Origin of the sequence: Anthropogastromicrobium aceti, assembly GCF_020687335.1 — a bacterium.
Classification (GTDB): Bacteria; Bacillota; Clostridia; order Lachnospirales; family Lachnospiraceae; genus Anthropogastromicrobium; species Anthropogastromicrobium aceti.
The window spans coordinates 1-57,671 of sequence record NZ_JAJEQN010000016.1 but is presented as its reverse complement, the minus strand read 5'-3'; the positions used below and the strand labels follow the sequence as shown (position 1 = coordinate 57,671).

Sequence of the window (57,671 nt, the reverse complement as noted above, 5' to 3'; positions counted from 1 at the left end):
TGCGGTGTCTTAACTCCATTCTCCTCCTGGTAACTCTCATGTCCCAGTCCAAGAATGGTAATCATATCGCCCTCCTGTGCATGTTCAATCGCATAACGAATTGCTTCCTTGCGGTTCGGAATGACCAAATACGAAACAGGTTCTGCTTTTTCTTTCTGTGCCTTATCGATTCCAATTTTGATATCAGCAAAAATCTGATCAAATGTCTCATAGCGGTTGTGACCGGCAGTGACAATACTCAAATCGGCTAACAGTGCACTCGCCTCTCCCATCTCGTAGCGGCGATACTTGGAACGGTTTCCGTCAGCACCAAATACGCAGACAATACGCTTTGGATGATATTCACGAAGTGCTTCAAGATGATTTCTTGTGCTGTAACCATTATGGGCAAAATCGACACAGACTGCAAAATGACCATTATTGAACACAATATCAAAACGTCCGCGAATCCTTAAATGAGTTAATCCTTTATTGATGATATCAGTTGAAATTCCCATATCATGTGCAATGGCAACTGCTGCTGCCGCATTGTACATATTGAAATCGCCCGGCAGGTTGACCCGAATGTCTGCATCCAACGCACCACTCATCGTAAACTCGATTCCTGGAGCCTCAAGCACACCATTTTGGCTCTTCTTTAAATTGCCAATGCGATAATCGGCCTTTTCGCCTTCTCCATAATAGAATACCTGCTTTGTGCGACCATCAGAACCATCGCTTAAGGTTACATACTTCATAAAAGCATCCAGATGACGATCATCACAGTTTACATAAGCACGGCGGCTCTGGTTTAACAACATCGCCTTGCAATATAGATATTCCTCGAAATCCTTGTGCTCATTCGGTCCAATGTGATCACCTGTCTCAATGTTTGTCCATACTGCGTAAGCAAAGTCTACTGTTGCCACGCGTTTTTGCTTCATACCTTGTGATGAAACCTCTAAAACAACATGCGTGCAGCCAGCCTTTACCATCATTGCCAGATACATTTGAAGCTCCATTGGATCCGGAGTCGTATTATTTAATTCATAGCAGTCATACCCTGGCGTTTCGTTACAAGGTGCGCAGCTATATTTGTCAGATCCCCATACAGCATGATCGCATCCTGCAGGCATTATGGCACCGTTTGTACCTATTGTTCCAGTAAGATAACCAGCTGCACGCAAAATATCAGCCATCATATGAGTGCATGTTGTCTTGCCCTTTGATCCTGTAATTCCGATACAAACCACCTTTTCAGATGGATATCCATAAAAGGCTGCTGCAAGTGCTGCAACTATATCTCTTGTAGATGCGACCTGCACAACTGCTGTTTTACAATCAGCATCAAGTTCAACTGGCTTTTCAACAACAAGAAGTGCTGCTTTCTTTGCCAGTTCCCCTGCCATTGTATGTGTGTCAAAACGTGCGCCTGAGATACAGATAAAAGCATCTCCTTTTTGAAGCATACGGTTATCATGACAGATACCTGTTATTTCTTCTGAAAGATCTCCTTGCAATACTGTATAATCAATGCGCTGCAGTAATTCACTGATTTTCATAATCTTTACTCTAAGCCTCTCATATCCTCTATATTGTCTGTCAGCAACAATCCAAATCCGTGTTTCTTTCATATAAGTTTGAATAAATACTGACTTTTTTAATTAGTATTAGAAAAGAGGCATCTTCTTTTTTAGAAGATACCTCTTAAACTATACTATCAATCAATAAAAATTGCAAGTGATATTCATGAACTGTAACAAAGACCCTTTTATGCCTTCTTAGGTGTATGAACAACTTCTGCCTTCAAACCACCATCACCGACATCAATTTCAATAACATCCTGTGCGTGAACTTCTCCAGAAAGAATGATTCTTGCTGCAAGTGTCTCAACATTCTTCTGCAGGTAACGCTTCAGCGGTCTTGCACCATATACTGGATCATAACCATGCTCAACAATATACTGCTCTGCATCCTTTGTCAGAGAAATCGACAGCTCACGATCTTCAAGACGATTATTGACATCTGCTACCATTAGATGAATGATATTGCCAATATTGTCCTTTGTTAATGGCTTAAAGAGGATTATCTCATCAAGACGATTCAAAAACTCTGGACGGAAATGACCGCGAAGATCATTCATAACAGCTGACTCTGCCTCTGATCTGATATTGCCCTGCTCATCAATGCCATCAAGCAAATATGAGGATCCAATATTAGATGTCATGATCAAAATCGTATTCTTAAAGTCTACGGTACGACCCTGGGAATCAGTGATTCGACCATCATCAAGTACCTGAAGTAAGATGTTAAATACATCAGGATGAGCCTTTTCTACCTCATCAAACAAAACAACACTGTATGGTTTACGACGTACTGCCTCTGTCAGCTGACCGCCTTCATCGTATCCAACATATCCCGGAGGCGCTCCGATCAGACGAGATACAGAATGCTTCTCCATGTACTCCGACATATCAATACGAACCATGTTATTTTCATCATCGAACAGATTCTGAGCAAGCGCCTTTGCAAGCTCTGTCTTACCAACACCAGTTGGTCCAAGGAAAAGGAACGAACCAATCGGCTTTGAAGGATCCTTAATTCCTGCCTTAGAACGAAGAATCGCCTCTGTTACTTTCTCAACAGCCTCATCCTGACCAACGACTCTCTTATGAAGCTCATCAGCCAGATGAAGTGTCTTCTCGCGCTCACCCTCTGTAAGTCTGGCAACAGGAATACCTGTCCATTTTGAAATAATTTTACAGATTTCATCATCTGTAACAGCCTCATGAACAAGAGAAAGATCCTTTGACTTTACAGATTCTTCCTCTGCTGCCAGCTGTTTTTCAAGCTGTGGCAGCTTGCCATACTGTAACTCAGCTGCCTTGTTAAGATCATACTTCTGCTGTGCCTGAGCAATCTGCTGATGAACTTGCTCTATTTCCTCACGCAGCTTGCTTAAGTGATCTACTGACTTTTTCTCATTATCCCACTGCGCCTTCATGCCCGCAAACTCTTCACGCAAACTTGAAAGCTCCTGCTTGAGTGTCTCAAGACGCTCCTGTGACAAGTGATCAGTTTCCTTCTTTAATGCAGCCTCCTCAATTTCAAGCTGCATAATCTTACGACTTAGCTCATCCATTTCAGCCGGCATGGAATCCATCTCGGTCTTTACAAGCGCACATGCCTCATCGACAAGATCAATTGCCTTATCTGGAAGGAAACGATCTGAGATATAACGATTAGAGAGTGTTGCTGCTGTTACAAGCGCAGCATCGGTAATCTTTACACCATGATAAACCTCATAACGATCCTTCAGACCTCTCAGGATGGAAATAGTATCTTCTACCGTTGGCTCATCAACTAAAACTGGCTGAAAACGACGCTCTAGTGCTGGATCCTTTTCAATATATTTGCGATACTCATCAAGTGTTGTCGCACCAATACAATGAAGCTCACCTCTTGCAAGCATCGGCTTTAACATGTTGCCGGCATCCATTGCGCCATCAGTTTTACCTGCACCAACAATCAAATGAAGCTCATCTATGAAGAGGATAATCTTACCTTCGCTCTTTTTAACTTCATCAAGAACGGCTTTCAGACGCTCCTCAAATTCACCACGATACTTTGCACCAGCTACCAGCGCACCCATATCAAGTGAAAAGATCTTTTTATCCTTCAAACCTTCTGGAACATCACCGCGGACAATACGCTGTGCAAGACCCTCTACAACTGCAGTCTTACCAACACCCGGCTCACCAATTAAAACAGGGTTATTCTTTGTTTTACGTGAAAGAATACGTACAACATTTCTAATCTCGCTGTCTCGTCCGATTACTGGATCAAGCTTATGATCTCTTGCCTTATCAACAAGATCACTGCCATACTTGTTCAGTGTATCGTAAGTAGCTTCTGGATTGTCAGATGTCACTCTCTGATTTCCTCTAATCGTAGATAATACCTGAAGAAAACGTTCTCTGGTAATACCAAACTCGCGAAACAGTTCTTTTACAGCATTATTTGGATAACGAATCAATGCCAGGACAAGATGCTCAACGGAAACATATTCGTCTCCCATTGCCTTTGCTTCATCCTCTGCGCTTACAAGTACCTTATTCAGTGCATTGCTGACATAAAGCTGTCCGTTTCCACCAGACACCTTAACCTTTTTTTCAAGTGTCTGAACTGCTCTGTTTTCAAAATATTCAAGCTGAATATCCATCTTGGTGATCAGTTTTGCAAACAAACTATCTTCCTGATGTAACAGCGCAACGATCAGATGCTCCTGATCAATTTCCTGATTTCCATATTGATACGCAAGCTTTTCACAATCCTGAACTGCCTGCATTGATTTTTGTGTAAATTTATTAATATTCATAGCCCCTCCTTATCTGCCACTGCACGACATCACTTGGTATATTTTGTCTATGATGTCTTGAGAACAATCGCTTAGTGGCTGCGAGTTATGTGTGTTTCATTTGTTCTATAAGAAGTATAACATAATTTCAAAATCTGTCAAGCACTTTTTTATTTTTTTTGCAAAAAAATTCGCCCTATCAAAAAGATAAGACGAATTTTACTTTTATTTAATTTCCATAGATTGTTTGATGCAGACGATTGATTGTTGCCTCAAAATCTGGAACAAGCTCCTCACCTAAATTTGAATACAGACCATCATATGGTATACGATCCGTCTGAATGTCATAATTGATATAGGAAGGTGCGTTAGCAATCAAGGTTGTCAATGTTGCCGCATCAATATTGTGAGTAATAAGCGGAAGCATATTATTTACAACAGCGAGCAAAGTTGTTGCATCCAGAGATCTTGCTTTTTGCATCAGCTGTACAAGAATCTCTCTCTGTCTTGAAGTACGGCCATAATCAGAATGCTCATTTCCACGGCTTGTGTAACGGATTCTTGCAAATCCAACTGCCTGATTTCCATTCAGATGTGTAATTCCACCACCTGCAACATAGTAATCAGAAGCGTTTAATCCCTGAAGTCTGCACTGTTCATCCAGATACATATTGATATAACCAGCCTCCTGTGTTGAAACTTCCAGATCAACACCACCTACAAGATCTATGATATTAGCCATCGAACTAAAGTCAACTGAAGCATAATTATCAATATCAACTCGATAATTACTTTCGATTGTAGAAACAAGAAGCGGACCTCCGCCAATTGCATAGGCACTGTTTAGCTTTCTTATACCAACATTTGGAATGTTAGCATACAAATCTCGCATAAAGCTTGTCATATAAATTGTCTTTGTCTGCGAATTGATGGAAGCTAAGATCATGGAATCGGAATTTCCATACCATCCATCTCTAGTATCAGAACCAATCAGCAGGATATTATAAACATTGCCATCAGAAGCAATATCAATATTTTGACCTACATTTACTTCCTTAGCAAAAGCTGCTGCTGCCTCTGAATCCAGCGTCTCCATCTCAGTAAAACCTTCCACATCATCTTCATCTGCTGTTAACAAACCATAATTAATGGTAACTTCACTATCATCTACATAATTCGTTTTTCCAAGATAATGCTTTAATCCAAAATAAAATACACAAAGTCCCGCAAAAACAATAATCAACAATACAAGCACCACAATTAAAAGTGGTGTCTTGGCCGACTTCTTCTTTCCCTTGGCCATACCGGGTTCTCCTCTCTGTTTTCCAGACTCTAAAGCCCATCCTGTTACAGACAAACTCTTGTCCTAATTTGATTTATGGCTATTGTTTAACCACACAATCTTTAATAGTATAGCATATTTCAGACAAATTACCAGACCTTTTTTTACAAAATCTTTGCCTGAACTGACCTTTTGACCCTGATATCATTCTATCAAGATATGAAATCATGATTAGGGCATTCTTTATCATAAAACTGTTCCATTACACTGCTTATTGATGCCGTAATTTTCTCATCCATACAGCCTGTGTTTACTCCGTTTTGAATAGCACGCGAAAAAGCAGCTATCTCATAGCGAAGTCCTTCTCCATCCAGTTTATAAAAATAGCGTCTGTTCTGTGTAAAGTCCTCATAACGAACTTCAAAATAATCTGTTTTCCACCACGGTGACGGTACATAAATATATCCTTTTGTCCCTGTTATGATAAGCTCACCTTCTGACTTTACACCGATTCCTGTTTTAACAGATGCTGCTGCATTTGCGTACAAAAAATTTATCTTTGAAAAAAGATCTTGATCATTTTTTGTCTGATATGTCACCATATCACATTTTTTATAATCTGCTCCCAAAATTGAAAATACAGACAATAATCCAAATGGTCCCCATACTGCCATACTGCCAAAGCCACCCTTTTGGTAACCTACAGGCGGCGACGTCATCTGTGTACAGGTTGCTTCAACTGCCTTGATATTTCCAACCTCTCCACTCTTTGCCATAAGAACAAGACGGTTAAATGCCATAAAATATGCGGTTTTAATAGCTTCTAAGAAAACACAGCCTTTTTCTTTTGCAAGTCTTGTCAGAAAAAGTGCACCCTCTTTTTCTAGTGCCACTGGTGATTCGCAAAGAACATGTTTTTTTTGTTCTAATGCCTTTTGGCTGTACCAAGCCCGTTTATCCGGCGATGTTACCACATAGACTGCATCACTCTCATCAAGCAATTCCTGCAGTGTTTCATAAACTGTAAGGCTTCCTGCATACTTTTTTTCATGTAATAACAAACCATCTGACAATTGTTCTTGCTTTATTGGCGGCTGAAAAATCCCCGACAGCTCTACATTTCCTACATACCTGGATTCCTGAATAAATTTTTCAACCATCGGCTCATAGCCAATAATACCAAGACGTATACCACTATTTTCCTGACGAAGCTTTGTACTGGAAATATTAGCAGTGCGCGGAAGATAAACCACCTCACAATATTCCTTCAGGTAATCAAATTTGCCTTCCCAATCTGAACCAATTGCAAAAACATCAATATGATATCGACGAATATCATCTATTTTTTGACCAATGTACTCCTCTGGTATAACCTCATCTGCAAGTCCAGTATCTTTTACTGCCTGAATACGCTCCATTAGAGACTGCTGAACATTCAGTTTTCCTCTGCTGATATCAAAACTATCTGTTGTCACACCCACAATTAAATAGTCTCCCAGCGCCTTCGCACGTTTGAGCAGGTTTATATGGCCATAATGCAGCAGATCAAACGTACCATACGTAATGACTTTTTTCAAATCGTTCTCCTTGTACTCGTATTTTTCATTCAAGCGTCTGCTAAATCTATATTATGCTCTTTCATCAATCTCAAAAAATGCAGTCAGGAAACGTTCCATTGCATCTTTTGAACCAACTGAAATACGCAGATATTTTTTCAGCATTTCATTGCCATATGATTTTACTAAAATCTTTTTTTCTGTCTCTAATTTCTGCGCAACCTCGGTCGCCTGATGTTTTGGCGTCACGAAAATAAAATTTCCACGGCAGTCTCTTGTCTCGTATCCATGCTTTGTTAGTTCTGCAAGAGTATATGCCTTTCCCTCTTTTTCCGTTTCTATTAGCTGTTCAATCATCTCTGGATGATCTAAAATGCGTTCTGCAAACAATAGCGCAATCGCATTTGCATCAAATGTCAGCTTCGCATTTTTCACATAATGAATAATCTGAGGATTGCTGATTACAACGCCAAGACGACATGCAGCAATCGAAAACAACTTTGAAAATGTACGCAAAAGCACAACATTTTCTTCATTCAGTGCATATTTTAAGAAAGTATTTGGATAAAAATAATGATACGCTTCATCAATAATAACGATTGCACCGACTTTCTTTGTTTTTTCGATTACCTTTTCCAATTCATCTTCAGTGTAAACATTGCCGATCGGATTGTTTGGATTTAATAGCACTACAATTCTAGTATTTTCTGTAATGGCATCTAAAATTTTATCAATCGAAATCGTCATATCCGGCTCATATGCAACTGGAACATGATGAAGGCCAAGAATGCTGCAGTTTACCCAATACATTTCAAAGCTTGGTGCAACTGTGACAACATCTTTTCCTTTTTCACCAAATGTCTCTAACAGATAACGTATTCCCATATCAGAACCATTTACTGCTACTACATTTTCATATGATGCGCCAATATAGGCTGCATACTTATTCAAGAAGCGATCCGGCTCTGGATATATCGAAAGAAATTCTGGTGTAATCTCTTTTAATACGCTTTCTACAAATTCCTTTGGCAGTCCCTCCGGATTTTCATTCATATCATAGCGCAGATAATCATAACGGCCCTGCTGCGGAAAAACGCGATTTGTATTTTTAATATGTTCATCTACATAATACATAATTTGAAAACCATCCTCTCATAATGTAACAATTTTTTCTCTTGTTTTTATTGTACTACAGATAATCAAAACATACAATAAGAAAAATCATCATGAATCCCACCTTCTTTACATATCAGTTATTAAAAAGGTATCAGGTGTCCTTCCATGTTCAATTTTCAAAAAGGTATCTTTCATCCATGTTCTTTCAAAGCTCTTTTAATTTCTGCTGCTTTTTTGCTTCTTCTGCTTACCGCTTTTACACTTCCCGCCGCCGTAATGGTAAGCACTACACAAGGTTCACGAGAATTGCCAATTTATTGTGTTCAGACTGATCAAAAGAAAATTGCGCTTACATTTGACGCAGCCTGGGGCAATGAAGATACAGCTGATCTTTTGTCAATTCTGGCACGAAATCAAATTCATGCTACCTTTTTCTTAACAGGAAGCTGGGTAGATGCCTATCCTGATGATGTCAAGGCAATTGCTGCTGCCGGACACGATATAGGAAATCATTCACAGACACATCCAGAGATGAGCACACTTTCAAAAGAACAGATCCGCGATGAGTTAATGCAGGTACACAAAAATGTAAAGGAGCTGACTGGTCAAAATATGTGCTTTTTCAGACCACCTTACGGCGACTACAACAATCTTTTAATACAAACAGCAACAGAATGTGGATATCTTAGTATTCAGTGGGATATTGACAGCTTAGATTGGAAAGACTACGGTGTTCAATCTATCATTGATAGAACTGCGTTAAATCCTGAGCTTTCAAACGGATCCATCATTTTGATGCATAATGGTGCCAAATATACAAAAGATGCACTTGAAACTGTTATTTCAACACTTCAGTCAAAGGGTTATGAATTTGTAACGCTGTCTGAGCTTGTTTATAAAGATCATTTTCACATGGATGCTTCTGGCAAACAAATTCCTGATTAATTACATCTTTTTTCCACTTTTTTCAATAACTATGCTATACTGAAAACAAAATTTAAATGCTTCAGAAAAGGAGATTTTATGAGTACACTAACGAAATTAAAAGAAAACATTGAATCCGTGATCGTTGGAAAGGGAAAGGTGATCGATATGGTCATGACTTCCTTAATTGCCGGCGGTCATATTCTATTGGAGGACGTTCCTGGAACGGGCAAGACAGTTATGGCTAAGTCACTTGCCCGCTCTTTGGATGCCTCCTTTTCCCGTGTACAGTTTACACCAGATTTGCTGCCATCTGATGTAACTGGATTAAACTATTACAATCAGAAGCAGGGTGAGTTCGTATTTAAATCAGGCCCTGTTTTCTGCAATATTTTATTAGCAGACGAAATTAACCGCGCTACACCAAGAACACAATCTGCTCTTTTAGAGTGCATGGAAGAGCGTCAGGTTACTGTTGATGGAAAGACCAGACCTCTTCCTGCTCCTTTTATTGTTATCGCAACACAAAATCCTGTCGAGACAACTGGAACATTTCCTCTGCCTGAAGCACAACTTGACCGTTTCTTCATGAAGCTTTCTATGGGTCTTCCATCTAAAGAAGAGGAGCTTTCTATCCTGACACGTTTTGAACATGCCCAGCCGCTTGCTGAACTGTCTGCTGTATGCACTACTGAGGAAATTGTTGCAGCACAAAAGGATTATAAAAAAGTTTTTGTTCATCCGCTTCTTCTTGATTACATGACAGAACTTTCACAGCAAAGCAGACGTCATCCTTATGTAGTTACTGGAGTAAGCCCACGAGGAACACTTGCACTTTTGAACGCATCAAAGGCGTATGCCTTTTTACATGAACGAAGCTTTGTCGTTCCAGAAGATATCAAGGCAGTAGCAGTCTTTGTTCTCGCACACCGACTTGTCTTAAGCCGCGGCGTTGGCAGCCAGTCAACCGGTACTGAAATTATTGAAAAGCTACTGTCTGATGTTGCCGTTCCTACTGAAAACTGGGGAAAACACGAATAAGACTGAGGATTTGCCATGAAAATACTTCTTTTATTAGCCGCAGCAGGTCTTTTATACATATTGCAGGATTTGATCTACAAAACTTTTTGGGACAAAAATCTCTCTGTCTCAATCCACTTTCAAGACAAGGCGGTTCTAGAAGGCGAACAAGCCACACTGACAGAGGTTATTGAAAACAGAAAGCTTCTTCCGCTTGCCTACCTTAACGTTAAGTTTCAGGTCAGCCGCAATCTTGTATTTCAAAATATGGAAAATACAAGTGTTTCTGATTTCAACTATAAAAACGATGTTTTTTCTGTTTTGTTTCACCAGAGAATACGAAGAACGCTTGTCTTCTCCTGTCAAAAGCGCGGATACTATGAGATTACACAATCTGATATCATCTCATCCAATCTACTTATGACAAGTGAATATATCAGCACATTGAATCAAAATACCTATTTATATGTTTATCCTAGATATCTAAATATTGATTGTCTTGACGTACCGTTTCGAAAAATGATAGGAACCATGACTAGCCGCCAATTTTTATATGAGGATCCTTTTGAGTTTCGCGGCATACGGGATTACACATCTACTGACCCGATGAATAGCGTAAACTGGACTGCCAGTGCACGAACTGGTGAGCTTATGGTTAATGTTCACGACTCTACATCTTCTCAGGAAGCCATTATTATTTTAAATCTGGAAACAGAAACTGTATGGGTATACGAACAGCTTCACGAAATTGCAATCCGGCTTGCCGCATCAATCAGCTACTACTTCCTTAATACTGGTGTTCCCACCAGAATGATATGCAACGGAAGTGACTGTATTACCGATCAGGTTGCTGTAATTCCTACAGGAAGCGGCCTTCGTCATGTGAATGCTATTGCTGAGGTTCTTGCAAGAATCGATCTTACACGAACAGTTGTATCCTGTACAGACCAACTGCATGAACTCACAAATAAAATGGCAAACTCGACTTCTGCTCCGCTTTATATCATGATCTCTAACTCAATGAGCAATTCCCTGCAGGATGCATTTGAACAGCTGATCAAAACTGGCAGCAGTGCTATGTGGATTGCACCTCTCTACGAGGACATGGAGCTTCGCGTACGGAAAGTGCCAAATATGGAAATTATACGATGGGAGGTAAACAAATATGAGAATTAAGCTTCAGGCTCTGACAGAGCATATCCATGGATTTTTGTTAATTCTTGGAATTACTGCATTTCTCTCCTGTCTTATTTTTCCTTCTCATTATTTATTCTACTTTTTTCACAGTTTTCTTTTGCTGATTCCATTTGCAGTTACTGCTTATGGCCAGGAAAAAATCAAGCATTTTGTCAGCTATTTCATTATTGGTATTGCATGTGCCATTTTGCTGTTTTTTATTGGAAGCAACTTTTGGGAGAAGCTGTACTTTTTGATTCTTTCAGTAGCTATCATGCTAATCCGTATTCCTTCCCGTCTTCAAAAAACAGACGACTATGAAATTGTGGATGAAAACGTAATTGAATCAGGTGGTCTTTTTGATTCGCCAAGTGCCGGCTTTTTAGGGTATTTTGTTCTTCTCTTTTTTATCGCCTTGCTGCTAAAACGAAATGATCTTCAAACAATACTCTACTGGATTACATTTGCCTGGCTGACTGATTTTCTTGTATACACGAATCTAAAAAGCCTTAATCGCTATCTTTACAGCAGACGCAATATAGCAAACCTTCCTGGCAAACAGATTATTTCTACGAACCGTGCACTCATGATTGCCTTTTCAATACTGGCTCTTGTGGTCATGCTTGTTGTTCCACTTCTTCCACTAGATCATATTGTTTATTCCATCGGCATCGCTATACGTGATTTTTTGCGATGGATTTTCTCTCATTTCTCCAGTGAAGAACAGACAGTCATAGAAACAGCAGCTGAGTCACTTGCCACCTCTGGACAATCTGCTATGTTTGGCGATGTTAAACCTACACCTGCCTGGCTTAAAATGCTTTATGATATTTTATTTGCTGCCATTTTATTTGTTGTCAGTGCAGGTGCGCTTGTAGGAATTGGCTATACAATACTGATGCTTGTACATCGTTTCTACAAGCCATCTGCAGTAACTGGCGATATACAGGAATTTATTAATGAAGAAACAGAATCTACTTTTCTTCAGGATTCTGAAAAAAAAGAACGTGATTCTCTTTTTTCTATGCTGTTTAATCCGAATACCACTATTCGAAAAAAATTTAAAAAGCAGATTCAGCAGGGAAGCCATTTAAACAAAAAGGCTGGCAATTTCATTCCTGTATCACTGACTCCTCTGGAGCTTGAACAGTATGCAAAACTGCCAGATGATGAGCGCACACATCTTCTGCATGCCCTTTATGAAAAAGCGCGATATTCAAAAGAGGGCTGCACAAAAGAAGATGTTGCTTCATTTAAGAAATCATAACAATATAGTGAAAAGCATAGATAAAACGTCAGGAGCTATTGTATTTCCAATTGCTTCCTGACGTTTTATATTGCTAATATTTTATTGTTGCTCCAGATTACATACCAATACACTCTTTAATGTATGAAAGAAATGTTTTTACAATAATAACAAACCAATTCAATTCAATCTGCTGTTTATCTGATTGCACTGGTAGTGTTGCATCTGCCTCTGATGGCATTTCTGATTGTAGTGGCATTTTTACTTCTGGTTCTGACTGTGCCGTAAAAACTGTCGGCTGTGCATGATCCTCTTCAACCATAATTGCCTTCTCTTCCAATATCGCTGCTGCCTTCTGATTATCTACATCTGGTTCTACAAGAACAGATGCATATGTCTTTCCACTATCGTTATTCAAATCATGGCTCCAATTCAACACACCATTTTCTACATAATAACACTCTCCATTATACTGACATGGACCAGTATAATTCCAGTTTATCTGACCATTCTTAATGTAATACCAGACTTTGCTGTGGAAACACAATCCGGTGTAAGACCAATCTAATAAACCATTTTTTATATAATACCAAACACCATCATGTAAGCACAATCCAGTATATAACCAGTCAACAACACCTGATCTCACATAATACCAACTGCCTTCGTAGTAGGTCAATCCTGTATAACTCCAGTTCACCTCTGCTCGCTCTACATAATACCAGCTTCCACCATTGCTTACAAGTCCTATATAATTTTCCCCTAACGCTCCATTCTGATAATACTTCCATTTTCCATCACGAAGAAGCAAACCTGTATAGCCATTTTGTGTATTCTGGTCAAGTGGCACATACGTTCCTTCCAGAGCAAAATCTCCATCCGCATCATATACATAAACATGTGTAATATAAGTTCCATATTCATTTTTATGATCTGACGTACGGATATAACATGTTGCAGTATTCTGTGAAACGCTTGCCTGATGCCAAACTAAATCATCCTGACCATTTGCCTCTGTCCATGTCGGCAACAGCACTTTCGATATTCCTCTTGAAGCCTCAATCTGAGCTGTTACACGATATCCAGTACTGCTCACTTCTGATACTGTAATCTTAACAATTTTTGGCATTTTAGAAGGTGTATTCGTAATAACACGATACATACTAAACTGTCCTGCATAATCCCATATGTATACATCATTAATATATGGGCCTCCCTTTTTATCTTTCGCTGGAAGGTCAATATATCCTGACATTGTGGATGAATTATAATTTATATCTCTCCAAACAAGATCATCCTGACCATTTTCTGCTGTCCATGTTGCAACACGAATCGCATTTACGCCAAAAAATGTACTGTACTGGAACGAAATTCGATAATTATCGGCACTTGTCTGTGTACATGAAGCTGTAATTTTTGGCTTTCCACTCACTCTCTCCAAATCCTCTGGAATTTGAACATCAAGTGTTCTCGTTACGCAATTTCCTGCTTTATCATACAAATAAATAACAGAATGATACGTTCCACTTTTATTTTGATGAGCAGAAGTCATTACGTATGACATTACACTTGACCCATTGACCGTCATATTCGTTGTCACAGCAGCGCCTAAACCAAGTTTGTCTGTCCATGTTTTCATCTCTGCCTTTGACACACCAAGCGGACAATCAAAATTTGCATTCACCTGATATCCCAAAGCACTAACTTCCGTTACAGATGCTGATGTAATCTTGGGAACTGGTGTAGGAACAGATGCTGTTAATGCATACAGCTTTTTTGTTCCCCTATTATCAGTAACATACGCATGACAATTATATTCACCTCTATAATTTCCATGATTTGAAATATTTACGCGAACACTTGCCCGTCCATTTACAAACTGAAGCGGATACCAGATAAGAGTCTTTGCCTGTCCTGCGGTACTGCTCCATACTGCTACAGAAGAATTTCCAGAAAGACCATAATCACTGGCAGCTTCTACTGTAAGTGTAAATCCATTATAAGAAATATCTGTTGTATAAACATTGTAAATAACAAGTGCCTCTGCCGCACCCTTCACAGTAACACTAACTAGCACTGGCTTTGAAGCTACATTGTCCGTATCATATGCCACAATTCGAACACCATATGCACCTGTTCTCCACCCAAACTCAGAAATTGAGAAACTGCATTGAGAATATCCACCAGAAATGCTTCCCCGCTTTGTAACTGTTTTCTCTGTGCTGAATGCAATATTCCATGCACTATATTCTACTCTTGCAACCGGCTTTGTTCCGCTCACCTTGCAGTATGCTGTAAATGCATCTTGAGTTACTCCTGTGTATCCCGATTCTGTAATTGTAAGTGATGGTGCTGATGTTGTACTTATACCACTGCTTTGGCATACATTCTGAATTGTAAAGCTTCCATTCTGCCATTTTTCAGTTCCATCCTGCTGCACCCAAATCTGAATCTTAGAAACATTGCTTTTTCCCTTCCAGTTTCCAAGATCAGCATATATCATCTGATTTACATTCTTTTTCAGTGCAAGCTCCGTTTCAAGCGTGTCCTGACCGCTTGTAAAACGCATGCGCACTCTCAAATTTTGATTATCTCCAGCCGTTCCTGAAATATTAAAACAAAAATAACGCTGTGAAGAAAAATCAACATTTCCTGCGCGTGCAATTCCTGCATATGTGAATGGACTGTTTGCTCCTGCATTTACGGCAATCTTCTGGCTGTCTGCACTGCAGGAAGTTAATCCATACTCACCATACCAGCCATTCATAAGAGTCGTTCCAACATTACATGACGCGGCATATCCGCCGGTACCTAAATCTGCACTCCTGTTTTTTGACGCCATTACAGAACCATATACAGATGAAAATGACGGCAATCCAACAAGCGATGCAAGTGAATCTGTATACGCAAATGATTGATTTGTATCAATATATTTCCATACCGTCCACGCAGGCTTCTTTGCAAATGTACACAATGCCTTATTTTCATCATTATACCAAAGGCCCTGATGTATTCCCGCATCTGCCTCCGGCTTCGCATCTACTTCTCTCATTGCAATAAATGCATCAATATAAGGGTTAGCTTCAGTCACATAATACGCATAAGCAAGTGCCGCTGCCTGCTTCCACTCTACATTTCCCTGGTTAAACGAATGTGATGTATATCCCTGCTCAGACAATATCACATGCTTTACGGAGCCATCTGGATTTCGCAATCCATTTTTACACAAATATCCAGTTAAAACTGAAATATTCTCCATTGAAATAAAAATCGCATTTTCATTAAAGGTTGCATTATCATTCCACCACTCTGCCTCCGTAAGTGGATTTCCATATGGATGGAATGCTACTCCCCACTCAATATCACCCTCTGCCTTCATATAGGTGTTTACATAGTCAATTAGCTCTTTTCCATCATAACGTGTTCCTCCAGACACACCATGCCAATACATGTCTAACGACATAAAAACTCGCGCATGTGCACAGCTGCTTTTCACTGCCTGGCTTGTAATTCTCATCATATTGGTATAAATATATGCATAATCCGGCGCAGACTGGTGACCTGTGTAATTCCACGAAGTATCTGCATTAACTTCATTTCCAACTGTCCAGCTTGCAATATGTCCATATGCATGATCACTTCTGCCATATCGCTCACCGAGAAAATGAAGCGCTGCTGAAATGCATTCAATTCCTTCCTTTGAGACAACGTTCCATCCATGATATGCACCAATTGATGCATTTGCACCAGGATAGCCAAAGCTATGTGGATTTTGATCTGGCTGCCATAATAAAATCGCATTCACAATAATATTATTTCGGTCGTACATAAGAAGTGTTTGGTCTAACTTGGCAATACAATTTGATGAATACTGATATGTTTTCCCATTATATGTATAAGAATATCCGCTGCCATTAATTAGCTCATTCATTACAATATTTACATTTGTATAACTAAGGCCTAATTCTTCAATATCTGTTCCAAAAGCAATATCTGTGAGAAGCCCTTTTTTGCTTCTTGCCTGCGGATATGATGACTGATTTTCTGCCAATGCTTCTGGATTTGTAATAAAGCATCCATCACTCAATGCCTGATACGTACCATCCCTAAATTTCATTCCAACAAAAAATTTAGAATACAACTTTGACTGTGCTGTATTATTATTCAGCGGAACAGAAAATTCAAACGTATCTTCTTTTTTCACATCTGCAATCGGACTGCCTGTAATATCTTTTTGATACATCGGCTCCTCAAACAGATACAATTTCTCATCTGCTGTCTTAAACTTATGGTTAAGCTTTCCCTTGACAATGACTTGACTTCCCTCTATCCGACATGATAAAATTTGAATAATCTGAGTCACATCTCCAAGATCTAAAAAGTCAATTCCATATTCAAACTCGGTAGTTTCCTCTTCTATTTCCTCAGTTGACTCTTCTTCTGTTAACTCTTCTGTTAACTCTTCTGTCATTTCTTCCGATGATACTTCCTCAGAAGATTCTTCTGCAAATATATTTTCTCCAGATGATTCTTCAGGAGATTCTTCTACTGTCGTTTCAATAGCTGTTTCAGTTATTGTTTCACTTACATCTTCTCCCACTGTTGTTTCTTCATGTTCAGAAGCTGTTTCTATCGTTGACTCAGTCTCTAACGATGTACTTTCCGGTTGTGTACCTTCTGGCTGTATACTTTCCGGTTGTGTACTCTCTGACTGTGTACTCTCTGGCTGTATGCTTTCCGACTGTGGACTTTCTGTTATTGCTGCCGAAGTTTCCAGCTGTAAACTAGACTCAGTCTGCACTTCATTTTTTTCCTGCGTCTGGTTCTCCTTTTGATACAAACTGTTGTCAGTTGTGCTAATTTCTTCTGCTGCCTGTATCGTTGTTACACTAGTAAAGCTTCCCGCTACTGCAAGTGAAACAGCCATAAGAAGTGCACTTATTCTTGTTTTTAACTGCTGCCTTCTCATTTATTCCTCCCATTTTTTTAAAAGAATAGGCAGGTTCCTACCTGCCCATTCAATTATACTAGTTTTATTCTGTTATGTGCAGACAAATTTTGCTGTCTGCAATACCAATTTTGCTGTTTTGAGGTTCATCACAGCAAACTTCCCAGCGAATAACATTAATATTCTCCAAGATACCTTGATGGTTAGAATGTTCTACTGTTTTGATTTTAAATTCACCCTTACGTCCCTCTGCATGTAAAATAACACAATGCTTTTCTCCGCGAATTACAACACTATCATTTTCAACACTTACAGGCAGTCTTGTAATCAAATTTTCATAAACTGTCACGCCAAGTCTGCACTGAATATAATCGCATACAGTAAGATCTCCCGTATTTTCATCTAGCCAAATCTCACGGTATACCTTCTGTGCTTCAATTCCATATGCCTTTGCAAATGAAAACAAAATATTACGATCTTTCGTTAATTCAAATCTGTCGGCACAATATTCCTTTCCTGCCTTTTGATCAACATCTCCAATGATCGGAATATTGTGGCTTTCGCCTCTATTACAGAAAATCTCATAACGCTTTTCAGAAAAATAATCCTTTGTGTATTCTCCAGCGCCTAAATCATCCAAAAAAGCTTCTCCGTCTACCAGGTAATGAAAACTTCCAACATCATTATGATTATGTGGTTCACCATTATTTCCACCCTTTGCAATAACAGCTGTTTGTTTTGCACCTCTTAAAATACACCACTGCGCATCCTGTAAAACACAAGCACCGCTTTGTTCTAACGGCTTTGGTTCTTCTGCCTTTTTATTCTGTACATCGTCTAAATAGCGATGCGTCCAATACCAGCTCCAGTAAATTCCAACCCATCTCCAACAGCTGTCTCCATCCAGCTTTTGTACATATGATGTATCTGGAAAACGAATATCACTGTACTGATCTGCCAGACAGCATGTAAGTCCCATCGGATATGTTCCTCTTGAATCACCATCTGAAAAGCTGACAGTACGACCACCGGCAAAATAACACTTTTGCTGAAAATGTACAATCGCATTTACTTTTTCAGATGCCATCAGATCCTTTGATGGATCATATTCTCTTTGTGCTAATGCAAACAATGTAAAATATGTAAAGCCATATACCCAGTAACCAAGTCCCTCCTGACACGCGCCATCCATGCCAAAACCTTCTAAATAATAATGTTCCAGTGCATAATTAAGTCGTTCTAACAGTTTTTTCTTTTCTGTTCCTTCCTCCATAAGAAGAAGAGCTGCACTTCCCACATTACCACAACAAACAGCATTCCAATTATTCGTTGCCTGTTCCCAGCTTGCATATGGCACCTTCGACTCTATAAATGGCTTAAGAATACGAGCCTTCACTTCATTTTGCGCAAGCGTAATCACATCTTCTGAAAGCTCATCCTTTAAAAGAGTTGTAATATGTGCAAGTGTCTGACCTGTTTCACTTGCAAAAAGATCGATTACACCTCTCCAATTTGGATTTTCCTTTCTTCTAACGTGTGCCGGAAGTGCCCAGCACTCTTCTGCGCATATTTCCCGTATTACTTCTTCTAGCTTTTGAATATCTTCTTTTTCATGCCAGATCACACTTGCAAGACCAAGCACTGATAAGAATTTTCTTCTTCCAAAGTAAACAGCCTCATATCGCATACGGTTTCCATTTGTTTCAAATTCGCTAAAAAGCTCCTCTGTTAGCTGTGGCATGCTTTCATTTCTTAACTGGTCTGCCAGTTTTCTAACTTCACTTTCATATAGTGCCACATATTCCTTTATCTGATTTTGCATCTCCATATTAATTTATCTCCTTTCATCCCTTTTGTTTGATGCATGTAACTTTTTCTGATTTTTTACAGATTTTCGCCATTTTTACCGAAATATCTGTTAAGATTATACCTCTTTTTCTCGAATCTGTATAGTATTTTTTTACTGGAATTCAGGTTACAGTTCATATTACGCGTGAACTGTAACGACTTCAGAAAATCTGCGTCTGAAGATTTTTAAAAACACCATACAAATCAAGCGTTCCAAAGCCCCATTCCCTATTGGGATATGTTCTCGATGAATCTCTTTTTGCACCTCTGATAAAATACGTTCTTACATCTGTACTACTAAAATAGCGAATCCCGCTTTCTCTTGTCCACTGGCAAAATAATGCCGCTGCTCCCGCCATATGTGCTGCTGCAACACTTGAACCACTTCTTTGTACACGACGGAGTTCATTTCCCACACCTGATAACGACGATGTAAAACCTTCAATTCCAACGCCAGGCGCCGCCAAATCTGGACAAATCCGGCCATCTGTAGTATAGCCACGCCCTGAATATAGGTAAATACTATTATTTTGATGATTGTAATTGCTGACTGAAATCACATTTGCTGCATCAGACGGCGAAGTAAGCGTTATAAATTCTGAAGGACGAAGGAATACAGTATCCTGCCTCAAAAATGATTCTATCGGAAGCCACATATGATAACGACCTGTTATAAAAAGATCATTATATACACGTACTGTCCAGACACCTGGTGTAATATTGATAAAGCGAAGCAGTGCAAGAAACTCACCTGTTCCCGTAACAGAAAGTCTATACGAAAGCTCCACTCTTGTCTGTGTCAGTGCAAAATTTAAAATTTCAATGCGCCCTGGCCTCACATATATTCTTGGAATTACTTCTCCATTCGGAGAACGTATCGCGACTGAATATGTTTCTGGTTCATTTGCCCACAATTCAAGAAAGAAGCCATTCTCTCCCTCTGCAACGCGAATCTCTACATCCTCATATCCGCTTTCTGATGAAATTTGTCCTTCAAAATGATGACCTCTTGCTGTCTCATTTCCTGTTCCTGCCACAATTGTGATGCCCACAGAACTTCCAAGTCCTTCAAGCATTCTTGCAAGCGGCAAGCCACCTCGATGAGATCCAGCATTCGTTCCCAGTCCCAGACAAATCACAAGTGGCTGTTGACGCTTCTTTGCTAACGATACAAGATAAAGAACACCTGCCATGATATCATTTTCCTGATAGGCCACCGCATCCTCTTTAATCTGATAATAAGCTCGCAAGCGATTCTTAGCAGGCTTTAACTTTACCATTGCAATATCTGCTTTTGGCGCTGCACCAGTAAAACTTCCATCTGGCAGCTCATTTCCTGCCGCTATAGAAGCCAAAAAAGTTCCATGCCCAATTTCATCCCTTGAAGAAATTCCTTCATAAGCATCTTCCATTTTTACTGCTGCATTCAACTGCTCATGTGTAAATTCGCTTCCATATAAAAATCCTTCCGGCGTTCTTGTAATGTTCTCTAGCGTCTCTGAAAGCTCTGGCTGCACAGGCAGTCTAATTGGGCTTCCGGCCGGTATTGTCTGATCCCAGATTGCTGTTACTCTAGTTGTTCCATCTTGTTTTAGAAAAATGGAACCTGCATAATCAATTCCAGTATCCACAAATCCAATCAAAACACTACTTCCATCAAGCTTAAGATCTGAATTTTCCCTTACCTGCAAAATACCAGATGATTCCATACTTCCTGTATCCTGCAAACCAAACAGCTTTGGAATGTTATAATAGCCATAGACAGTTCCATCTTCATATCCATTCGAAAGCTTCAGGTAAAGAGATGCAAACATAGCCCCCAATGGCTGTTTACAGTCAAGCGTATACTTTGACTCAATAAGACTTCGATTTCCAATAAAATCACAATATTCCTCTGAATAAATCTGATCTTGACAGTTCAAAAAAGACTCCCTAAAACAAATCTCGTCATACTAGAATATGTACGTTATGATTGTTTTAGAAAGTCTTTTTATTATTCCATTAAATCATGTACCACTTAATTTCGTTCGGCGCCATTTCCAACTCAAAGCTACTTCCGTCACCGCGGTAAATAGTCGTCTTCTGTGGCTCATAAGTATTGTTCACTACGCAGAATTTTCCATTCTTTACATAAGCGTGAACTTCTACATTAAAGTTTGTGCTAAACCACTGATTTAAAACAGCCTCACCATGCGCACTCCACAAAATGCTTCGATATAAGATACGGCTGTTCTCAAAACTATACGGCAGACCGCTAATATATACACTTCGGCCCTTACCAAACTCATTTACAGCCATCTGCACTTCTTTTTCACGCTGTACAAGAATTTCTGTGCCGGCATATGCGTACATACTCTTCTTTCCCTCTCCAAAGTCTACCGGCTTTGTTGTATCGGCAAGAATGAAATGATCCTGATGTTCTTCCCAGTTATACTTATCATAGTTTAAAGTAAATCCTGTCTCTTTCTCAACACCAATCAAATCAGCCAGCTGTAAGAAATGACCCTGGAATTGATGACCAGATGGTTCACCAACACCAATAAATCCACCTCCATTGTAAACAAATTCACGAATTGCAGATGAGATTTGGGGATTTTCCCAAACACTTCCACCAGTATGAGCTGTGTCACCATCTCCAACATTGATAATAACATCAATATCCTTTAATATATGCGGATTTTGAAGAATATCATCAAATGAAATGAAGCAAACATCAAATGGTGCTCCGCTAAGTGCCTCAATAATTCCAGCATAGCTATAATTTTGCTTCTGATACAGCGCATGATGTACCATATGACATCCCCAGCTGCGAATCTTGCCCCAGCTATTGAGCACTGCCACCTTTTTCACACAATATGGTGTCGTTCCCTTTGCATTTTCATATAACTCACGAAACTCATTACATACATCCTCAACATACTGTAAAAATTCAGGGAAATCGAGTGTCAGTTTTAAGTAGCCGCCATATCCGATGCGATCAATCGGTTTTCTTAAAATCGCACGCCTTGCTGTAATCCAGTTTTCCTTTGCTTCCTTCACTGGATCTCCATTCTCATGGAATGTATCTGGGAAGAAGTAAGGCAGGAAACGGCCTTCTGTATATTTTACGCCCTTAATATCAGAAATCAGACGCAATGTACTTCCATTTCCAACGCTTCCTACAACTGCATCGAGTCCAATTGTAGCAAACTCTTCCATAAACGGTTCTGTTCCAATCCAATGATCGCCCAAAAACATCATGGCTTCTTTACCGCACTCATGAGTAATATCTACCATTTCCTTTGCCAGCTTTGCGACTTCTCTGCGCTGAAATGCCTGGAAATCTTTAAATTCCTTGCTTGGAACGCGATACTGGTTATTATAATAGCCCTGATCAATTATATACTCCGGACGGAATGGATAACCCACCTCTTTTTCAAACTGCTCTAAAATATAAGGACTGACTGATGCAGAATAACCATACCAATCCACATATTTTTCTCTCTTTAATTCGTCAAACATCAGCGTAAACTGATGGAAAAATGTTGTATAACGAATAACATTCACATATGGATGCTCTTCGCAATACTTGCGAAGACGCTCTAATGAATACTTATGTGTCTTTGGCTGGCGCACATCAAAAGTAATCTGATGCTCAAAATCCTTCCATTCATTTGTTACTGCATTATACATATGAACTGGATCCCAGATAATATATGCTAAAAAGCTGACCGTATATTCATGGAATGGCACAGCGTCGCAGATCACCACACAGCCAGTATCTTTTTGATAATTCCAATTTGTTGCCGGCACGATCTCACCTGTTGAACGGTCAATGACTTCCCACCATCTTTTGATATCATCTCTTGTATTGACCATCATCAGTTCATCTGATATTCCCTTCATAAGCGGAATAGAAAGCTCTTTGTCAACCGCTGTATAAAAGGCTGTCATCACATAGCACTGCTGCACCTCATCTGGATTTGCCTTTGCCCACTCATTATCTTTTCTTGTTGTATAATAAGTCGCATAAATTTTTGCACCCGTTTTTGTCAATTCCTCTGGAAATTCAGTTCCATCACAGTCACGTATTGCATCCGCTCCCCAGCGCTTCATTAGTTCAATTGTTTCTGGTACAACGTCTAGATTGGTCGGAATCGTAACTCTTCCCTTTGTCTGGCTCATCTTACGTTATCCTCCTATCGAAAATTTTCTTATTCTCTTTTTGTTTTACTGCTACTATTTCAACACAATAATCCTGTTTTCTTCCTCAGTATAGTTTCCGCCACCCATCTGATTTCTCACAAATGGAACACCTTCTCTGACATAGAAAATATTATGAGAAAGCAATGCATCAGGATTCAAGGATGGACTTATTGTTCCTCCAAGATCATCATAGCTTACATTGTGACTGAAAGTATTATGAATTGCTTCATCAAGACAAAACATCACACATCCGCCTTCATTTTGTCTGCTGTAATTATATTCATATGTCGTTCCATCTCCAGAATCTGCATCATAAGCCATTCCATCCTGATTTAATCTCGTATCCGCTGCTTCATTGTAACGAAACATCGCATCTTTACATTTCCACGGCCAAATGGCTGCCGCTACCTTTCCTGCACGATTTTTTGGACAGCAATAAATACGATCATTAATTTCCTGTGCTATACAATCTGTCATATTGTGTTCCACAAGCGGACGAAGCGCATACATAGCTGTAATACCATCTCCACCTGCTTCCTTAACATAATTATTGCGAATCACCACATGTTCATGACCATACTTAAGGAATGTTTTTTCGTCCAATATAGCTCCCTGAAATTTATCATGTGCATATGTATAGCCAACTGCAATTCCCCAGCGGCTTGTACGATATACAAAACAGCCTTCTACTATAACATCACAAAAACGAGCAGCACCTGTCATATCTTCATTTGCCGGCTTTAATGCTGTCATGTAAATGCCGCCATTATTCATATGCTTATCGTAAACATTTCCATTAACATCATGAACATAAAGATTCTGCAGGTGAATACCACTTCTTACTCCCTTATCCCTTGCAGTAACAGCAACTCCTGTGCGATTCATCTTATAAGGTGCACTATATGTTTCTCCAATGATGTTCTCTGCACTGTTTGTAATTTCAATATCATGAATCCAGATATATTCTGCATCGTACAGCAGCACTGCTGATGACACATATCCCTGATACATATGTGTTGGTGAATCTAATTCTGTGCCATAATCCTGATACCAAATTCCCTGTCCATTTGCTGCAATCACCGGCAATACTTCCTCATAAAATTTCTCGCAATTTTCTGGCAAGTATGCACCAATCTCAATAGGAGATTCTTTTGTTCCACTGTCTTTGATCTGTAAAAACTGTCCCTCAAAAACTGATCCTCTGGCTAAAAGTACACGATCTCCTGGCTGAAGCGTCAAACGATTGATGGCAAACAAAGTTGCAAATGCAGATGATTTGCTCAAACCATCATTTGTATCATTTCCGTCAATCTGACTGACATAATATGTTCTGAATGAGTTTGTCATATGCTTCCTCTCTCAATCTTTTCTCAATGATCTGCTCTACATCCTCAAATGGGAAATAATCTCCATGGTAACGTCCAAAAAGATCATGATTATTTTCATAAAAATTCAATCTTTCTTCCCGTGTAAAGGATGGGCAAACACCTAGCTGCTTAATTTTTTCAGATGGCTGTACGAAATCCAGGCGAAATCTTGTAAGCTCATATTGAAGATACATCGGTGGGGTATAAAAATATGGCCCATAAAACAATTCCCCTTTTTCCTGTTTATGCCTGTTCTCTTCATTTTTTTCTTTGCGGCGCTCTTCTAATGCTTCTACAGTATCATCAGGAATCAGACCAAAATTTTTTGCCAGCAAAAGCGCAGCCTTTGCCCTTTGCCAATCTTTTTCATCCAGACAATACTTATTTTTCATCTGATTTTTCATTATTTTACTGCTCCTGCAATTCCATTTGCAAAGCTCTTCTGCAGACAAAGGAAAATAATCGCTGTCGGCAGTGTACAGATCAGTACACCTAACATCAGCATTCCGTAATCTACACTATAGCCACTCTTTAAATTTGCTACTAACATCGGCATTGTAACCTCATTTTTATCCTGAAGGATAATTGTTGGCCACAGATAATTGTTCCATGCATTCATAAATGTTACCGTCATAGCTGCACCATAGGTAGATTTCATAACAGGAATAAACATCGTAAAGAAAATCTTAATCTCGCTTAATCCCTCTAATCGTGCAGCCTCAATAATATCATGTGGGAAAGATCTTGCTGCCTGACGGAACATCATAATCAAAAATGGCGTTGAAATAGAAGGCAATGCCAGTGCAATCCAAGTATTTACAAGCTTCCATGATGCAAACAGCTTAAATAATGGAATCATAATAGCAACAAATGGAAGCATCATTGCAAGCAGCAGGATATTCATTAAAATATCCTTTCCCTTATCATGATAAATCTCAAAACCGTAACCTGCAATTGAGCAGACAAGAAGTGAGATTACCGTTATTACAATCGCATTTCTAAAAGAGTTAAACATTGCAAGACCTAAATTTTGTGTCTCAATCAATGTCCTATAATTTTCCAACAGATGAGTTCCAGGAATCAGTTTTCCTCTAACAATGTCGATGCTGGCATTTGTCGCACCTGATATCATATAATATAGAGGAAACGCTGACAGAAAACTTGCAAGAACCAAAATCACATAGGATATTGTTGTTTTTACTTTAGTCACGTTTATCACCTACTTTCATCTGAATCGCTGACAGAATTGCCACGCTTACCAAAATAAATACTGAAATTGCTGCGGCATAATTAAATTTTGGTGTCTCTACAAAGGAAATATTATAAACATAATGTGCCAGTGTCATAGTAGATTTTCCAGGACCTCCGCCCGTCAGGTTCACTGACTCATCAAACAACTGCAATGTTCCTGATGTGGACATAATTGCAGTTAACAAAATGGTCGGCTTTAACAGTGGGATGGTGATACGTGTAAACTGCTTGAATGGACTTGCACCATCAATGTAGCTTGCCTCATAGACTGAATAATCAATATTCTGTAATCCGGCAAGATAAAATACCATATTGTAGCCAGTCCATCGCCAAATCAATGCAATTACAATTACAAAGCGTGCTGCCCATGCATCCTGAAACCAATTTACTGGTGTCAAACCAATCGCTGCTATAACATTGTTAACAAGACCATCCTGCGCAAACAAGGATTTGAAAATCATAGAATATGATACAAGTGATGTCGCACATGGAAGGAATATCAATGTACGGAAAATACTTTTTCCTTTAATCTTGGGATTATTCAGAATCTGTGCCAGACAAAGTGCCAAAATTAACATAATCGGCACTTGGATCAAAAAGTAAAATACAGTATTAAACAAGCATTGTTGGAATGTTTTATCCTTCAAGATTCTCTTGTAATTTGCCAATCCTACAAAAGTGCTTGCACCACCTGTACCCTTTTTTGAAAAAGAAAGCACAAATGCCTGCACCATTGGATAAAAGCAGAATATAAAAATGAGAAGTGCGGCCGGAATCAAGAAAACCCATCCTGTAAGATTATGTCTTTTTTCCAGGCTCATCTTTGCTTTTTGTCTTTTCACGTTAACCACGCCTTTCTATTTTGTAATTATTCAGAGCCATGCAAAAATGCTTTCTGTAGATGTCTGTATTAAAGCAGAAATTCAATTTTTATGGCAAATATGGTGATAAAAATATACCGGGAACGCACTGCATTCCCGGTACCAGAATTTCCTTAATTACTCGCTAATGTTAAACTCAACGGTATCCTGTGCATTCTGAATCTCTTCATCAATGTCAGCATCATTCTGAACCACATTTGTAACAGCATCCGTCAGTGCACTTCTGATATCAGAATAATATGCGCCATAATCAATTCCCGGAACCTGTCCTGCAAATTCAACGATATCCTTATATACAGCCTGTCCGCCGTAGAAATCAGAAGTCTCATTGTATACATCAGACTCTGCAGCTGGCAGATAACTTGCGATTGCACCTGCATTTACAAGCAGATCATCGTAAAGATCAACATCTGCGCCAAAAGTAGAGCTCAAGAAATCAAAAGCAAGTTCTGTATTCTTGCAGTTAGAAGATACTGCCCAGCTCGCACCTCCACAGTTTGCGTAGTTTGTTGCTCCCTCGATATCATCAAGTGCCGGCATATTTACGATCGCCCACTTACCAGACTGATCCTCTGCTGCCTGAATGGAAGACATGATCCAGCAACCCTGAATAACGCCTGCTGCTGTTCCCTTATTCATGGAAGCAATGTACTGATCCCAGTCAGTGTAGTCTACCATGATACCCTCATCGATCAGCTGCTTATATACTTCAATTGCTGCCTTAAGTGCTTCGTTATCTACAAGTTTAACTTCGCCATCTACAATAGGGGATGCGCCTGCAGACTGCAGCATTTCGATTACGATCTCTGAACCGCCTGAACTTGTCAGCATCGGGACATCATTTGCCTCTACTACCTTCTTTGCAAGCTCGATAAACTCAGACCATGTAGTATCCATGAAATCCTCTACTTTAAGTCCAGCCTTCTCTACCATATCAGAACGAATTGCCATGATGGTTGCACCATTATCAAACGGAACACCATAATTCTTTTCATCTACTGTAGAGTCTGCCAGCTTACCTGCTGAAAACTTTGAAAAATCAATTCCTGAATCTGTTAACTCAGTGAAAATCTCTGGATAATTAGTTACATTCTTATGGAAAGAATAATCCTGCATTAAAAAGATATCTGGCAATGTATCATATGTACCAGCCTCAGCTGCTGTAATCAAGCTCTGCTCAATATCAGAATAAACCTTCTCCTGAATGTCAAGCTTAAAATTAGGATGATCCTTCTGATATGCAGCCTCAGCCTGCTTCATTGCATATACGTTGAATGTAGGATCCCAACACCATACGGTTAATGTCTCCTCTTCATCTGCTGCGTAAACATTCTGTGCAATTCCTGTAGTTCCTGCGAGTGCATATGCAAACATAGCTGCTGCTGGAAGGACTGCCGTTAATTTCTTTCTCATAATAAATTCCTCCTTAAAAATTTGTTTTTCTGTTTTTGATGATCTTATTATAACTTTCCCATCTCCTTATTTCTACTTTTATATTGCTCTATTTTGTTATTATCTTGCTGTTTCAAGCGATTTTTTGCAATTTTAAGTCTATACTTTTCAGCATTTTATATTTTTTCCCGAATTGAATTACTATTTTATCGTATATTTTAACAGTTTTACGCATTAACCTTATTGATATTGCTCAGCAATATTCTTTAAATTTATAACAATTTATTATAAACTTTTCTTTTTTTCTATGCTATCATAGCATTACGACGATTCTTTTTTACAGAAAGGAGATTTTATGGCAGATGAACGTTACGACATCTCAATTACAAAAGAATATTTAATCCGAAACAAGGCTAAGCTTCTTTATATCTCCTCCGCTACCTACAGCGGCGACTGGCTTAGCACACCTCATACACACTATTGTTCTGAGCTTTTTTATGTTCTTGAAGGAATTGGACAGTTTCAGGTAGAAGACAATATCTTTCCTGTTAAAGCAAATGATTTAATTATCATCAATCCAAATATTTCACACACTGAACTTGGACTTCGCTCCCATCCAATGAAATATATTGTGCTTGGCATTGAAGGTCTGGAACTTTCGTCTGAAAATGATCATTCTAATTTTTGTATTGTTAATTTTAAAGAAATTAAGGATACGATGGTTTTCTATTTACAGATGATGCTAAAAGAAATTGAAACACGTGCACCTGGGCATGAAGCTATATGTCAGGATTTAATGGAAATTCTTATTGTTCTTTTTGGACGCCAGACGAATTTCTCAACAATTCTTACTCCAGCCAACAAAAAGGCTTCTCATCTATGTGATTCTGTCCGTCGTTATCTTGATCAAAACTGTGAGGAAGATATCACACTAGAACAGCTGGCAAAATTTTCTCATGTCAATAAATATTATCTTGTTCACGCATTTACCGATGAATATGGCATTTCTCCAATCAATTATCTTATGCAGGCACGTGTCAAAAAAGCTGAAAAACTGCTGGCCACAACTGATTATTCTATGTCTGTAATCAGCAGTTCCTGTGGATTTGCTTCATCTGGCTATTTCTCACAGACATTTAAGAAAATTACAGGTCTCTCTCCGAGTGCATATCGAAAGAAAAGCAAATCAGAACATGAAGCAAATAATTAAAAATAAGGTGTCAAAAACAGACTTTAAACTGTTTTGACACCTTTTTCTTATTATTAGGATTATATTTTTATAGATCAGTTTTCATTCGCCAGTCTAAGCGGTTCCTGTCCTCTAAGTTCTATCACAGGTCCGCCTGTATGCTCCACGTAAGCGCGTGTAATACGTACACGACCAATATTGTCATCCTTTGGAATCTCATACATGATATCAAGCATAAAATCTTCTATAATGGCGCGAAGTGCTCTAGCTCCCGTATCCTTTTTTAATGCCTTTGCAGCAATTGCCTCAAGCGCATCTGGCTCAAATATAAGATCTACCTCATCCATTGCAAGAAGCTCTCTGTACTGCTTTAAAAGTGCATTCTTCGGCTCACTCAAAATTCTTGTCAGCATCTTCTCATCAAGTGCATCCAATGTAAAGACGATTGGAAGACGTCCCAAAAACTCTGGAATCATGCCAAAGTTTCTAAGATCCTCTGTCTCAACATAACGGAAAATATTCTTCTCATTATCATAGTGATCTTTAAGCTCTGCATTAAAGCCCATCGAAGATTTCTTCGCCAGACGCTCGCGAATGACCTGATCAAGATCTGGGAAGGCGCCGCCACATATAAATAAAATATTAGTCGTATCTACTGTTACCATAGGCACCATCGCATTCTTGCTTGATGCACCAACAGGAACTTCTACCTCAGCACCTTCAAGAAGCTTCAACAGACCCTGCTGAACACTCTCACCATTTACATCACGATGATTTGTCTCTCTTTTTCTTGCAAGCTTATCAATTTCATCAATAAACACAATTCCAGTCTGTGCTTTTTCTACATCATTGTCTGCTGCTGCAAGAAGCTTACTGATAACACTCTCAATATCATCACCAATATAGCCTGCCTCTGTAAGAGACGTTGCATCTGCAATAGCAAGCGGCACATCAAGAAGCTTCGCTAATGTCTTAACTAGATATGTTTTACCGCTTCCTGTTGGTCCAATCATAAGCATATTTGATTTTTCAATCTCAACATCCTTTTTTTGATGAAGCGCTGCCACTCTTTTGTAATGATTGTATACAGCCACAGACATAACTTTCTTTGCGTGCTCCTGACCTACAACATACTCATTTAAGCTTGCATGAATCTGATGCGGGGACGGAATTGCCTTTAAATCAATTGGTTTTACCTGATCATCTGGCTTCTTTTTCTTAATTTTTTGTTTTTCCGGCATTCCCATATTCATGCCCCCCATCATATTCATCAGATCATCTGGCATCCCAGCAAATGGAAATCCCTCTGGGATTCCAAACATTTTCGGGAAATTACCACTGTTAACCTGATTAAATGCTTTTTGCATACAATCATTACATATAGTAATATCCGGAGAGATTGTGATCATCTTTCCTGCCTTGCTCTCTGGTCTGCGGCAGACATAGCAGACCTTCTCATATGCATCATTATCATCATTTCTATTGCTATTGACATTGCTGCTATTATTATCCGCATTTATTACATTTGTATCATTATCATTTGCATTCTGATTTGCCATAACGAAAACTCCTCAATCTTTCTATTTTATTGACTGATCAGCAGCCAGCCTGCTGCACAAATAGATCCAGTCATTACCTATCGGTTTTTTCATATCCCTTGTAGTATACTTGATACACGAAAGAAAAACAAGATTTTTCGAAAAAAAGACTGGCAGATTTCTCCACCAGTCCCTAAAATTTTTATAAAGTGAGTTCAACTACATATTAAAAAGCTCACCCGCGCCTACCATGCGCAAAACCGCCCCTTAGGGCTTAATCGCTGCTTTGCAGCTGTTGTATCAAATCAGTTATCGATCAGCTTCTTTGTATCCTTCCAGCTCATCAGACTTCTTAACTCCTCGCCAACCTTCTCAACTGGATGTTCAGCCTGCATACGTCTCATAGCCAAGAAGTGTGGCATACCAACCTTACTCTCTAACAGCCATTCCTTAGCGAATGCTCCGCTCTGGATATCAGCCAGAACCTTACGCATTGCGTTCTTAGTATCCTCAGTAATGATCTTCGGTCCAGTGATGTAATCACCATACTCAGCAGTATTGGAAATGGAGTATCTCATTCCAGCGAAACCAGACTCATTGATCAGATCAACGATCAGCTTCATCTCATGAATACACTCAAAGTAAGCTGACTCTGGCTCATAACCTGCCTCAACAAGTACCTCATAACCAGTCTTCATCAATGCACAAACACCACCGCAAAGAACTGCCTGCTCACCGAACAAGTCAGTCTCAGTCTCCTGACGGAATGTTGTCTCCAGAACACCTGCTCTTGCGCCGCCGATAGCCAATGCGTAAGCCAGTGCCAGATCATGTGCCTTACCAGTAGCATTCTGATGAACAGCGATCAGACACGGAACACCCTTGCCTTCCTGATAAGTAGAACGTACTGTGTGACCTGGTCCCTTCGGTGCGATCATTGTAACATCAACATCTGCCGGCGGAACGATCTGATTGAAATGGATTGCAAAGCCATGAGCGAACATTAACATCATACCTGGTCTTAAGTTCGGAGCTACACTCTCATTGTACATAGCTGCCTGCTTCTCATCATTAATCAGAATCATGACAATATCTGCTCTCTTAGTAGCCTCTGCTGCTGTATATACTTCAAATCCTTCTGCTTCTGCCTTTGCCCAAGACTTGGATCCCTTGTACAGACCAATAATGACATTGCATCCAGATTCCTTTGCGTTCTTTGCATGTGCATGTCCCTGGCTGCCATATCCGATAATTGCAATGGTCTTACCCTCCAGTAAAGACAGGTTGCAGTCCTTCTGATAATAAATTGTTGCCATAACTTTATCCTCCATATAGTGTTGTAGAGCAGCTGCCCTACTAAATATGCAAAACAAGACTCTAATATTAGAGAGTTGCAATGTCGCGTTTTAATATAACTATTGATATGTTTTAAAGCATTTCCATTAGGAAAGGCTATTTTCAGAACCTCTTGACAAACCTGTGATACCAGTTCTTGCTAACTCAAGTATCGTAAACTTCTCAAGAAGCTTTGTGCAAGCATCCAGCTTGCTTTCATTTCCGGTAAGCTCAACCATCATAGATTCTTCTCCGACATCTACGATCTTTGCACGGAAGATATCTGCAATCGCAATTACCTGCGCTCTTTCCTCCGGTTTTGCTGCTACCTTAATCAAAATCAATTCTCTACAGACAGACGCATCAGCAGGCAACATCTGAATCTTTGATACATCTACCAGCTTTGCGAGCTGCTTTTCAATCTGCTCAAGCACCTCTGGCTCACCCTCTGCCACAACTGTCATTCTGGAGTGACGCTTATCCTGTGTCTCTCCAACCGTCAGGCTGTCAATGTTATAACCTCTGCGGCTGAATAATCCGGCAACGCGGCTCAGCACACCGGCTTCATTATCTACCAACAATGAAAAAACAACTTTATTACTCATGTAATCACCCTTGTATCCTTCCGATTCAACGCTTTCGCTGCAAACATCCCAAATATTTTTTTGGCTGCCTGCACGATTAATCATAACAATGTTTAGTTTCATTGTCAAGTGACAAATTTAATGTTGATCCGTGCGAATTTAATCTCTTTCGCCCTTTAATCTCATTTAATTTGATGTGCAATCGACTTTTATTGATTTTTTGTAACTTTCTACTACATGTGTAAAATCTTTTTTTCAACTACAAATCACCGACAAATTTTATTCCATATTTAAACATTTTGTCCAAAATGGAAAATGATTCAAAGCATATTCGCTCCAAATAGGTAAAAACTAAAACAAGATCCACTAGAAAGGACTACAATTATGGAAAAACTTTCAAAAAATATAGATATCAACATGAACTATCTTTCCAAGCTTCTTTGTATCAACAAAAGCTTTGATCTTATCACACGTGTCATTGAATTAAAAGGACACAAAGCTGCTATTTACTGCATTGATGGCTTTGTCAAAAGCGACACACTTGAAAAGCTTTTGGAATTTATGTTTAAAAAAACAGACTCCTTCAAACAGCCTGAAGATTTTCCAACGGATGCATCTTCTTTTTTGACCCTCTTGCTTCCCTACTGTGAAATCAAACTGGAAGCAAACTTTGCGCCTGCCGTCACCTCGCTATTAAAGGGAATGAGCCTTCTTATTATAGATGGCTATGATCAGCTTTTTATAATAGACTGCCGCAGCTACCCTGCAAGAAGCATATCTGAACCTGACAAAGATAAAACCATGCGCGGTTCTCGCGACGGTTTTGTTGAAACACTTGTATGTAATACTGCCTTGATACGGCGGCGAATCCGCGATCCGAAGCTAATCATGGAAATGCAGCAGGCTGGAACACGTTCCAAAACAGATATCTGCTTATGCTATTTAGACGATCTTGTTGATAAAAAGCTTTTATCATCTATACGGAAACGGATTCAAAATATCACTGTACAATCACTTACTATGAACCAGGAAAGTTTAGCTGAATGTATTTTTCCATACAAATGGTTTAATCCATTTCCCAAATTTAAATTTACAGAACGCCCTGACGCTGCATGCGCTGCCGTATTTGAGGGCAATCTGATAATACTTGTTGATAACTCTCCAAGTGCCATGATTCTTCCTTCTTCTTTGTTTGATATTGTTGAGGAAGCAGACGATTATTATTTTCCTCCGCTCACCGGCACCTACCTTCGCCTAACAAGAGCTCTGATTGCACTCATGACATATTTTGTTCCCGTTTTGTATCTACTTTCTACCATGCACCCAACAATGCTTCCTGATTGGTTATCATTCATTGCTATAAAAGATAATATCAATGTTCCCATCATTTTACAGCTTCTTATTTTAGAGCTGGCGCTTGATGGCCTTCGTCTTGCAGCTGTAAACACACCAAATATGCTGTCCACACCTCTTAGCATCACAGCTGGTATTGTCTTAGGTGAGTTTTCAGTTAAATCTGGCTGGTTCAATTCGGAATCTATGGTCTATATGGCATTTATTTTTGTAGCCAATTATACACAATCAAGCTACGAATTTGGTTATGCACTCAAATTTATGAGAATACTGACTCTTATTTTAACTGCTATTTTCGACTTCTGGGGCTTTGCAGCAGGTGTTATTTTGTTTATCAGCTCTATGATCTGCAACAAGACAATAAGCGGTTATCCTTATCTGTATCCAGTCATTCCATTCTCATGGAAGGCACTTTCAAGGCGATTTTTCCGGTCACGGCTTACAGACGTTGAATCCAAATAAATGACCACTGTTTTCAGGAATCTCTTGTCTTTTTCTGTCTACTCATGGTATACTGACTGCAGTTTGTAAGCGCAGACAGATTCCTATGGTATCTGCTGCAGAAAGGTTAAAGGTATTCCATGATTAAAATAAAAGAATTTACTGAATTGACAGAAAAGGATAAGGCTTACATCCGTGAGCTTATTGATGACTGTATCCGCTATGAGCAGCTTGAACTTTCCGTACCAGATTTGGATGAAGAAGACGGCACTGCATATTTATATTATCAGTCTTCAAAAAATCCAAAGCTCATCAGTGTACTTTTTTGCTATGATCTTGAGGATTATCTCGAGGTTAGCGCCTTCACAAGTCCTGCTCATCGCTGCCAGGGTGCTTTCACAAGTCTGTTCCAGAAGCTTATGGAAGGATACGAGGAAACTCCAGTATGCTTCTATCCAGATGGAAACAGCTATGATGCGCTGATGACAATGGAAGTATTAGATTGTGAATATAGTGGAACAGAGCATTTGATGAGGTTAGAGAAAAGACCTGAGGTGGCTGGGGATGCTGCAATTGCAGAAAATAATGCCACCGTTACTCTTTATCCGGCAACAAAAGATGACTTACTTGCACTTGTCGCAGTTCACAGTGCCGCCTTCGATATGGAAAAAGAAGATTCCATCGCATTCTTAGATCAGTCATTTGATACTGGAGAAACCATCTGGTGCATTGCTGCAGGCGGTACAATTGTCGGCCTTGTATTAACCTCAATCCAACCAGACCAGACAAATCTCTATGGACTTGCAATTCATCCTGAGTATCAGGGAAAAGGCTATGGCCGCGATGCAGTAAACGTGCTTTTGCAAAAGCCAGAGATCACCTTCCCAGTTACACTACATGTGACAGAGGAAAATGAAGCTGCGTTTAAGATTTATAAAGGGATGGGATTTGTTACTACACAAGAATTAATGGAGTATTGGTACTAACTAATGTAAGGCAACAAAAATTCACACGACAAAAATGCCGCTGGTCATATGACTCGCGGCATTTTTTCACCTTTTTCTTGTCTTATTCAATGCTTTCCTTGCCTTTGCTATTGCCTTCATATCTGCACTTTTTCTGCTTTCGACATGAAGTGAACGATACAGTTCAAAACGCTCTTTTGATAATTGGCCATTCTCCAATGCCTGCCTTACTGCACAGCGCGGCTCGTTTGTGTGTGTACAATCACGAAAACGACACTGCGCCGCCAGTTCTGCAATATCTTCAAATGTATCATCAATTCCTTCGTCCACATCGCAAAGTCCAATCTCCCTCATACCTGGCGTATCTATTATGACAACATTATTCGGTAGTTCAATCATTTCTCGATATGTTGTTGTATGGCGTCCTTTCGCATCTTTTTCACGAATCTCACCTGTTTTCATAATCTCTGTTCCTGCTAATGCATTGACAAGTGTTGATTTTCCAACACCTGAGGATCCTAGAAGTGCAATTGTGTTTCCTGGCTGCAGATACACCTGTAATTTATCCATCCCATAACCTGTCAAAGCACTGACCGCATGAACTTTTATCTGTGGAAGCATTTCTTTAAGCTGTTCTTTCAGTTTTTCCACATCTGGACATAAATCCACTTTAGTCAAAATTACTATCGGCTGTACGCCTTCCTGCAAAACAGTTGCCGCATAACGCACTGCACGATTGACGCTGAAATTGTCATTCAATGACATGACAAGAAAGGCATAGTCAATATTTGCTGCCATTGGCTGTTCTTTCATACTTTTTGCCGTATCTGGACGCGTCAGGAAATTTTTTCGTTCACAGATCTCTATAATTTTTGAATCACCTTTTGGATTGTAACGAAAAGTCACATAATCTCCAATTACTGGAAACATAGTTTCTTCCTTATAAAATTTTCCACTTAATTTTGCCGGGATCTCCCTTTCCCAATATCGAATTAAGTAACTATTTTTCTGCACTTCGCTGATACGTCCTAAGCGTTCTGTGTGTAACCACTGTTCATCAAATACATCCAGCTCTTTTCTGCCTTCGCCTGTCTGATGGTATTCTTCTTTTCTTTCTTTCAATTCTAATCTCTCCTGTCTTTATGCCAGAAATCAATTGATCTCTGTTTTTAACAAGATTATAAAAATTCAACTTGTATATGTCAATATTACAGGTGTCCCGAGAATTTTTCCATCCATTCTTGTTCTAATGCCCTCACGGGCTATTACCACATCACCTGATACTCTCCAAATCCAAAGCTGCTGTTTTTTCCAATATGAAGCAATTCTCCTGCAAACAGCAGTTTCATTGTATCTTCATTTGCACCATCGAACCAAACTTTTCCTTTGATTCCACGAAGTGTCATTGCACTGTCTCTTCTATTTGAATAGCGATTGACTCCTTCTAATCTTGACTGTTGGCGCGTAGTAACAGCTGTCTCTGGCGTTTCATCCCAAAATATTTCTGCTTCGATGCCTTCAAAGCAGTCCAACATGTACAGGCGACGGCGAATGGACGCGATGATTGGATCCATTTGAAGATCCTGAATAAAGGCACCCTGATATTTCACTGTGAATGGTGTATGAAACGTCAGCATCCCTGAATAACAGGCGTCACTTACATGAGAAAAACTTTTCTGCTGTTCTTTTGGCAGCTGTGATTCCTGTAGCTGTACTTTTTTTAGCTGTCTCATTCGGTAATCAATATATTCTCCCAGCATGGAAATTTGATAGTTTCCCATTTGAATGCTGTTATTTACAAGAATATCCTGCCAATACTGATTTTTAACAGAAACAATAATAAAATGTGCCTGATGCTTGCCAAGACCTGATACTCCGAGCATACTGATTGCCTGAAGATATTGATTAAAGTAAACAATATTTTTTCCGAAGAGAATTAGCTGAAAGCTTAACTGATCTCCCTGATAAAACTCTTCCTTATAATTATCACATTCAAGCACATAGCCTACGCTCTCGCCCGTTGTCACAAAAGATGGCTTCTTTTCATATTTAGAATACATGATGCGCTGCACGATACATTCATCTAAAAAATCACATTTTTCACATTCGCGCCCACGCACACAATTAGCACGCAGCAGCATTTCTCCGATTCCACCACGAATAGCAGATACCTTCTGTTTAGGCAGCATGGTATCCTCTGTAAATTGTACTACAAATGTAAGTTTTGTATAGCGAATGTCCTGTGACTTTATTAACAGCTGACTCATGCTGCACCTCCTTCTTCATTTTCACTACAAAGCCTCTTCTGCAAATATACTTGTATTGGCTTTGTTTTTAATATCTGCTTAATCGAACAAACGATAAAACTCATCCTTATATCCAGCCATGTGATCCCACACTGCAGGACTAAGCATCTTCTTCTCTGCCATTTCCTCAAGCTGTAGAAGTGTTACCTTGATAACATCCTCTGTTTCTCCCTCTTCAAGATGAACCTCATCAAGTGCCACATCTTTAAAAACGGCATAATTATCGCCAAGGAACTGACCAATATGATTATCTCCAAGCTCAATTAGCTCATCTTCTTCAATCTGAATGCCTGTTTCTTCCTTAAGCTCACGCACAATGGCATGTCTGCTTGTCTCTCCTGAAATCATATGACCACCTGTGTTCTCCCACTTGCCAGGTGCATAACGTTTTTGACTGCTTCGTTTTGTGAGCAAAATCTTTTTTTCGCTGTCAATTACCCAGATACCAACACAGTACAGGCAATATCCATACGGAACATTCTCGCCTGCCTGAATGGTCTTTCCTGTTTTTCTGCCTTGCTGATCATATAAGTCCCATTTTTCCTGTTTTGCCTGCATAGTGTTTTCCTCTCTTCCTCTTTACTTCTACTATTTTCCAATTAAGTCTACTAGGAGTTGCCCACTTTGTCAATATATGATATGATAATACAAAAATAACAGGTTCATTTAACATTACAGTTCACGGCAAAGCCCCATGAACAGTAACTCATTACACAGGAGGCATTATTATGAATTTTTCTTTATCACCAGAAAACGTTTCTGCATGGCGTGAAGGTCATGTTATGAATGATATCGTATTTAACCTTGGATGCTGCTGTCCAGGACAGGGCACTGAGGAAGTCTTTTCTTATATTGAAGTCGTTTATCAGAATGGTAATCGCCACTATTTCTATGAAAATGAGGCTGGATTTAAGCGTTTCGAAACCGATTTTTATGATAAGCGATTCACTTCCTTTCACGAGTTCTGGACAACAGAAGAGGCTGCCGAGGAAAAACGTGATCTGTTCTCTTTCCGCTACTATGTACGCCGCCAAGAAGATGCCTATACACATCTTACCACTTCTGAGATGGATGAATTAAAGACAAAGCTTCCGGCTTCCTGTAAGAAGCCAGATCGCATCACACAATTTCATCACTATGATCGCACGGTTAACTATCACGAAGACTCAGAAAGCTAAACTTGAAGCATAGGGGTCACGCAAAACACCTTACAAAACAGCAAAATATCCAGACACTCGCGTTCTCTTTCGAAGCAATGTCTGGATATTTTTATGTTTTTTGATACAAAAGTTTACTCTATAGTCACTAGCTCATACTCTATACTTCCAAAACCAAGCTCTGCAGCTGCCTCAATTGTATGAACTTCGTGTCTATCATTGCACTCTCACGACCCGCTAGACTTGTAGTGGCGCACGCCAAAGCGCCACAGCACATAACACGGGATCAAAAAAATAACAGCAAATAGTGGCATTACCATGTTCCAGAGAGAAGTAGTTCTTCCTAGCAAATATAAGAGCGGATAATACTGAATCAGCGCATACGGAACAATCACGGTACAAAACTGCAGCATGCGCTTTCCGTAGATTCCAATCGGATATTTGCCATATTCTCTTGCACCATCTGTTAACACATTCATAAATTCGAGTCCATCTAGTGTGAAAAAGCAAAGTGCTGCATATACCATGAACAATCCTGAAAAAACTGCTGCCCCACCGATCAGCATGAAAATCACAGTCAAGATCCGCGGCAAATTCCAATCAATTTGTACGTGCATAACGCCATAAATAAACAAGATAATTGCTTGAAAGCTTCTTCCTATTCTTGATAATTCAAATTTGCTTCCAAGCACCTGAAGGACTTCGTTTCGCGGCCGTACCAGCACACGGTCAAATTCGGCATGGCGCACCATACCTGAAAAACTGTCAAAACCTCTGGCAAACATTTCTGCCAGAGAAAATTCGACCAGAACAAGCGCATAACAAATCAATACTTCACTATAGGTAAAACCTTTCACCTCGTGGAATCGCTGAAACATGAATGTAATTCCCATAAACACGTTAAATGAAAACAAAAACTGGCCAAGTGTCGTCAAAAAGAAGGAAGTCTTATACTGCATTGCACTTCGAATATGAATACTGATATAGTGCAAATACAGATGAACCGCTGAAATCCTTGCATTCTCAGCTTTCATGTTGCCTCTACTTCTTTTTGTATGCCTTTTTTCATTTTGATTTCCATTATGATTTCTATTTTTGTTTCTTTCGATTCTTCTATTCATTCTTTCCATGACTCACCCTCCCTGCACAACTAGCTTTTTTTCAGCAAGTTTAGCAAATCGCCATCCAACTCCAACAAGCACAATGAGCCAAAATATTTGAAGAAAAATTGCCTCTGCCATGGCGCGGCCTGATAAATCTCCTGAATAGATTCGAAATGGAACATTCTGCATAGCAGCAAACGGAAGCACCTTTAACACGCGCTGTACCACCTCTGGCATAAATGGAAGCGGCACAATTTGCCCCGATAAAAGCTCACAGGCAGACGCGTAAAAAATGCGAATTCCTTGGGCTGAAATCGTAAAGCAACAGCTGGTATAAATAATCACGCCAATTGCAACTGTTACTAGTGTTCCAAGTATCATTGTCAGTAAAAATAAGAAAAGCGTCATTGGATCCTGTGGAAGCATCAATCGATATGGCTTTGGCAAAAATAGTGTCACAACTAAAATTGGCGCACAGCGAAGCAATGCCTTTGACACACGGTTCGCGACACTTCTTGCAAACCACATGGAATAAATATGGACAGGGCGGCACATCTCATATGCAATATTCCCGTCCATAATAGATGAAAAAATCTCAGGTTCCATCATCCATGCCATAAACAGCGCCAAAAATGCCTGCTGCAGCCATAGATAACTGACAACAGCTTCAAAGCTCATTGGAAAGGCAGACGCATCTGCCTGATAAAATGCTCTAAAGACAAGAAGTTCCATAAATCCCCATGTAAACTGGGTGACGACTCCAGCTGCTGCTGCCGCGCGATATTGTAATCCCATCAAAAAGCGCATGCGAAAAAAAGAGAGATACTTTTTCATTTGACTCATCTCCCCTCTTAAATCTCAAGGCTGCGGTACAGCTTTACAACGGCCTCGTCCATGGATGCGGCATCTTGCTTTAGTTCTTCCGGGCTTCCATCCATCAAAATGCGCCCTTTTCCAATCAGCAAAATGCGATTTGTCAATGCCTCAATATCTTGCATATCATGAGTTGTCAAAATGACAGTCGTCTTGTGGTCTTGATTTAATTGCTTAATAAAATCGCGCACTGCAAGCTTAGACACAGCATCCAGTCCAATCGTCGGTTCATCCAAGAAAAGAATGCTTGGACTGTGAAGTAGCGATGCAGCAATCTCACAGCGCATTCGCTGTCCAAGTGAGAGCTGTCTTGCTGGTGTTTTTAATAATTCTGATAAATTTAGAAGTTCTGTCAGTTCTTCGAGATTATTTTTATACATTGCCTGTGAAATGGAATAAATATCCCTCAAAAGTTCAAATGAGTCAATTACCGGCACATCCCACCAAAGCTGACTTCGCTGCCCAAACACAACTCCGATATCCTTTACATAGGAAATGCGATCCTTCCATGGAATTTTTCCGTTGACAACACAAGTTCCCTCATCCGGCGTTAAAATGCCACTTAGTACCTTAATTGTTGAACTCTTGCCAGCTCCATTTTTGCCAATGTATCCAACCATTTCTCCGTCACCAATCTGAAAACTAATGTGATCAAGTGCATGAATTTCTTCGTATTCACGCCGAAATAAGCTGCGGCAGGCTTCTCTCATGCCTGCTTTTCTCCTTGCGACCTTATAGGTCTTACATAAATTTTGTACTGTAATCATCGTACTTCCTCCTGGTAGTCATACAACTTATCACGGTTCTCACATATGTGTGAACTGTATCTTGCCAAGTAGGTCTGCCTTTTATGGATTTTGCCATAAAATACCTATCTGATCCGGTTTGTCCCGCCTTCGGGCCCGTCCGTTCTATGGTTTGTCCGTTCTCGTACATGCTGTACATTCTTTTGCAAAAGGACTTTTACTATAGCGTATTTTCAGGTATATGTCAAGAACTTATTCTTCACATTCTGCAAATCTCAGCTTTTAATTCTTCTGGTGAATTAATCTCATACGGATGGCTGTTTAATCGGATTGTCGAATGAAGGCACGCACCTGTCTCCTTTTTTGTAAGGGTCTGCCCACAAAATGCCGCCCAAGCTGCCTCTTTAGGCACACCATAGCGCTGCAATGCAAAAACTTCCTCATATTCGTAAGCTAAAAGCTTTGGATCAGAATAAAAATCAGTGCCGCAAGTCATGCGAACACCTTCTTTTACACAATATTCTACTGCTTTTTGATGTGCTATAACAGCCGGACGCGCATGCTCTGCAAAAAATGATGCGACCTGCAGTGGATTATCATTAGCGGCAAGCAGCTGATAAATTGCTGCTGTCGGAACGTAGAGTATGTTTTTTGATGATAATTCATATGCCTGTCTTTGATTCATGTAAATACCATGCTCGACTGAATCCACACCTGCCTCAATGCACCAGTCTAGGCTGTCTCCGCCCCATGTATGAACCATGACAAGTTTTCCAGCCGCATGATAGTCTTGTACTAGCTTGAAAAATATTTCTTTTTTCATTGTTGGAATCAGTACTTTCTCTGGTGGTGCACCGACACCGCCTGTTGCAAAAATCTTTACCCACAGACTGTTTCGTTTTTTTATACAATTCTGAAAAGCACTGTCTTTAGCATTTTCACCATTCACCATTCCAGAGCATTCGACAACAGAAGGCGCATTTTCTTTAGTGCTTTGTTTCCATGCATCTGCCTTGATGCACTCTAACCCGCCTGCATCGCGAACTATACGAAAACCCATAGCAGCAAGTTCATTAAGGCAGCGCTTAATGCGCCCTTCTACATCCAAGCTACTTCTCTTTTCCTGATCATCATGATCAAAATCAGTCCATCCTGCATGGAGGTGGAAATCTACAAAACCTGGAATTTCATATTGTATCTGACTGATGCCTGTTAACACTTTTGAACCGGTCACATCTGTTTGTGCTTTTAATTTGTTTGAATTATCTGCCTGATCTACATAAATTTCTTTTATCCAATCTGCTCTCTTTTCCATGGTTTCTTCCGTTTCCTCTCATTGACTTTTCTCTCATCTTTCACGGTCTACTTCTTCACTCTAAATACGGCAGAGTTGGCACACTGTCAAGCAGAAGTTTTCCATACTCTGTTTTAGGTTTAGCAAAAAAAGCTTCCTTTTCTCCTGTCTCTTCAATTTTTCCATCCTTCATTACAGCCACCTCATCACAGATATCATAAATAACACCCATATCATGCGAGATGAAAAGAATTGTCAGCCCCATCTCCCGTTTAAGTTCTTTGATTAACTGCAGCATACGAAGCTGCACTGAAACATCTAAAGCACTAGTTGGCTCATCTGCAATCAAAAATTTTGGTGAAACACAGAGCGCTCTTGCAAGTGCAATTCGCTGCTTTTGTCCGCCGGAAAAAGATGATGGAAAACGTGAAAGTGTATCTTCTGGAAGTTCCATGCGTTGTACCCATTCCTGACATTTTTCCTTTACATGCGCCCTGTCTGTAATTTTATGAAACAGCATTGCATCAGAAAGTATTTTTTCTATTGTGTGCTTTGGATTTAATGAACCTTCTGGATTTTGAAATACCATTTGAATTTGTTTACACTGCTGCTTGCGATGCAAATGCTTTTTCTTACTATAAAGCATTTCTCCATCAAATACAACTTCTCCCGTATCAGCCTGCAAAAGCCCAGTGATAACCTTTGCCAGTGTTGACTTTCCTGAACCTGATTCTCCAACTAGACCAAGTACTGTATTTTTTTTAATATCAAGACTGACATTATTTAATGCAGGGTATTCTTTGTATGATGCCTGAATATTTCTAATTTCTAAAAGTACATCACTTTTTTGCATTTTGCTGCCGCTCCTTCTTAATGATATATTATTATGTTGGGATCATCTATGTGGAATACGCAAAATTGCTGACAAAAGCATTTTCGTATACTCATCCTTAGGTGTTAATAAAATCTCCTTTGTTGCAGCTCTTTCCACAATTTTTCCATGATGCATCACAGCAAGATGACTGCATATGCCTGCTGCCACTGCCAAATTGTGAGTGACGAACAATATGGCAAAATTCATCTCTTTTTGCAGCGACAAGATCAAATCAAGTGTCTGCTTTTGAACAGTAACATCAAGCGCCGTGGTCGGTTCATCACATAAAAGCACATCTGGGTTACAGGCAAGTGCCATGGCAATCAAAATTCTCTGACATTGTCCACCGGAAAGCTCTGATGGAAGGCGATCCTTTTTAGAAAGCTCTTTCGGTAAGCCAAGGCGCTCAATTAGCTCATTAGCGCGGCATACTGCTTCTTTTTTGCTCACATTTTGCCTTATCATAACAACCTCAATGAGCTGTGCAAAAACAGGACATAGCGGATCGAGTGCACTCATCGGATTTTGAAAAATCATTGCCACATTTCCGTTAATCTTTTTTTCTTCATAGCTCTCTGAAAGATTTTTAGGAAGCAGTCCTATCAGGCTTTTTAATGTAAGTGTCTTTCCTGAACCTGATTCTCCAACTAGGCCAAGCGTCTCTCCTCGCTTTAACTGCAAAGAAAGATGATCGACAAGAAGTCGGCCATCTTTTCCAGTCACTATTAAATTTTTTACTGATACAATCGGTTCTACTGCTTTTAAATCTGATGCTATGGATTTCACTGTTTCAACTGAATCAGTCTGCTTTTCCATAAAATTCTTACATCCTTTCTTTTTCTTAACGAAAACGATCTGCAAGCCCATCTCCTATAAATGAGAGCGCCACTCCTGTATATACGACAAACATACCTGGCAAAACTGAAAGCCACCAGGCACTTGTCATAAAGGTTTGTCCCTCTGAGATCATGGTACCCCAATCTGGTGTAGGTGGTGAAATGCCAATGCCCAAGTATCCAAGCGTTACAATAATGACGAGAAGTCCAACCATATCTGTCATTAAAAGGACAATTGCCTGCGGAATAATATTGGGGAGCAATTCACAAAATAAAATTCGAATATTAGAGTATCCAAGAATCTTTGCTGCAGCAATCCACTCTGAATTTTTAAGTGCTGCACTTTGTCCTCGTGCTACCTTGCAGTAAATAAGCCATCCAACTAACAAATATGTGATAAAGATACCGTGCGAACCTGCACCAGATGCAAATGCGATCACAATGACAAGCAAATAAAATGGAAATGCGATAAATGTATCTGATGCCATTCCTACCAGCCAGTCAATCGCACCGCCAAAATATCCTGCTGCCATTCCAAGAGAAATACCTATTATAAATGGTGCTATCTCAGCCATAACCATAATCCATAGATCAGTTCGCGCAGCATACAGCGTTCTTGTGAATAAATCACGCCCTAATTGATCTGTTCCAAACAAGTGCTTTGCCCCAGGTGCCTTAAGAAACTCTGCAAGATTTTGTTCCAGCGGATCATATGGGCAGATCACAGGCGCCAGTACAGCTAAAACTACCAGTAGACCCATCATAAAAAGACCGATCCACAATGTCGGCGCATGTGTTTTTTTTAATTTTTTTCTTTTTGCCTGTTTCATAACAATATGCGCCTTTGCCCTTTCATTTTACTTAATATGTTGTACTGTCGCTATTTTCACACTTTTGCCATTCGCGGATCAATCTTCTTTGCAATCAAATCAACAATCAAGCTAATAATGACAACAAAAAATGCGCAGTACAGAGTAATTCCCTCTACAAGTGGAAAATCACGATTGGATATTGCCTCAAATAATAGCTTTCCAATTCCTTTTACAGCAAATACCTGCTCAACCACAAGTGTTCCGCCTATTAAATAAGACAAATTGACAGAAAGCAGCATCAATGTTGGCACTACTGCATTATGAAGCACATGTTTCCATAAAATTACACGTCTTGGAAGCTTTGCTGCACAAAGCGTAAGCACAAAATCTGCATCAAGTGTTTCTATCAATTGCTCTCTAAGTGAACGCACAAGCGGCGGAATCTGCCCAAATGATACAGTTATTGATGGCAAAATCAAACTATAAATCATGCCTGCTGTCCCTTTTTTCAGACCGCCAACTGGAAACCACTTCAAATTGACAGAAAAAATAAGAATCAAAATTAGTCCGATCCAAAAAACAGGCATACCATGCGCAATAATAGGAATAATCCTAATTAAATGGTCTGCAATGCCATCTTTATGTGTGGCTGCCGTAAATGAAAGAAGCAGTGATATAACAATTGAAATAGTCATTGACATGACAACAAGCAAAAGTGTCACTGGTGCATACTGTAAAATCAGACTGCGGCACGATACGCCATATTTAATTGAATTGCCCGTATCTGCATGTAAAAATACGTTTTGCAGAAAAATGAGAAACTGCTGCCCAAGTGAATCATTTAAATGCAGCTGCTCTCTTAATTGATTTACTGCCTCATCTGTCGCATGTTCTCCAAGAACCATAACAACTGGATCTCCTGGCACGAGACGAATCAGTAAAAAAACTGCTGCTGTAACAAGTGCAATGACAAGAGCTGCCCTAATAAGCGCTCTTGTCATCGTTTTATAACTATTATTCTTCAAAATAAACATCCTCAAAGTGGACACTTCCATTCGGCAATACAGTAAAGCCCTCTACATTATCTCTCAGTCCAACTACGTTCTCTGAATTATACAGTGGAATATATGGAACTTCATCTGCTAAAATCTGCTGCAGCTCTTCGTAAACTGCGGCACGCTCATCTCCGTCTGGTGTCACTTGTCCTTTTCTCATCAAATCTGCTGCTGTCTCATTGTTATAAGAAGTCCAGTAGCACTTGCTCCATCCATCTGGATCGACCTGAAATGCAAAAATAGAGTTTGCATCAGGATAATCAGCTGTTGCACTGTTGATCATCATAGAGAAATTTAAATCGCGGAAATCTGAACGGAATGTTGAAATTTCCTGTGCATTAATTTCAATATTGATTCCAATCTGTGCACCTGCTGCCTGAATGATCTGTGCCTCCTGAAGACGTGTATTATTTCCAGATGCGATGCTGATCGTAGTGTCAAAGCCATCAGGATATGCAGACTGTGCCAATTCTTCTTTTGCAGCGTCAATATCATACGAAAGCGCATTTACCGTATCATTTGTCTGATACAAAAGCGCACGCGGAAGAACAGTGTTTGCTATCTCCGCATAGCCAAAGGTTAATGCCTTTGTCAGTGACTCTCTGTCAATTGCCATTGCAAGTGCACGGCGTACATGCTCATCACTGAAGTGCTCATCAAGCGTATTAAAGAACAGTTCTTCTACATTATAGCTAAAGCTGGTTGCTGTCTTCGTATCAGCATTTCCATCTACATTTGATGCATTGCTAAGTGACAAATCCTCAATTCCGTCAATCTCACCTGCAAGCAGCTGATTAAGTGCCTGATTGTCATCATCTACTACTTTATATACCAGCTCATCAATATATGGCTTTCCCTCCTGCCAGTAATATTCATTCTTTACAAAAGTCAAATCTCCAGATGGATCCCACTCGGATACGGCAAATGGACCTGTACCAACTGGATTCTTGAAAAACTCCTCCTCAGTCTTTCCACCAAAATCCTTTGGAATAATTCCATTTGAGAAATTGGCAAGCTCTGAAAGAAATGGTGTGTAAGCTGTTCCAAGTGTAATCTCTACTGTCTTTTCATCCACTGCCTCAACAGATTTTACATCTGCCTCAATTGGAAGGGATCCTCCGACTTCAAGATGGCGCTCAATGGAAAACTTGACATCCTCTGCTGTCACATCTGTGCCATCGCTAAACTTTAAACCATCACGAAGCGTAAAGGTATATATAAGACCATCATCACTGATCTTATGATCTTCTGCCAGCCAGTCAATAATATTTCCATCGTTATCAAAAGTCACAAGTGACTCAAACACCTTATCAATTGCAAAGGCATTATTTTCTGTAATTTCCTGATGAAGATCGAAAGAGGTCGTAGAATCAGATCTGGCATAAGTGAAAGTTCCACCAGATGTTGACTCCTCGCCTGCTAAAGCCAATGTACTGGCTCCAAGACTGAAAACAGTTGCCGCCGCTACTGCTGTAAGAATGTGATGTTTTCTCATAATCGTACCATGCCCTTCCATTCCCCGAAACAGACTTTTTTCTCGCCCATCAACAGGGAAACTTTATTTTGCAGTTACAGTTCACGCATCATGCTAGATGCGGATACTTGCAAACCATCATAACTGCTTAACTGCTTGAGTTCTATCATACCATGTTATTTTTTTCTGTCAACAAAATAAGAAAAGGATTTTTCCTATATTTTGCTATAGGATGTTCTTATATCGAGTCGAATTTATTTTTCTTTACGTCCTCTTAGTTTTGTGTTACACTGCAGCATAAGAAAGCGAGAGCAAACATGATATTAGCAGGAGGTTTTTTCAATGCAGGAAAACATTGTCATACTTGGAACTGGTTTTATAGCAGGCTATTTAAACAGGGGACTTCATTATCTTTTTTCAGAATTAAGACAACCAATGGTAGGAAATGTGTGTGCCATCGGAAAACATCCAGAAAAATTAGCTTCGCGTACTAATATATTAAAGGACTGTGTGCTTTGTACAGATCCAATTGACTCTGTATTATTCAAGTTCCATCCTACAATTCTCATAGTCGCGGTGCCGCCGACTGTCTCTGTCGATATTGCAAAAACCATACTTCTTCCCTATTATAATACGCTTCGTGCCGCCTCACAGCCACTGCCAGATTTGTATTCCTTTACTCCAACACCAGATGAAAACTGGTATGCGAATCTTCTCGGAAACGACGTTTCTATCGTTAAAATTCTTCCAAATATTTTTACTGACGTTCATGGAATTGATATCACAAGTGTCGGCATCAATACCATATCCCCAACACCTGCTTTTAAGCACTCTAGCCGCCGTGCACTGCTTGACCTTCTGCTTACCCCTTACGGAAAAACAGTTTCTTTATCTGCCTCTCAGGCACTGATCTTTCTGGCCGGAAAAATAACAAGCCATGTCTGCTGTGAAGCCTGCTTTTGCATTCACGAAGCCGCGCAAAAGGCTGGTCTTTCAGTTACGCTAAATGATATCGGAAAGGCATTTCAGTATGCCCAGCGATCATTCACAAAATTTTTCGATGATCCAATCCCTTCTCTTCGTCGTAACGATGCTTTACCGCCTACCATGCAGGAATTCATGCATCATTTTTCTGATTCCTGGTTTGGTGGTCTTCACGATTTCACAACCTCCATGCCGGTCTGTGTATCTGATGAGGAAGCACTGTCTCTTGATGTCTACTCCTACGCACTCAACACGATTGCCATCGCAGTAAAAACAAAAGAGGAGTTGGAACAAGATACAAAAAATGCCGCCACAAAAGGCGGCATACTCGAACGAGGAGTTGAATACTTTTATGAAGTTATCGAAAGTGAGCTTGGCAATCAGGCATTTTCTGCCGCTTGTGATCATCCGATTTCTTCTGGCTACTGGGAAACACTTCGCAGTCAGGTATGCAGCCTAAGCCGAGAAGCCTATGAGCGCAGTCTGCATCTTACATCACATTAACCATGCCATTTAGTTTACTGTGTTTTTGTTGCCTGCGCTTTCGTTGTCTTTGGCTTCCATCTAGGATAAATCATCCATGATGCAATTCCTATTACAGCAAGCGCACGCAGCGCCCAAAGCAGATACTGTCCCACCGAATAATATGTATTTTGCTCATATGGTGATAACGATACAGTTATAAGTACATGATGCAGTAAAAATATCTCATATGAATACTTTGAAAGCACACCGATAAGTTTTTTCAGAATCACGCACGGCAAATTTTTTATCCTATCCAGCGCATTTCCTGCTGCCATAAAAATCAGATACCACAAAATGCCTTCGACTGCAAATAAATACCATGTTACACGCTCTGGAAGCGGGATAAACACAACCAGGCACAACACTACAGCTGCTGCCACACCTGTGCGAAGCGATACGTTTTTTACATAGCAATACAGATAAATACCCGCCAGAAAAACAACCACATTTAATAAAATATCCTTGTCCACTCTTCCCGTATTTCCAAGAAGCTGTACCATCACTAGATAATAAAGAATCGCTGCGATTAGTGTTGGCTTTGGATAGCGCTTAACCAGTGCATACAATACCGGAAAGACGATGTAAAGGACAAGAATCATTCCGATAAACCATTCTCCGACAAGGTAGTGGCTTTGAATACCAAACAATGATGCATAGCCATCAAGTCCAGTAATAGTCCATAAAAATGACAAATCAAAAAGTTTAACTCCGCCGCCAAAGCCACCCATCAAGTAGCAGACAAAGTATGCCATATAAAATGATGGAAAAATACTCCACCAGCGCTTTTTATAGTAAGTTTTTAAGTCACTGCAGCGCTCATAGGAGATACACTGCGCGGCGCCGGACACCAGAATAAACAGTGACACTCCCTGCCAGCCAAGATACCCTTGCGCGCCAATTTTCGTTACGACAAACGGGCTTTCCATAAGGCGCGCACTCCACTCGCAGTTCATATGATAAAATACAATCAAAAGCATGGCAGCCGCACGCATAAGATCATAGGCAAAATAGCGTTTCTTACTCTCTTTTGTTTTTTGCTGTTCCATCAGATCCGTCCCTCTCTTTTTGCCTGAGCCTTTGAGTATCCGCAGCCACAATAGCTCTGACGGTACAAATCATGCTCCTTTGACAGCTCCACAGAACGCTTATAGCCATTCTTTTTCTTAAAATCTGAAAACAACCATGGGATGCCGTATTTTTCTCCCACTTCCGCCCCTATCTCATTTAATTTCTCAGCGTTTTTCATTGGACTTATGGAAAGTGTCGTTGTAACATAGTCAAACCCACCATCTGCTGCTAACTTTGCGGCTTCCTCTAAACGCAGCCTATAACAGGCAAAGCAGCGCTCACCGCCCTCGTCCATCTGCTCCATTCCTTTCGTGATCTCATAAAAGCGCTGTGGGTCATATGTTCCTTCCACAAGCTGAATCGGATAAACTGTATCAAGTTCCGAAATTAGACGTGCCTGTTCTGCGACACGTTTTTTGTACTCTGTCTCCTCTGTGATATTCGGATTATAGTAAAATACGGTAATCTTAAAGTAATTGGACAGATACTCTAACACATAGCTGCTGCACGGTGCACAACAGCTGTGCAAAAAAAGTGTCGGAACATGCCCGGCCTTTGTTTCTTTATCTATCGTCTCTTCCAGACGCTTCTGGTAATTAATTTTATTCATAAATTTCGTTTGGTTCCTTTCTTGTCTTTTTTCTATAACTCCATTATAATAAACTCCATGAAAAAAGAAAGGAGTTCTTTATATATATGGAAACAAAACTTGTTCTTCTTGGAACTGGAACGCCTAATGCATGCCCAAATGCAAGCGGCCCGTCTTCCGCAGTTGTTGTTGGGAATCGTGCGTATCTGATTGATTTTGGACCGGGCGTTGTCCGTCAGGCTTCTAAGGCTTATTTTAACGGGATTGATGCACTTCGCCCTGATCTTTTATGCACTGCTTTTTGTACCCATCTGCACACTGATCACACTGCCGGATATTCAGATCTTATTTTTACTCCATGGGTGCTTGAACGCAATACACCACTTAAGGTTTTTGGTCCAAAGGGACTGCGTCATATGACTGACCATATTTTAGAAGCATATTCCACAGATATTGATTTTCGCATTCATGGATTTGAAAAAGCAAATGAAAATGGTTATAAGGTGGATGTGACCGAAATTGAAAACGAAGAAAATCCTGGCATTATCTACCAAGATGAATATGTGAGCGTGGAGGCATTTCCTGTCAGCCACGGCACACTAACCTGCTATGGCTATAAATTCGTGACAGCCGATCGCACAATTGTAATAAGCGGCGACACAGCTCCTCTTGAACTGGTGGCCCAAAAAGCTTCTGGATGCGACATTTTACTGCATGAAGTAGAATATTCAGCTGGTATCTCTGCACGCGAACCAAAGTGGCAGAAATATCACAGAGAAGTGCATACATTAAGCACGGATCTGGCATGGGTAGCAAAAAAGGCTCAGCCTAAGCTTCTTGTTACATACCACCGAATTTACCATATGAATATCCAGGATAACCACATCAATCTGGCTGCTGAAATGGCTCGGCGCGATGAGGCAATCCTGGATGAGATTAAGACCGCTAGGTATGAAGGTTATACCGTAAACGGACGCGATTTGGATGTCTTCTAATGATGTGGGTGGCTGCCCGGTAAGCTTACAAAAGGTGGCCTCAACGAAGTGTTTGTCGGCCTCTCTTTTCCGCTGGCACCTGTTACCCTACTTATTATCATACGTTATCTTGAAAGTCCCGCTACAACGTTCGGCCTCGTAAATCACATTCGTCTCGCCGCCATTTATACTACGATAGTAAAAATTCTAGTACTTCATCTGCTGTTCTGATACGTGATATACACGTCGGTACAGCAGATTTTTTATTTTCTGGTATTCAGCTTCAGTAACTGTTCTCTGGTAAGTCATAATACGAAGTGGAATTGGGTTTCTTCCCGGAGCAATTGATGGCTGAGTATATGGATATGGATTATAGCAAAATCCATTTCTTTCATAAAAGCTAATACGCCTTTTTTCAAGTTCTCCTTCTGGCAGCTCAACTTCAAGACATGTCATTTTATTTACCTTAGCAAGGACCTCTCTTAACATGCGTCCTCCGATACCACCATTTCGTACTTTGCTGCTTACTGCAAAATGCTCAAAGAATAAGATATCATCAAACTCCCAGGCAGATAAAAATCCATCTATTTCTTTTGTTTCTTCATTTCTATGTATAAACACCTTATATTCTGGATTCTCAAATAGTTGTCTTTGACCTTCGTAGCCTCTGTATTCATCATCAGGAAAACTCGCTTCCATAATTGCATACATCTGATCAAAATCCTGTATTTTTAAAAGTTCTGTCATTTTACCCTTCCTCTCTAAAACATTTTTCCGTGTATTTATAAAGATACCTACTTTTCCGAGTAATTTCAAGCGTTCATTTCTGGTATTCTATAAAGTTGCATGAAGATCTTACATACTCTGCCAAATTAACACTGCACCGGAAATCATCAACAATACAATAACGAGTCTTTTAACAGTACGCTCTGGAATGCGCGTTCCTGCAAAAATGCCAAGGCCAAGACCGCCTAACATAAACGGCAATAACATCACCGCCTGCTTTGCAGCATCAAGTGTAATAATCCCCCAGCAAATATACAAAATAATTCGGAAGGTATTTTCAATAAAAAATACCACACTAATATTGCCCTTAAAAGCATGGCTGTCATCTGTGACACGGCTAAGGTATGCGCCAAGTAACGCCCCTACTCCGTAAAGGCCACAAAGAATTCCTGATAATACTCCGATGAAAATAGTAAAACCATTCGATTGTTTCATCGGACGTGGACGAAACTCACGAAGAAGCATTTCTGCTCCGATTAAAATAATTACAATACCGAAAATCATTTTAATTACTGTCGTATCTGCATTTTTCAAAAAGAAGGCACCCGGTATGCTGCCAAGCATGACAAGTGCAGATAGTGATCCGCAGATCTTCCAATTGATTTTTTTTCGTTCTTTCCATGCCAAAAGCAGATTTCCCGGGTAACCTAGCAATAATTCTACCGGAGAAATCGACGCATTATTTACTCCAAAACTTAAAATACTTGTAAAAACAAGAGTGTTTGCAAATCCACACAATCCCTTTATAAAAAAGGCGCAGATTGCCGCGATGATCCATAGTATCATAGGTTCTTTCTCCTTATATGTCTCTCCTTTATTTTAATGTTGTTTAGTAGTATAATGCGTCAATTCTAATATTTCAATAAATATTTAGGAAAAAATACTTATTATTTTGATTATACAGTTCTACTTTGTGACTCATCATCGTTACCTAGCTGGCGGTGAGACGATGGTTCTTTACGAGGCGGAACGTTGTAGCGGGACTTTCAAAACAATATATGATAATAGATAGTGTAACAGGTACCCGCGGAAAAGAGACGCCGACAAAGACCTCGTCGAATCCGCCTTTCGTAAGACTTTCGGGTTTCGCCCCTAAGTTCAATATGTTGAACTTTTGAAATAACGCTTGAACCATAAATTATATCGTGTTATAGTGTCCTTTGTAAAATTTTGAACTAACAAGAAAGAGGATTTTTTATGCTTCAATTTATTGAGACCGTCAATTCGGCCGTGAACAATTTCATCTGGGGTGTTCCGGCTATGGTTTGCATCTTTGGCGTTGGCCTTTATTTGAGTCTTCGCACACGTTTTCTCCAGATACGCAAATTTCCTTATGCAATTAAAACAACAATCGGACGAATGTTTCGCAAAAAGAACGCATCTGATGGTGCTTTGACACCATTTCAAGCTGTATGTACTGCACTTGCTGCAACTGTTGGTACTGGAAATATCGCAGGTGTTGCCGGTGCAATTGCAATCGGTGGGTCTGGAGCTATCTTTTGGATGTGGATCTCTGCTATTCTTGGTATGTGCACTAAATTTGCCGAGGTAACACTTGCCGTTCATTTCCGTGAGAAAAATGCTGATGGCGATCTGGTCGGCGGTCCAATGTATTACATAAAAAATGGTCTTGGAAAACGTTGGATGTGGCTTGCTTATCTTTTTGCCGCCTTTGGTGTACTGACTGTATTCGGAACTGGAAACGCAACACAGGTTAACACAATCACCACTGCTATTAATTCAGCTCTTATTGATTTTCACGTAATCTCTAATGATGCTGTGTCAACTTCTAATTTAATCATTGGTATTGTAATGGCTGTACTTGTTGCACTCATTTTGTTGGGCGGTGTAAAACGTATCGGACAAGTAACAGAAAAGCTTGTTCCTTTTATGGCATTATTATATATCGTTCTTGCTGTCGGTGTTATCGTAATCAATATCCGCACAATTCCTACAGTATTTGCTTCTATTTTTGAAGGTGCATTTAAACCATCTGCCGTAACCGGCGGCATTGTCGGAAGCATGTTTACCAGTATGAAAAAAGGAGTTTCCCGCGGTATCTTCTCTAATGAGGCTGGACTTGGTACTGGCTCCATCGCCCACGCATGTGCAGACACAAAAAAACCTGTAAAGCAGGGAATGTTTGGTATATTTGAAGTATTTACTGACACAATTGTTATCTGTACTTTGACTGCTCTTGTTATTCTTTGCAGCGGAACCACGATTGAATATGGAGCTGCAGCTGGCGCTGAGCTTACCATTTCTGGATTCACATCTGTTTACGGAAGCTGGGTTTCCATCTTTACCGCAATTGCAATGTGCTGCTTCGCCTTTTCTACTATTCTTGGATGGGGACTCTATGGTGCCCGCTGCATTGAATTTTTATTCTCAGAGAAAGTCATTAAACCTTTCATGGTAGCGTATTCTCTCGTTGCAATCCTTGGTGCAACAGCAAATCTTGGACTGATGTGGAGTATCGCAGAAACCTTCAATGGTTTAATGGCAATCCCTAACTTAATTGCACTATTTTTACTGTCTGGAACTGTTGTACGTCTGACAAAGGAATATTTCGCAACGGAAGGTGCAAAATAAAGAAAAATCTTAGCTTAACTCAAACATACCGTGATACAGCTGATAATATTTTCCCTTCTGCTCTAAAAGATCGTCGTGATCACCTCTCTCGACGATCTTTCCTTGTTCAAGGACCATAATTGCATTAGAATTGCGTACAGTACTAAGACGATGGGCAATGACAAATACAGTTCGTCCCTCCATCAGCTGATCCATTCCGCGCTCAATCAATGCCTCTGTACGTGTATCGACTGATGAGGTTGCCTCATCAAGAATGAGCACCGGCGGATCAGCTACGGCTGCACGCGCAATGGCAAGAAGCTGACGCTGACCTTGTGACAGATTGGCACCATCTGCCGTAACAAGTGTATCATAGCCATGTGGAAGGCGACGGATAAAGGAATCGGCATTTGCGATCTTTGCAGCCTTTTCAATTTCCTCCTGCGTCGCATCAAGCTTTCCAAAGCGAATGTTTTCGGCAACAGTGCCAGTAAATAAGTGTGTATCCTGAAGAACTATGCCAAGGGAACGGCGAAGCGCATCTTTTTTGATGTCACGCACGTCGATTCCATCATAAATGACAGAGCCACCCTGCACATCATAGAAACGATTGATCAAGTTCGTGATTGTAGTTTTTCCGGCTCCTGTAGAACCCACAAACGCAATCTTCTGCCCTGGCTTTGCATACAGACTGATCTGCTTTAATATCATGCGATCATCATCATATCCAAAATCTACATGATCAAAACGCACATCACCCTTTAACTCAACAAGAGTGCCATCGTTCTTTTGCCATGCCCAAAGACCTGTTTTTTCCTTGCATGGAACCAGCACTCCATTTTCCTTTTTCACGCGAATAAGATCTGTCTTTCCTTCGTCAATCTCTGGCTCCATATCCATTACTTTAAATACTCGCTCTGCTCCGGCGAGTGCAGCAAGTAAGAAATTACTCTGCTGCGTAAACTGGTTGATTGGAAGCGCTGCCTGACGCACAAATACAAGATAACTTGCCAGACTTCCTAAATCAGTATGACCATTTAAGGCTAACAGGCCACCAAGCACAGCGACAATCGCATAATTGATAAAGAATTTCCCCACTTCAAATTTTCACGCACAGTTCCTGAAATAGTACGTTTTTCTGTAGAGTAATATTTACACTGTCACGAAGTACACTTAAATCATAATCGCGCACGTTGACGCCGCCAACACAAACAACGCCCGTTGTCGCATCATACAGACGCGGAATTAGCTGAACAAGTGTCGTCTTTGCCGATCCTGTCGTTCCGATAACACCAATCGTCTGACCTGCCTGAATATGAAGATTCACATTCTCTAATGCATACTCGCGAGCATCCTCACGATATTTGAATGACACATTTTCAAAATCAATGCTTCCATCCTTGACTTTTTTCACTCCATTTTCTGGTGAGGTCAGAACAATATTCTCGTCAAGAATCTCTGCAATACGATGAGCACTCGCAAGAGAACGTGTCAATAAAAGAAACACATTTGCAAGCATCATTAGGGAATTTATGACCTGCCTGACTTAACCCAGCGGCAAGCCACTGGGGTTCCATTGACAGAGTTCTAGTGTCTGCGTACATCGCAAGGACTTTGGCACACACATCTGTTCAGGAGCAACAAAACTCGCGAACAAGCAGTCCTATGACCACATTTGTGTCGATTCGATGGAACTGAATCTTCACATTCG

45 protein-coding genes and 1 pseudogene (1 of these 46 running past the window's edge) are annotated in these 57,671 nt (G+C 40.0%); 11 read left to right on the top strand and 35 right to left on the bottom strand.

Annotated features, from left to right (window positions below):
- The 5 genes from LKD48_RS07920 to LKD48_RS07900 form a co-directional block, all read right to left on the bottom strand.
- On the bottom strand, positions 1 to 1,541 hold the 5' portion of the coding sequence (locus LKD48_RS07920) for a Mur ligase family protein (RefSeq protein WP_308731680.1). 55 nt of this gene lie to the left of the window's left edge; 1,541 of the gene's 1,596 nt are visible here — the first part of the coding sequence; the start codon lies at positions 1,539 to 1,541; the stop codon falls past the left edge of the window.
- A gap of 209 nt (positions 1,542 to 1,750) precedes the next feature.
- Positions 1,751 to 4,357, bottom strand: coding sequence for an ATP-dependent chaperone ClpB (gene clpB / locus LKD48_RS07915; protein ID WP_118615577.1), 2,607 nt, complete (start codon positions 4,355 to 4,357; stop codon positions 1,751 to 1,753).
- Positions 4,358 to 4,565: 208 nt separating this feature from the next.
- The gene (locus LKD48_RS07910) at positions 4,566 to 5,639 is read right to left on the bottom strand and encodes an LCP family protein (RefSeq protein ID WP_308731679.1); all 1,074 of its coding nucleotides are present in this window, start codon (positions 5,637 to 5,639) and stop codon (positions 4,566 to 4,568) included.
- Between the two features lie 191 nt (positions 5,640 to 5,830).
- The gene (locus LKD48_RS07905; RefSeq protein WP_308731678.1) at positions 5,831 to 7,195 is read right to left on the bottom strand and encodes an adenylyltransferase/cytidyltransferase family protein; all 1,365 of its coding nucleotides are present in this window, start codon (positions 7,193 to 7,195) and stop codon (positions 5,831 to 5,833) included.
- Positions 7,196 to 7,246: 51 nt separating this feature from the next.
- Positions 7,247 to 8,308 (bottom strand): pyridoxal phosphate-dependent aminotransferase, encoded by a 1,062-nt coding sequence (locus LKD48_RS07900; protein WP_308731677.1) that lies wholly within the window; start codon positions 8,306 to 8,308, stop codon positions 7,247 to 7,249.
- Between the two features lie 288 nt (positions 8,309 to 8,596).
- Here LKD48_RS07900 and LKD48_RS07895 point away from each other — a divergent pair, with 288 nt between their 5' ends.
- The 4 genes from LKD48_RS07895 (at position 8,597) to LKD48_RS07880 (ending at position 12,677) form a co-directional block, all read left to right on the top strand.
- Complete coding sequence (locus LKD48_RS07895) at positions 8,597 to 9,235, top strand: polysaccharide deacetylase family protein (RefSeq protein WP_308731676.1); 639 nt, start codon at positions 8,597 to 8,599, stop codon at positions 9,233 to 9,235.
- A 78-nt stretch (positions 9,236 to 9,313) separates the two neighbouring features.
- The gene (locus LKD48_RS07890) at positions 9,314 to 10,255 is read left to right on the top strand and encodes an AAA family ATPase (RefSeq protein ID WP_118615583.1); all 942 of its coding nucleotides are present in this window, start codon (positions 9,314 to 9,316) and stop codon (positions 10,253 to 10,255) included.
- 15 nt (positions 10,256 to 10,270) lie between these two features.
- A complete protein-coding gene (locus LKD48_RS07885) occupies positions 10,271 to 11,410 on the top strand; it encodes a DUF58 domain-containing protein (RefSeq protein WP_118615585.1) in 1,140 nt (379 codons plus the stop codon).
- Positions 11,400 to 12,677: a hypothetical protein gene (locus tag LKD48_RS07880; RefSeq protein ID WP_308731675.1), complete on the top strand. Its 1,278-nt coding sequence runs from the start codon at positions 11,400 to 11,402 to the stop codon at positions 12,675 to 12,677. Before LKD48_RS07885 ends, LKD48_RS07880 begins: the two co-directional genes overlap by 11 nt.
- A 97-nt stretch (positions 12,678 to 12,774) precedes the next feature.
- On the opposite strand, the gene LKD48_RS07875 is transcribed toward LKD48_RS07880, so the two are convergent.
- The 9 genes from LKD48_RS07875 to LKD48_RS07835 all read right to left on the bottom strand — a co-directional run bounded on the left by LKD48_RS07875 (position 12,775) and on the right by LKD48_RS07835 (position 28,549).
- Complete coding sequence (locus LKD48_RS07875) at positions 12,775 to 17,625, bottom strand: DUF5722 domain-containing protein (RefSeq protein WP_308731674.1); 4,851 nt, start codon at positions 17,623 to 17,625, stop codon at positions 12,775 to 12,777.
- A gap of 64 nt (positions 17,626 to 17,689) precedes the next feature.
- Positions 17,690 to 19,432 (bottom strand): heparinase II/III family protein, encoded by a 1,743-nt coding sequence (locus tag LKD48_RS07870; RefSeq protein WP_308731673.1) that lies wholly within the window; start codon positions 19,430 to 19,432, stop codon positions 17,690 to 17,692.
- 181 nt (positions 19,433 to 19,613) lie between these two features.
- Positions 19,614 to 21,374 (bottom strand): S8 family peptidase, encoded by a 1,761-nt coding sequence (locus LKD48_RS07865; protein WP_308731672.1) that lies wholly within the window; start codon positions 21,372 to 21,374, stop codon positions 19,614 to 19,616.
- A 79-nt stretch (positions 21,375 to 21,453) separates the two neighbouring features.
- Complete coding sequence (gene gnpA / locus LKD48_RS07860) at positions 21,454 to 23,616, bottom strand: 1,3-beta-galactosyl-N-acetylhexosamine phosphorylase (RefSeq protein ID WP_308731671.1); 2,163 nt, start codon at positions 23,614 to 23,616, stop codon at positions 21,454 to 21,456.
- 54 nt (positions 23,617 to 23,670) lie between these two features.
- Positions 23,671 to 24,984: a polyhydroxyalkanoate depolymerase gene (locus tag LKD48_RS07855; protein WP_308731670.1), complete on the bottom strand. Its 1,314-nt coding sequence runs from the start codon at positions 24,982 to 24,984 to the stop codon at positions 23,671 to 23,673.
- On the bottom strand, positions 24,944 to 25,408 hold the full coding sequence (locus LKD48_RS07850) for a hypothetical protein (RefSeq protein WP_308731669.1): 465 nt from the start codon (positions 25,406 to 25,408) through the stop codon (positions 24,944 to 24,946). The genes LKD48_RS07855 and LKD48_RS07850 overlap by 41 nt, the downstream gene beginning before the upstream one ends.
- A complete protein-coding gene (locus tag LKD48_RS07845; protein WP_262535692.1) occupies positions 25,408 to 26,214 on the bottom strand; it encodes a carbohydrate ABC transporter permease in 807 nt (268 codons plus the stop codon). The genes LKD48_RS07850 and LKD48_RS07845 overlap by 1 nt, the downstream gene beginning before the upstream one ends.
- Entirely contained in the window at positions 26,207 to 27,076 is an 870-nt protein-coding gene (locus LKD48_RS07840) for a carbohydrate ABC transporter permease (protein ID WP_118615607.1), read from the bottom strand. Before LKD48_RS07840 ends, LKD48_RS07845 begins: the two co-directional genes overlap by 8 nt.
- A 177-nt stretch (positions 27,077 to 27,253) precedes the next feature.
- Complete coding sequence (locus tag LKD48_RS07835) at positions 27,254 to 28,549, bottom strand: ABC transporter substrate-binding protein (RefSeq protein ID WP_308731668.1); 1,296 nt, start codon at positions 28,547 to 28,549, stop codon at positions 27,254 to 27,256.
- Between the two features lie 334 nt (positions 28,550 to 28,883).
- Between LKD48_RS07835 and LKD48_RS07830 the strand changes: the two genes are divergently transcribed.
- Complete coding sequence (locus LKD48_RS07830; protein WP_308731667.1) at positions 28,884 to 29,738, top strand: helix-turn-helix domain-containing protein; 855 nt, start codon at positions 28,884 to 28,886, stop codon at positions 29,736 to 29,738.
- A 74-nt stretch (positions 29,739 to 29,812) separates the two neighbouring features.
- Here LKD48_RS07830 and clpX read toward each other — a convergent pair whose 3' ends face one another.
- The 3 genes from clpX to ilvN form a co-directional block, all read right to left on the bottom strand.
- Complete coding sequence (gene clpX / locus LKD48_RS07825; protein WP_308731666.1) at positions 29,813 to 31,276, bottom strand: ATP-dependent Clp protease ATP-binding subunit ClpX; 1,464 nt, start codon at positions 31,274 to 31,276, stop codon at positions 29,813 to 29,815.
- A 284-nt stretch (positions 31,277 to 31,560) separates the two neighbouring features.
- On the bottom strand, positions 31,561 to 32,586 hold the full coding sequence (gene ilvC / locus LKD48_RS07820; RefSeq protein ID WP_227099907.1) for a ketol-acid reductoisomerase: 1,026 nt from the start codon (positions 32,584 to 32,586) through the stop codon (positions 31,561 to 31,563).
- 111 nt (positions 32,587 to 32,697) lie between these two features.
- Positions 32,698 to 33,195 (bottom strand): acetolactate synthase small subunit, encoded by a 498-nt coding sequence (gene ilvN, locus LKD48_RS07815; RefSeq protein ID WP_227099908.1) that lies wholly within the window; start codon positions 33,193 to 33,195, stop codon positions 32,698 to 32,700.
- Positions 33,196 to 33,558: 363 nt separating this feature from the next.
- Between ilvN and LKD48_RS07810 the strand changes: the two genes are divergently transcribed.
- Both LKD48_RS07810 and LKD48_RS07805 read left to right on the top strand, forming a co-directional pair.
- Positions 33,559 to 34,989 carry a spore germination protein gene (locus tag LKD48_RS07810; RefSeq protein ID WP_308731665.1) on the top strand — a complete coding sequence of 477 codons (1,431 nt, stop codon included), beginning with the start codon at positions 33,559 to 33,561 and terminating at the stop codon, positions 34,987 to 34,989.
- A gap of 119 nt (positions 34,990 to 35,108) precedes the next feature.
- Positions 35,109 to 35,954, top strand: coding sequence for a GNAT family N-acetyltransferase (locus LKD48_RS07805; RefSeq protein ID WP_308731664.1), 846 nt, complete (start codon positions 35,109 to 35,111; stop codon positions 35,952 to 35,954).
- A gap of 66 nt (positions 35,955 to 36,020) precedes the next feature.
- On the opposite strand, the gene rsgA is transcribed toward LKD48_RS07805, so the two are convergent.
- The 3 genes from rsgA to LKD48_RS07790 form a co-directional block, all read right to left on the bottom strand.
- Positions 36,021 to 37,055: a ribosome small subunit-dependent GTPase A gene (rsgA, locus tag LKD48_RS07800; protein WP_308731663.1), complete on the bottom strand. Its 1,035-nt coding sequence runs from the start codon at positions 37,053 to 37,055 to the stop codon at positions 36,021 to 36,023.
- Positions 37,056 to 37,198: 143 nt separating this feature from the next.
- Positions 37,199 to 38,200: a CRISPR system precrRNA processing endoribonuclease RAMP protein Cas6 gene (cas6, locus tag LKD48_RS07795; RefSeq protein WP_308731662.1), complete on the bottom strand. Its 1,002-nt coding sequence runs from the start codon at positions 38,198 to 38,200 to the stop codon at positions 37,199 to 37,201.
- A 78-nt stretch (positions 38,201 to 38,278) separates the two neighbouring features.
- Positions 38,279 to 38,797 (bottom strand): NUDIX domain-containing protein, encoded by a 519-nt coding sequence (locus LKD48_RS07790; protein ID WP_308731661.1) that lies wholly within the window; start codon positions 38,795 to 38,797, stop codon positions 38,279 to 38,281.
- 170 nt (positions 38,798 to 38,967) lie between these two features.
- Here LKD48_RS07790 and LKD48_RS07785 point away from each other — a divergent pair, with 170 nt between their 5' ends.
- On the top strand, positions 38,968 to 39,417 hold the full coding sequence (locus LKD48_RS07785; protein WP_308731660.1) for a hypothetical protein: 450 nt from the start codon (positions 38,968 to 38,970) through the stop codon (positions 39,415 to 39,417).
- A 206-nt stretch (positions 39,418 to 39,623) separates the two neighbouring features.
- Here the strand turns inward: LKD48_RS07785 and LKD48_RS07780 are convergent, their stop codons facing one another.
- From LKD48_RS07780 to LKD48_RS07740, 9 genes are all read right to left on the bottom strand, one after another.
- Positions 39,624 to 40,526: an ABC transporter permease gene (locus LKD48_RS07780; RefSeq protein WP_308731659.1), complete on the bottom strand. Its 903-nt coding sequence runs from the start codon at positions 40,524 to 40,526 to the stop codon at positions 39,624 to 39,626.
- Positions 40,527 to 40,529: 3 nt separating this feature from the next.
- Positions 40,530 to 41,333 (bottom strand): ABC transporter permease, encoded by an 804-nt coding sequence (locus LKD48_RS07775; RefSeq protein WP_308731658.1) that lies wholly within the window; start codon positions 41,331 to 41,333, stop codon positions 40,530 to 40,532.
- A 17-nt stretch (positions 41,334 to 41,350) separates the two neighbouring features.
- Positions 41,351 to 42,139 carry an ABC transporter ATP-binding protein gene (locus LKD48_RS07770; protein ID WP_308731657.1) on the bottom strand — a complete coding sequence of 263 codons (789 nt, stop codon included), beginning with the start codon at positions 42,137 to 42,139 and terminating at the stop codon, positions 41,351 to 41,353.
- 238 nt (positions 42,140 to 42,377) lie between these two features.
- A complete protein-coding gene (locus LKD48_RS07765; protein ID WP_308731656.1) occupies positions 42,378 to 43,433 on the bottom strand; it encodes an amidohydrolase family protein in 1,056 nt (351 codons plus the stop codon).
- Between the two features lie 55 nt (positions 43,434 to 43,488).
- Positions 43,489 to 44,265 carry an ABC transporter ATP-binding protein gene (locus tag LKD48_RS07760; protein ID WP_227099917.1) on the bottom strand — a complete coding sequence of 259 codons (777 nt, stop codon included), beginning with the start codon at positions 44,263 to 44,265 and terminating at the stop codon, positions 43,489 to 43,491.
- Positions 44,266 to 44,307: 42 nt separating this feature from the next.
- On the bottom strand, positions 44,308 to 45,102 hold the full coding sequence (locus LKD48_RS07755; protein WP_082868749.1) for an ABC transporter ATP-binding protein: 795 nt from the start codon (positions 45,100 to 45,102) through the stop codon (positions 44,308 to 44,310).
- Positions 45,103 to 45,127: 25 nt separating this feature from the next.
- Positions 45,128 to 45,952, bottom strand: a complete 825-nt coding sequence (locus LKD48_RS07750) for an ABC transporter permease (RefSeq protein ID WP_308731655.1) — start codon at positions 45,950 to 45,952, stop codon at positions 45,128 to 45,130.
- Positions 45,953 to 46,008: 56 nt separating this feature from the next.
- Positions 46,009 to 46,959 carry an ABC transporter permease gene (locus LKD48_RS07745; protein WP_227099920.1) on the bottom strand — a complete coding sequence of 317 codons (951 nt, stop codon included), beginning with the start codon at positions 46,957 to 46,959 and terminating at the stop codon, positions 46,009 to 46,011.
- On the bottom strand, positions 46,949 to 48,484 hold the full coding sequence (locus LKD48_RS07740) for an ABC transporter substrate-binding protein (protein WP_308731654.1): 1,536 nt from the start codon (positions 48,482 to 48,484) through the stop codon (positions 46,949 to 46,951). Before LKD48_RS07740 ends, LKD48_RS07745 begins: the two co-directional genes overlap by 11 nt.
- Before the next feature lie 321 nt (positions 48,485 to 48,805).
- Between LKD48_RS07740 and LKD48_RS07735 the strand changes: the two genes are divergently transcribed.
- Positions 48,806 to 49,951, top strand: a complete 1,146-nt coding sequence (locus LKD48_RS07735) for a hypothetical protein (protein ID WP_308731653.1) — start codon at positions 48,806 to 48,808, stop codon at positions 49,949 to 49,951.
- A gap of 14 nt (positions 49,952 to 49,965) precedes the next feature.
- Here LKD48_RS07735 and LKD48_RS07730 read toward each other — a convergent pair whose 3' ends face one another.
- Together LKD48_RS07730 and LKD48_RS07725 are read right to left on the bottom strand one after the other, a co-directional pair.
- The gene (locus LKD48_RS07730; RefSeq protein WP_308731652.1) at positions 49,966 to 51,018 is read right to left on the bottom strand and encodes an acyltransferase family protein; all 1,053 of its coding nucleotides are present in this window, start codon (positions 51,016 to 51,018) and stop codon (positions 49,966 to 49,968) included.
- Positions 51,018 to 51,650 (bottom strand): epoxyqueuosine reductase QueH, encoded by a 633-nt coding sequence (locus LKD48_RS07725; protein WP_066564513.1) that lies wholly within the window; start codon positions 51,648 to 51,650, stop codon positions 51,018 to 51,020. The genes LKD48_RS07730 and LKD48_RS07725 overlap by 1 nt, the downstream gene beginning before the upstream one ends.
- 86 nt (positions 51,651 to 51,736) lie before the next feature.
- Here LKD48_RS07725 and LKD48_RS07720 point away from each other — a divergent pair, with 86 nt between their 5' ends.
- Positions 51,737 to 52,624 (top strand): MBL fold metallo-hydrolase, encoded by an 888-nt coding sequence (locus tag LKD48_RS07720; RefSeq protein ID WP_308731651.1) that lies wholly within the window; start codon positions 51,737 to 51,739, stop codon positions 52,622 to 52,624.
- A gap of 186 nt (positions 52,625 to 52,810) precedes the next feature.
- Here LKD48_RS07720 and LKD48_RS07715 read toward each other — a convergent pair whose 3' ends face one another.
- Positions 52,811 to 53,350 carry a GNAT family N-acetyltransferase gene (locus LKD48_RS07715; RefSeq protein WP_308731650.1) on the bottom strand — a complete coding sequence of 180 codons (540 nt, stop codon included), beginning with the start codon at positions 53,348 to 53,350 and terminating at the stop codon, positions 52,811 to 52,813.
- Positions 53,351 to 53,458: 108 nt separating this feature from the next.
- On the bottom strand, positions 53,459 to 54,175 hold the full coding sequence (locus LKD48_RS07710; protein WP_308731649.1) for a sulfite exporter TauE/SafE family protein: 717 nt from the start codon (positions 54,173 to 54,175) through the stop codon (positions 53,459 to 53,461).
- A 411-nt stretch (positions 54,176 to 54,586) separates the two neighbouring features.
- Here LKD48_RS07710 and LKD48_RS07705 point away from each other — a divergent pair, with 411 nt between their 5' ends.
- Complete coding sequence (locus tag LKD48_RS07705; RefSeq protein WP_066564522.1) at positions 54,587 to 55,981, top strand: alanine/glycine:cation symporter family protein; 1,395 nt, start codon at positions 54,587 to 54,589, stop codon at positions 55,979 to 55,981.
- Positions 55,982 to 55,990: 9 nt separating this feature from the next.
- On the opposite strand, the pseudogene LKD48_RS07700 reads toward LKD48_RS07705, so the two are convergent.
- Positions 55,991 to 57,046 (bottom strand): annotated as a pseudogene (locus tag LKD48_RS07700) (ABC transporter ATP-binding protein); the annotation flags it as partial.
- Between the two features lie 13 nt (positions 57,047 to 57,059).
- The gene (locus LKD48_RS07695) at positions 57,060 to 57,482 is read right to left on the bottom strand and encodes an ATP-binding cassette domain-containing protein (RefSeq protein WP_331466822.1); all 423 of its coding nucleotides are present in this window, start codon (positions 57,480 to 57,482) and stop codon (positions 57,060 to 57,062) included.
- Positions 57,483 to 57,671 lie beyond the last annotated feature (189 nt).

What these genes read in the sequence shown, in the direction of transcription:
- clpB (WP_118615577.1), bottom strand. Translation starts at nt 4,357, where the DNA reads ATGAATATTAATAAATTTACACAAAAATCAATGCAGGCAGTTCAGGAT.
- LKD48_RS07910 (WP_308731679.1), bottom strand. Translation starts at nt 5,639, where the DNA reads ATGGCCAAGGGAAAGAAGAAGTCGGCCAAGACACCACTTTTAATTGTG.
- LKD48_RS07900 (WP_308731677.1), bottom strand. Translation starts at nt 8,308, where the DNA reads ATGTATTATGTAGATGAACATATTAAAAATACAAATCGCGTTTTTCCG.
- LKD48_RS07890 (WP_118615583.1), top strand. Translation starts at nt 9,314, where the DNA reads ATGAGTACACTAACGAAATTAAAAGAAAACATTGAATCCGTGATCGTT.
- LKD48_RS07885 (WP_118615585.1), top strand. Translation starts at nt 10,271, where the DNA reads ATGAAAATACTTCTTTTATTAGCCGCAGCAGGTCTTTTATACATATTG.
- LKD48_RS07880 (WP_308731675.1), top strand. Translation starts at nt 11,400, where the DNA reads ATGAGAATTAAGCTTCAGGCTCTGACAGAGCATATCCATGGATTTTTG.
- LKD48_RS07875 (WP_308731674.1), bottom strand. Translation starts at nt 17,625, where the DNA reads ATGAGAAGGCAGCAGTTAAAAACAAGAATAAGTGCACTTCTTATGGCT.
- LKD48_RS07870 (WP_308731673.1), bottom strand. Translation starts at nt 19,432, where the DNA reads ATGGAGATGCAAAATCAGATAAAGGAATATGTGGCACTATATGAAAGT.
- gnpA (WP_308731671.1), bottom strand. Translation starts at nt 23,616, where the DNA reads ATGAGCCAGACAAAGGGAAGAGTTACGATTCCGACCAATCTAGACGTT.
- LKD48_RS07855 (WP_308731670.1), bottom strand. Translation starts at nt 24,984, where the DNA reads ATGACAAACTCATTCAGAACATATTATGTCAGTCAGATTGACGGAAAT.
- LKD48_RS07850 (WP_308731669.1), bottom strand. Translation starts at nt 25,408, where the DNA reads ATGAAAAATCAGATGAAAAATAAGTATTGTCTGGATGAAAAAGATTGG.
- LKD48_RS07840 (WP_118615607.1), bottom strand. Translation starts at nt 27,076, where the DNA reads ATGAGCCTGGAAAAAAGACATAATCTTACAGGATGGGTTTTCTTGATT.
- LKD48_RS07835 (WP_308731668.1), bottom strand. Translation starts at nt 28,549, where the DNA reads ATGAGAAAGAAATTAACGGCAGTCCTTCCAGCAGCAGCTATGTTTGCA.
- LKD48_RS07830 (WP_308731667.1), top strand. Translation starts at nt 28,884, where the DNA reads ATGGCAGATGAACGTTACGACATCTCAATTACAAAAGAATATTTAATC.
- clpX (WP_308731666.1), bottom strand. Translation starts at nt 31,276, where the DNA reads ATGGCAAATCAGAATGCAAATGATAATGATACAAATGTAATAAATGCG.
- ilvC (WP_227099907.1), bottom strand. Translation starts at nt 32,586, where the DNA reads ATGGAGGATAAAGTTATGGCAACAATTTATTATCAGAAGGACTGCAAC.
- ilvN (WP_227099908.1), bottom strand. Translation starts at nt 33,195, where the DNA reads ATGAGTAATAAAGTTGTTTTTTCATTGTTGGTAGATAATGAAGCCGGT.
- LKD48_RS07810 (WP_308731665.1), top strand. Translation starts at nt 33,559, where the DNA reads ATGGAAAAACTTTCAAAAAATATAGATATCAACATGAACTATCTTTCC.
- LKD48_RS07805 (WP_308731664.1), top strand. Translation starts at nt 35,109, where the DNA reads ATGATTAAAATAAAAGAATTTACTGAATTGACAGAAAAGGATAAGGCT.
- cas6 (WP_308731662.1), bottom strand. Translation starts at nt 38,200, where the DNA reads ATGAGTCAGCTGTTAATAAAGTCACAGGACATTCGCTATACAAAACTT.
- LKD48_RS07790 (WP_308731661.1), bottom strand. Translation starts at nt 38,797, where the DNA reads ATGCAGGCAAAACAGGAAAAATGGGACTTATATGATCAGCAAGGCAGA.
- LKD48_RS07785 (WP_308731660.1), top strand. Translation starts at nt 38,968, where the DNA reads ATGAATTTTTCTTTATCACCAGAAAACGTTTCTGCATGGCGTGAAGGT.
- LKD48_RS07780 (WP_308731659.1), bottom strand. Translation starts at nt 40,526, where the DNA reads ATGGAAAGAATGAATAGAAGAATCGAAAGAAACAAAAATAGAAATCAT.
- LKD48_RS07775 (WP_308731658.1), bottom strand. Translation starts at nt 41,333, where the DNA reads ATGAAAAAGTATCTCTCTTTTTTTCGCATGCGCTTTTTGATGGGATTA.
- LKD48_RS07770 (WP_308731657.1), bottom strand. Translation starts at nt 42,139, where the DNA reads ATGATTACAGTACAAAATTTATGTAAGACCTATAAGGTCGCAAGGAGA.
- LKD48_RS07765 (WP_308731656.1), bottom strand. Translation starts at nt 43,433, where the DNA reads ATGGAAAAGAGAGCAGATTGGATAAAAGAAATTTATGTAGATCAGGCA.
- LKD48_RS07760 (WP_227099917.1), bottom strand. Translation starts at nt 44,265, where the DNA reads ATGCAAAAAAGTGATGTACTTTTAGAAATTAGAAATATTCAGGCATCA.
- LKD48_RS07755 (WP_082868749.1), bottom strand. Translation starts at nt 45,102, where the DNA reads ATGGAAAAGCAGACTGATTCAGTTGAAACAGTGAAATCCATAGCATCA.
- LKD48_RS07750 (WP_308731655.1), bottom strand. Translation starts at nt 45,952, where the DNA reads ATGAAACAGGCAAAAAGAAAAAAATTAAAAAAAACACATGCGCCGACA.
- LKD48_RS07740 (WP_308731654.1), bottom strand. Translation starts at nt 48,484, where the DNA reads ATGAGAAAACATCACATTCTTACAGCAGTAGCGGCGGCAACTGTTTTC.
- LKD48_RS07735 (WP_308731653.1), top strand. Translation starts at nt 48,806, where the DNA reads ATGCAGGAAAACATTGTCATACTTGGAACTGGTTTTATAGCAGGCTAT.
- LKD48_RS07730 (WP_308731652.1), bottom strand. Translation starts at nt 51,018, where the DNA reads ATGGAACAGCAAAAAACAAAAGAGAGTAAGAAACGCTATTTTGCCTAT.
- LKD48_RS07725 (WP_066564513.1), bottom strand. Translation starts at nt 51,650, where the DNA reads ATGAATAAAATTAATTACCAGAAGCGTCTGGAAGAGACGATAGATAAA.
- LKD48_RS07720 (WP_308731651.1), top strand. Translation starts at nt 51,737, where the DNA reads ATGGAAACAAAACTTGTTCTTCTTGGAACTGGAACGCCTAATGCATGC.
- LKD48_RS07715 (WP_308731650.1), bottom strand. Translation starts at nt 53,350, where the DNA reads ATGACAGAACTTTTAAAAATACAGGATTTTGATCAGATGTATGCAATT.
- LKD48_RS07710 (WP_308731649.1), bottom strand. Translation starts at nt 54,175, where the DNA reads ATGATACTATGGATCATCGCGGCAATCTGCGCCTTTTTTATAAAGGGA.
- LKD48_RS07705 (WP_066564522.1), top strand. Translation starts at nt 54,587, where the DNA reads ATGCTTCAATTTATTGAGACCGTCAATTCGGCCGTGAACAATTTCATC.
- LKD48_RS07695 (WP_331466822.1), bottom strand. Translation starts at nt 57,482, where the DNA reads ATGATGCTTGCAAATGTGTTTCTTTTATTGACACGTTCTCTTGCGAGT.